The 57,671-nt window shown below is 38.2% G+C and carries 53 protein-coding genes (1 of these 53 only partly in view); 7 read left to right on the top strand and 46 right to left on the bottom strand.

Going from position 1 to position 57,671, the window contains the following annotated elements; all coding sequences use genetic code 11:
- Positions 1-14 precede the first annotated feature (14 nt).
- The 26 genes from BZZ03_RS03515 to BZZ03_RS03385 all read right to left on the bottom strand — a co-directional run bounded on the left by BZZ03_RS03515 (position 15) and on the right by BZZ03_RS03385 (position 29,447).
- Positions 15-221 (bottom strand): hypothetical protein, encoded by a 207-nt coding sequence (locus tag BZZ03_RS03515; RefSeq protein WP_019292723.1) that lies wholly within the window; start codon positions 219-221, stop codon positions 15-17.
- Between the two features lie 73 nt (positions 222-294).
- Positions 295-3,051 (bottom strand): cation-translocating P-type ATPase, encoded by a 2,757-nt coding sequence (locus tag BZZ03_RS03510; RefSeq protein ID WP_086582525.1) that lies wholly within the window; start codon positions 3,049-3,051, stop codon positions 295-297.
- Between the two features lie 379 nt (positions 3,052-3,430).
- Entirely contained in the window at positions 3,431-4,012 is a 582-nt protein-coding gene (locus tag BZZ03_RS03505; protein WP_086582524.1) for a transglycosylase, read from the bottom strand.
- A 1,387-nt stretch (positions 4,013-5,399) separates the two neighbouring features.
- The gene (locus BZZ03_RS03495; RefSeq protein ID WP_086582522.1) at positions 5,400-6,467 is read right to left on the bottom strand and encodes an ABC transporter substrate-binding protein; all 1,068 of its coding nucleotides are present in this window, start codon (positions 6,465-6,467) and stop codon (positions 5,400-5,402) included.
- A 15-nt stretch (positions 6,468-6,482) separates the two neighbouring features.
- Entirely contained in the window at positions 6,483-7,283 is an 801-nt protein-coding gene (locus BZZ03_RS03490) for an ABC transporter permease (RefSeq protein ID WP_017370221.1), read from the bottom strand.
- Positions 7,283-8,077, bottom strand: a complete 795-nt coding sequence (locus BZZ03_RS03485; protein WP_014024681.1) for an ABC transporter permease — start codon at positions 8,075-8,077, stop codon at positions 7,283-7,285. The genes BZZ03_RS03490 and BZZ03_RS03485 overlap by 1 nt, the downstream gene beginning before the upstream one ends.
- The gene (locus tag BZZ03_RS03480) at positions 8,074-9,345 is read right to left on the bottom strand and encodes an ABC transporter ATP-binding protein (RefSeq protein WP_017370223.1); all 1,272 of its coding nucleotides are present in this window, start codon (positions 9,343-9,345) and stop codon (positions 8,074-8,076) included. Before BZZ03_RS03480 ends, BZZ03_RS03485 begins: the two co-directional genes overlap by 4 nt.
- Before the next feature lie 1,079 nt (positions 9,346-10,424).
- On the bottom strand, positions 10,425-11,327 hold the full coding sequence (locus BZZ03_RS03475; RefSeq protein WP_086582521.1) for an HAD family hydrolase: 903 nt from the start codon (positions 11,325-11,327) through the stop codon (positions 10,425-10,427).
- A 12-nt stretch (positions 11,328-11,339) separates the two neighbouring features.
- Positions 11,340-12,248, bottom strand: coding sequence for a UDP-N-acetylmuramate dehydrogenase (murB, locus tag BZZ03_RS03470; protein ID WP_019293497.1), 909 nt, complete (start codon positions 12,246-12,248; stop codon positions 11,340-11,342).
- A 153-nt stretch (positions 12,249-12,401) separates the two neighbouring features.
- Positions 12,402-13,307 carry an RluA family pseudouridine synthase gene (locus BZZ03_RS03465; protein WP_086582520.1) on the bottom strand — a complete coding sequence of 302 codons (906 nt, stop codon included), beginning with the start codon at positions 13,305-13,307 and terminating at the stop codon, positions 12,402-12,404.
- Complete coding sequence (gene lspA, locus BZZ03_RS03460) at positions 13,308-13,760, bottom strand: signal peptidase II (protein WP_019335565.1); 453 nt, start codon at positions 13,758-13,760, stop codon at positions 13,308-13,310.
- Positions 13,761-13,900: 140 nt separating this feature from the next.
- Positions 13,901-15,115, bottom strand: coding sequence for an ArgE/DapE family deacylase (locus BZZ03_RS03455; protein ID WP_086582519.1), 1,215 nt, complete (start codon positions 15,113-15,115; stop codon positions 13,901-13,903).
- A gap of 104 nt (positions 15,116-15,219) precedes the next feature.
- Entirely contained in the window at positions 15,220-16,713 is a 1,494-nt protein-coding gene (locus BZZ03_RS03450; protein WP_086582518.1) for a helix-turn-helix domain-containing protein, read from the bottom strand.
- A gap of 72 nt (positions 16,714-16,785) precedes the next feature.
- A complete protein-coding gene (locus BZZ03_RS03445; protein ID WP_046401272.1) occupies positions 16,786-17,190 on the bottom strand; it encodes an ArsC/Spx/MgsR family protein in 405 nt (134 codons plus the stop codon).
- 99 nt (positions 17,191-17,289) lie between these two features.
- Positions 17,290-18,168 (bottom strand): metallophosphoesterase, encoded by an 879-nt coding sequence (locus BZZ03_RS03440; protein WP_086582517.1) that lies wholly within the window; start codon positions 18,166-18,168, stop codon positions 17,290-17,292.
- An 83-nt stretch (positions 18,169-18,251) separates the two neighbouring features.
- Positions 18,252-18,806 (bottom strand): hypothetical protein, encoded by a 555-nt coding sequence (locus BZZ03_RS03435; protein ID WP_233128948.1) that lies wholly within the window; start codon positions 18,804-18,806, stop codon positions 18,252-18,254.
- Between the two features lie 369 nt (positions 18,807-19,175).
- Positions 19,176-20,204 carry a DUF3048 domain-containing protein gene (locus BZZ03_RS03430; protein ID WP_086582516.1) on the bottom strand — a complete coding sequence of 343 codons (1,029 nt, stop codon included), beginning with the start codon at positions 20,202-20,204 and terminating at the stop codon, positions 19,176-19,178.
- A gap of 95 nt (positions 20,205-20,299) precedes the next feature.
- Positions 20,300-21,451 carry a mannitol-1-phosphate 5-dehydrogenase gene (locus tag BZZ03_RS03425; RefSeq protein WP_086582515.1) on the bottom strand — a complete coding sequence of 384 codons (1,152 nt, stop codon included), beginning with the start codon at positions 21,449-21,451 and terminating at the stop codon, positions 20,300-20,302.
- A 109-nt stretch (positions 21,452-21,560) separates the two neighbouring features.
- Positions 21,561-21,992 carry a PTS sugar transporter subunit IIA gene (locus BZZ03_RS03420; protein ID WP_017370234.1) on the bottom strand — a complete coding sequence of 144 codons (432 nt, stop codon included), beginning with the start codon at positions 21,990-21,992 and terminating at the stop codon, positions 21,561-21,563.
- A 1-nt stretch (position 21,993) separates the two neighbouring features.
- Positions 21,994-23,928 (bottom strand): BglG family transcription antiterminator, encoded by a 1,935-nt coding sequence (locus BZZ03_RS03415; protein ID WP_086582514.1) that lies wholly within the window; start codon positions 23,926-23,928, stop codon positions 21,994-21,996.
- A gap of 24 nt (positions 23,929-23,952) precedes the next feature.
- Entirely contained in the window at positions 23,953-25,782 is a 1,830-nt protein-coding gene (locus BZZ03_RS03410; RefSeq protein ID WP_086582513.1) for a PTS transporter subunit EIIC, read from the bottom strand.
- Positions 25,783-26,168: 386 nt separating this feature from the next.
- On the bottom strand, positions 26,169-26,591 hold the full coding sequence (locus BZZ03_RS03405; RefSeq protein WP_086582512.1) for a gamma-glutamylcyclotransferase family protein: 423 nt from the start codon (positions 26,589-26,591) through the stop codon (positions 26,169-26,171).
- The gene (gene pcp, locus BZZ03_RS03400; RefSeq protein WP_019293510.1) at positions 26,585-27,226 is read right to left on the bottom strand and encodes a pyroglutamyl-peptidase I; all 642 of its coding nucleotides are present in this window, start codon (positions 27,224-27,226) and stop codon (positions 26,585-26,587) included. The genes BZZ03_RS03405 and pcp overlap by 7 nt, the downstream gene beginning before the upstream one ends.
- Before the next feature lie 18 nt (positions 27,227-27,244).
- Positions 27,245-28,177, bottom strand: a complete 933-nt coding sequence (locus tag BZZ03_RS03395; protein WP_017370239.1) for a DUF979 domain-containing protein — start codon at positions 28,175-28,177, stop codon at positions 27,245-27,247.
- 3 nt (positions 28,178-28,180) lie between these two features.
- Positions 28,181-28,855, bottom strand: coding sequence for a DUF969 domain-containing protein (locus tag BZZ03_RS03390; protein WP_017370240.1), 675 nt, complete (start codon positions 28,853-28,855; stop codon positions 28,181-28,183).
- Between the two features lie 178 nt (positions 28,856-29,033).
- Positions 29,034-29,447, bottom strand: coding sequence for an organic hydroperoxide resistance protein (locus BZZ03_RS03385; protein ID WP_019292531.1), 414 nt, complete (start codon positions 29,445-29,447; stop codon positions 29,034-29,036).
- A 109-nt stretch (positions 29,448-29,556) separates the two neighbouring features.
- On the opposite strand from BZZ03_RS03385, the gene BZZ03_RS03380 reads away from it, so the two are divergent.
- On the top strand, positions 29,557-29,997 hold the full coding sequence (locus tag BZZ03_RS03380) for a MarR family winged helix-turn-helix transcriptional regulator (RefSeq protein ID WP_086582511.1): 441 nt from the start codon (positions 29,557-29,559) through the stop codon (positions 29,995-29,997).
- A 45-nt stretch (positions 29,998-30,042) separates the two neighbouring features.
- On the opposite strand, the gene BZZ03_RS03375 is transcribed toward BZZ03_RS03380, so the two are convergent.
- The 3 genes from BZZ03_RS03375 to BZZ03_RS03365 all read right to left on the bottom strand — a co-directional run bounded on the left by BZZ03_RS03375 (position 30,043) and on the right by BZZ03_RS03365 (position 31,492).
- On the bottom strand, positions 30,043-30,735 hold the full coding sequence (locus BZZ03_RS03375) for a type 1 glutamine amidotransferase domain-containing protein (protein WP_086582686.1): 693 nt from the start codon (positions 30,733-30,735) through the stop codon (positions 30,043-30,045).
- Positions 30,736-30,834: 99 nt separating this feature from the next.
- Positions 30,835-31,197, bottom strand: coding sequence for a DUF1304 domain-containing protein (locus tag BZZ03_RS03370; RefSeq protein WP_086582510.1), 363 nt, complete (start codon positions 31,195-31,197; stop codon positions 30,835-30,837).
- Between the two features lie 4 nt (positions 31,198-31,201).
- Positions 31,202-31,492, bottom strand: a complete 291-nt coding sequence (locus BZZ03_RS03365; protein ID WP_086582509.1) for a putative quinol monooxygenase — start codon at positions 31,490-31,492, stop codon at positions 31,202-31,204.
- A 251-nt stretch (positions 31,493-31,743) separates the two neighbouring features.
- Here BZZ03_RS03365 and BZZ03_RS03360 point away from each other — a divergent pair, with 251 nt between their 5' ends.
- Both BZZ03_RS03360 and BZZ03_RS03355 read left to right on the top strand, forming a co-directional pair.
- Positions 31,744-33,225 (top strand): ABC transporter permease, encoded by a 1,482-nt coding sequence (locus BZZ03_RS03360; RefSeq protein ID WP_086582508.1) that lies wholly within the window; start codon positions 31,744-31,746, stop codon positions 33,223-33,225.
- Positions 33,226-33,239: 14 nt separating this feature from the next.
- A complete protein-coding gene (locus BZZ03_RS03355) occupies positions 33,240-33,911 on the top strand; it encodes an ABC transporter ATP-binding protein (RefSeq protein ID WP_086582507.1) in 672 nt (223 codons plus the stop codon).
- A gap of 207 nt (positions 33,912-34,118) precedes the next feature.
- On the opposite strand, the gene lepA is transcribed toward BZZ03_RS03355, so the two are convergent.
- The 14 genes from lepA to BZZ03_RS03285 all read right to left on the bottom strand — a co-directional run bounded on the left by lepA (position 34,119) and on the right by BZZ03_RS03285 (position 49,282).
- Positions 34,119-35,942: a translation elongation factor 4 gene (gene lepA / locus BZZ03_RS03350; protein ID WP_017370250.1), complete on the bottom strand. Its 1,824-nt coding sequence runs from the start codon at positions 35,940-35,942 to the stop codon at positions 34,119-34,121.
- A gap of 131 nt (positions 35,943-36,073) precedes the next feature.
- The gene (locus BZZ03_RS03345; protein ID WP_225210268.1) at positions 36,074-37,561 is read right to left on the bottom strand and encodes a helix-turn-helix domain-containing protein; all 1,488 of its coding nucleotides are present in this window, start codon (positions 37,559-37,561) and stop codon (positions 36,074-36,076) included.
- 111 nt (positions 37,562-37,672) lie between these two features.
- A complete protein-coding gene (locus tag BZZ03_RS03340) occupies positions 37,673-39,562 on the bottom strand; it encodes a WxL domain-containing protein (RefSeq protein ID WP_086582506.1) in 1,890 nt (629 codons plus the stop codon).
- Positions 39,559-39,873, bottom strand: a complete 315-nt coding sequence (locus BZZ03_RS03335; protein WP_029345723.1) for an LPXTG cell wall anchor domain-containing protein — start codon at positions 39,871-39,873, stop codon at positions 39,559-39,561. Before BZZ03_RS03335 ends, BZZ03_RS03340 begins: the two co-directional genes overlap by 4 nt.
- Positions 39,866-40,900, bottom strand: coding sequence for a DUF916 and DUF3324 domain-containing protein (locus BZZ03_RS03330; RefSeq protein WP_086582505.1), 1,035 nt, complete (start codon positions 40,898-40,900; stop codon positions 39,866-39,868). Before BZZ03_RS03330 ends, BZZ03_RS03335 begins: the two co-directional genes overlap by 8 nt.
- Before the next feature lie 97 nt (positions 40,901-40,997).
- Positions 40,998-41,609, bottom strand: coding sequence for a WxL domain-containing protein (locus BZZ03_RS03325; protein WP_086582504.1), 612 nt, complete (start codon positions 41,607-41,609; stop codon positions 40,998-41,000).
- Positions 41,610-41,828: 219 nt separating this feature from the next.
- Complete coding sequence (locus tag BZZ03_RS03320) at positions 41,829-42,509, bottom strand: acetolactate decarboxylase (protein WP_019293526.1); 681 nt, start codon at positions 42,507-42,509, stop codon at positions 41,829-41,831.
- A 131-nt stretch (positions 42,510-42,640) separates the two neighbouring features.
- A complete protein-coding gene (gene dagF, locus BZZ03_RS03315; protein ID WP_086582503.1) occupies positions 42,641-43,384 on the bottom strand; it encodes a 2-dehydro-3-deoxy-phosphogluconate aldolase in 744 nt (247 codons plus the stop codon).
- A 16-nt stretch (positions 43,385-43,400) separates the two neighbouring features.
- A complete protein-coding gene (locus tag BZZ03_RS03310) occupies positions 43,401-44,399 on the bottom strand; it encodes a sugar kinase (RefSeq protein ID WP_086582502.1) in 999 nt (332 codons plus the stop codon).
- On the bottom strand, positions 44,396-45,499 hold the full coding sequence (locus BZZ03_RS03305; RefSeq protein WP_086582501.1) for a DgaE family pyridoxal phosphate-dependent ammonia lyase: 1,104 nt from the start codon (positions 45,497-45,499) through the stop codon (positions 44,396-44,398). The genes BZZ03_RS03310 and BZZ03_RS03305 overlap by 4 nt, the downstream gene beginning before the upstream one ends.
- Positions 45,500-45,513: 14 nt before the next feature.
- Positions 45,514-46,611, bottom strand: a complete 1,098-nt coding sequence (locus BZZ03_RS03300) for an amidohydrolase/deacetylase family metallohydrolase (RefSeq protein ID WP_086582500.1) — start codon at positions 46,609-46,611, stop codon at positions 45,514-45,516.
- Between the two features lie 2 nt (positions 46,612-46,613).
- Positions 46,614-47,699, bottom strand: coding sequence for a DUF871 domain-containing protein (locus BZZ03_RS03295; protein WP_086582499.1), 1,086 nt, complete (start codon positions 47,697-47,699; stop codon positions 46,614-46,616).
- A gap of 15 nt (positions 47,700-47,714) precedes the next feature.
- Entirely contained in the window at positions 47,715-47,975 is a 261-nt protein-coding gene (locus tag BZZ03_RS03290; protein WP_061413189.1) for a hypothetical protein, read from the bottom strand.
- Positions 47,972-49,282, bottom strand: a complete 1,311-nt coding sequence (locus tag BZZ03_RS03285; protein ID WP_086582498.1) for a PTS sugar transporter subunit IIC — start codon at positions 49,280-49,282, stop codon at positions 47,972-47,974. The genes BZZ03_RS03290 and BZZ03_RS03285 overlap by 4 nt, the downstream gene beginning before the upstream one ends.
- Before the next feature lie 241 nt (positions 49,283-49,523).
- Between BZZ03_RS03285 and BZZ03_RS12340 the strand changes: the two genes are divergently transcribed.
- Complete coding sequence (locus BZZ03_RS12340; RefSeq protein WP_082779259.1) at positions 49,524-50,210, top strand: GntR family transcriptional regulator; 687 nt, start codon at positions 49,524-49,526, stop codon at positions 50,208-50,210.
- A gap of 42 nt (positions 50,211-50,252) precedes the next feature.
- Here the strand turns inward: BZZ03_RS12340 and BZZ03_RS03275 are convergent, their stop codons facing one another.
- Complete coding sequence (locus tag BZZ03_RS03275) at positions 50,253-50,984, bottom strand: epoxyqueuosine reductase QueH (RefSeq protein ID WP_019292569.1); 732 nt, start codon at positions 50,982-50,984, stop codon at positions 50,253-50,255.
- Positions 50,985-51,248: 264 nt separating this feature from the next.
- On the opposite strand from BZZ03_RS03275, the gene BZZ03_RS12335 reads away from it, so the two are divergent.
- The 3 genes from BZZ03_RS12335 (at position 51,249) to gatD (ending at position 53,774) form a co-directional block, all read left to right on the top strand.
- A complete protein-coding gene (locus BZZ03_RS12335) occupies positions 51,249-51,368 on the top strand; it encodes a putative holin-like toxin (RefSeq protein ID WP_269843657.1) in 120 nt (39 codons plus the stop codon).
- A gap of 265 nt (positions 51,369-51,633) precedes the next feature.
- Positions 51,634-52,983: a lipid II isoglutaminyl synthase subunit MurT gene (gene murT / locus BZZ03_RS03270; RefSeq protein WP_019293528.1), complete on the top strand. Its 1,350-nt coding sequence runs from the start codon at positions 51,634-51,636 to the stop codon at positions 52,981-52,983.
- On the top strand, positions 52,983-53,774 hold the full coding sequence (gene gatD / locus BZZ03_RS03265) for a lipid II isoglutaminyl synthase subunit GatD (protein ID WP_004257838.1): 792 nt from the start codon (positions 52,983-52,985) through the stop codon (positions 53,772-53,774). Before murT ends, gatD begins: the two co-directional genes overlap by 1 nt.
- A gap of 64 nt (positions 53,775-53,838) precedes the next feature.
- Here the strand turns inward: gatD and BZZ03_RS03260 are convergent, their stop codons facing one another.
- Positions 53,839-55,437, bottom strand: coding sequence for a hypothetical protein (locus BZZ03_RS03260; RefSeq protein ID WP_086582497.1), 1,599 nt, complete (start codon positions 55,435-55,437; stop codon positions 53,839-53,841).
- A gap of 260 nt (positions 55,438-55,697) precedes the next feature.
- Positions 55,698-57,671: the 3' portion of an FtsX-like permease family protein gene (locus BZZ03_RS03255; RefSeq protein ID WP_086582685.1), read on the bottom strand. The gene runs 684 nt beyond the window's last position; only the last 1,974 of its 2,658 coding nucleotides appear in the window; its start codon lies beyond the right edge, outside the window; the stop codon is at positions 55,698-55,700.

Below are 57,671 nucleotides of genomic sequence, written 5' to 3'. Positions count from 1 at the left end.
TTGATTTTTTCAGGCTATTTTCTCCCCCGCATCACATATCCACATATAAACCCAATCAGCCCTACAGCGATAATACCGTAGAACATGGGAATATCAATGTTAAAGAAAAGCATGTTAACACGAACAGGTGAGAAATTAAGAACCGCAAAAATTACGATGAGCAAAAGAATCAAGAGAACTAAAATTCTTTTGGGTGTAAAAAAGCTTTTTACTTTTTCCATGTGTATACTTCCTTCCAAGGATTACTATACTGTTATTTTAGCATATTATTGTTACACAACTCAAAAATTCTCCTTACCAAATTTTCACTTTAAAGATTTCTTTAATACCTGATAGGATAAATGTTGGTAAAGCTGGCACAAAGAGTACAAGAAGATAAACAGGTAAGCTCAATGGTGCAGTTCCCATGACAACATTAAAGAATGGAATTATCGTCACTAAAAATGAAGAGATACCTGCAAAGACAACAGCAAGGATTAAACGTGGGTTGCCGAATGGGTTTCTTCTGAAGAGAGTTTGTGAACTTCTTGCATCAAAAACATGCCACAACTGACCATAAACAAGTGTTAAAAAGGCCACCGTTTGTGCTTCGTTACTTGACATGCCTTGTTTTGCTGCCCAAACAAAGGCTACAAAGACCATCAAGCCCATAATTGTGCCTCGGATCAAGACTCTTGACCACGTGTAGTTGGCTAGGACAGATTCTTTAGGGTCACGTGGTTTTTCGTTCATAATGTCTGACTCAGCGACATCGTATCCTAGAGCGAAAGAAGGCACGGCATCACTGACCATATTGACCCAAAGTACCATTAAGGCTGTTAAAGTTGGTGTGGTATAGTCAACATTCCCGATACTTACAGTGAAGAAAAGTAAGCCTAATATCAAGGAAAGTACTTCTGCGACATTCGTCGTTAATTCGTGACGGATAAAGTTCTTAATATTGGCATAAATAGTTCTACCATTTTCGACTGTTTTTTCAATCGTCGTAAACTTATCATCAAGCAATATCAAGTCAGCAGAGTCCTTGGTTACTTCAGTTCCTGCGATTCCCATGGCAATTCCAATATCAGCTGCTCTCAGAGCTGGTGCATCATTAACACCATCTCCTGTCATGCCCACAACTTCCCCGTGCTTTTGAAGTTGCTTAACAATCCTTTGCTTGTGTTCAGGGGAAACACGTGCATAGACATTTGTTGTTTTAACGACAGCATAGAGCTCTTCATCTGTCATTTCTTCAATTTCGATACCTTTGATGACTTTAGCCTCTTTGGATTTTACAATGCCAAGATTATAAGCAATAGCACGAGCTGTATTTTCGTGGTCACCTGTAATCATAACGACTTCGACACTGGCATCTTGCAATGTTTTAACAGAAGCTTTGACTTCTTCACGCGCAGGGTCGATAATTCCTGCAACCCCCGTCAAGATAATATCTTTTTCTAAATCTTCTAGCTGACCTTGTTCTGCTTCTTCCTTACTGAGGATACGGTATCCTACCGCCAAGGTACGCAAAGCTTCATTGGCATAGTCATTTACAGTCGTGATAAATTTTTGCTTTTCACTTTCTTCGGTATTTAATTCACCATCAATCAAAAGGGCACGGCTTTTCTCAACCAGAACATCTGGCGCTCCCTTGATATAGAGAAGATAGTTGTCGCCTTTCTTGACAATGACACTCATTGTTTTACGATCACTAGTGAAAGGCAGCGTCCGGATGAGCTCATGTGATTCTAAAAGTTGAGTTTTTGTGCGGCCAGCTTTTTGCCCCAAAACAGTCAAGGCAATTTCAGTTGGATTACCAAAAGGCACGAATTTTCCTTCGACTTCTTTGAGAGCAGACTCGTTACACAAAAGGGCTCCCGCAATAAAGGCCGAATATGAAGGCTCTTGCTCTTCATCAGAAAGACTACGAATTTCCCCTTCTGGAGTATAGCCCAGACCAGAAACTTCATAGTACTGTCCGTTTGTATAGAAATGTGTAACGGTCATTTCATTTTTGGTAAGTGTTCCTGTTTTATCTGAACAGATGTAGGAAGTACTTCCTAGTGTTTCCACACTGTTAAGTGACTTGATAAGCCCCTTATTCTTCGCCATTTTGGCAGCGCCAATCGTTAAAACAATCGAAAGCACAGCAGGTAGAGCATCCGGTATAGAGGCTACAGCTAAGGCGATTGAGGTTGATAAAACAGATGTAATTGATGCTATGCTTAATTCACCAGCTTGGATGATACCCACTACGAGGGTAAAGACAACAATACCGGCTGAAACTTGCATCAAGGTTTTGGTTAACTTATGAACCGTATTTTGCAGTGGCGACGTCCTGTTTTCAACTGCTTGAATCAGCTTGGCAATTTTACCAAGTTCAGTATGTTCCCCAACAGCCACAACGATCCCTAAACCTTGTCCACCAGAAACGCTTGAACCGGAGAAGCCCATATTATGACGATCACCTAGTTCTGTCGTCTCGAGAATAGCATCTGTGTGCTTGCTAATCGCATCTGCTTCGCCAGTCAAATGCGACTCGATAACTTGGAGCTCACTGGTTTCAATCCAACGGACATCTGCTTCGACAAAGTCTCCAATTGAGGCTTTTACGATATCTCCTGTGACAAGCTCTGTTGAAAGTATTTTTTCAAATTGACCATTTCGTAACACAGTAACATAACGATTGTTCATCTCTTTTAATGCGTTCAAACTCTTACGTGCACTAATTTCTTGATAAAAGCCTAAAAAGGCATTTATGATAATTAAGATTAAGATAGCAATCGCTTCATATAGTGCCTCCATCCCATGCTTACTATCATTTTGAAATTGAAAAGCGTAGTAAGAACTAGCAAAGGACAGAGCTACCGCACCAAGTAAAACAATAACGATAGGTTCTTTAAAACTTTTGAGGAACGTAGCTAAGTATGATTCTTCCTCTTCATCTGGAAGTTTATTTTCTCCATGAAGCTCTCTTTGCTTCAATATTTGTTCATGATTTAAGCCAGTCTTAGTATCAACTAAAAACTCCTCAATAACTTCTTCTTTTGCTTTTTTATAAAATTCCAAAAGCTTCCTCCTTGTATTTTCGACAGTTAGGTCTACACTTCATTTTTTTCCAAGAGCGTAGCAATCGAAAAAAAAGAATGTAAACAAAAAGGGCGCAAGCTATCAAAAAATCTCCTCCTTACCCTCGGAGGAAATCTCTTGAAGCTTGCGCCCAACCTATATTGTCTCTTTAATTGTTATGAATTTAGTACGTTTTACTAAATCTACTCTTTTATTATAACATATAATTTTAAATTTTTTAAGAGTTTTTTTGATTTTTTGATTTTTTGATTTTTAAAAAGGTTAAAGGCAAAACAAAAAGGCCTTCACTGTTTGTGATAGCCTTGGATGTTTAATCTTAGTTAAGCACTCCAGGAAACGAATTGTAATTCACTTCCTATTAGTTATAAACAACCCAGCTTCCTGCAGGGAGTTTACTTGCCATTTCGATTTGTTCAGCAAGAGTCATGCCAGCGTATTCACCGTGACCTAACAATTGGAACGCACCGTATGCACCTGAACTTGCATTTGCAACATCTGCACGTCCATTAGACTCATGTTCAATAATATATGCCCATTCGCTTGCAGAATATCCTGCTGCGTTGGCAGTATTAGAAACCATGTAGTTGGCAAGGGCTTCAATATTTACTTGACCAGAAGTTTGACCTAAGTCAAGTCCTGATACAGTTTGTGCTACTTTAGATTTAGCAGGTTGTGTTTCAACTTTTTTGGCAGTTGTAGGAGTTGCTGAAGCTTTTCCTAACAAAATGTTGTTAACTTCTGTTTGTACGTTTTCAAAGTCAAAACCTTTGTTTGTCAACATTGTGACACGATCTTGACCTGTACCGTAGTTACCGTTAATAACTTCAATTGCAACATCATGTGTAGTTTGTTTTGGTGTGTCCGCGTGGGCCATACCAGTACCGATAAACATGAATGAAGCAATAACACCAGTTGAAATAGCAACTTTACTGAATTTCATTTAGACCTTTCAATTTCGCCACTAAGAATATTCCATAGAGTTAAAGCTCAATTACGAACCCCCGTATATACTCTATCATCATGGTTACTTCCCATACACATCATAAAGTCTTGAACGCTTGTGTAGGATTACCGTCAGCAGTTTAACGTCATTGCACGCTATGGACGTTTGTTATAAGGAACCTTCAAATCTCTGCTGCTTGCGAAATTACATATCTTTGAAAGCTCTCGGTTTAAAATGTATAAGTTCACTCAGAAGAAAATAAATTTTCAAAGTCAAATTCATTTCCTTCATGAGGGACTCATTATATGACCTTTACCTTAAACATAACTTAAAATAAACGAGGTAAAAAAAGAAAGCGAAAACATTTGTAAACAAAATATTCAGAAAATTTATTCTACAAAATGGAAAAAATGTATAATAAAAACCCCTATTTAATGCGCTTCTTATTTTTAAAAAATTAACCATGTCTTTTTTTGTATTTAAATACATTAAAAATTTTTGCTAATTAAATTAAGTAATTTTTTCAATATTTTTAGTTTCAGTTAAGATAAGGGGATTTTAAACCACTTTCTTAATAAAAATTAAGGAGAAATTGCACTTGTTTTCATTCTTTTATTTCCATATTTTTTTCTACTCTTAAAACACTCTTATAGTTCATTATCATTGGTGTTTAAGGAATTTATTTCGAAAACTTCTTTTTCTAATGTGAGAGGCAGTTAATAGAAATAAATTTTTCTGGACCGTATGTTTGAATAATTTTCTTAAAATACCAATAATGGTATTTATTTTAATCTTGAACAAATTATTGTGTGACTTTTTCTCATAATGGTATTTGTTCTCTTTTTCATAATATTTTTCCTTGTTTTTATGCACTTGTTCTTCTTATTTTTCTAAATCTGGTTTTCACTAAGAAATTCCAACTCTTTCTCCTCTCATTACCTTATATAACATTATAATTACAAATCATTGCTTATATAGAAAAACTCCACATCTGCGGGCAAAGAACCAAAGCACAGATATGGAGCAATCAAATAAAGGTGTATACTGAAATAAAGGATTCAGTATTTACCTTATCTATATTATAGCACTAAAGTAATCGTTAACAAAGAGAGTTGCAACTGTCAAAAGCGCTGGAAAAAAGCAAAAATCCCCCTATGGAGAAAGGGGGGCATCAAGGTTATATCCATGGGTTGGATATTTATTATGAAAAATCAAAATTATACTAGGGTTTGAATATAATTAGGACATTATCAATTCTAGCATGGTCTCCCTGAAAATAAAAATAATAATCAAGGAAGTTTAGAATACTAAAATTTAAAAAGTATGTACGCTAAGTTGGAGCATAGAATACAAAACAGCTCGACCACAAGGGTTAGAGCTGTTTTCATTTATTCATCTTAAACTGAAGATACAAATCATTATAAACACCCGTCCAATATGGACTGAGGTTAACATAAGCTTCATCTTCTTTTATCAGAGATTCATCAGGATAATAAGACTTATCTTCACGAACTTCTGCAGGCAAGAGCGCTTCTGCTTTAACGTTAGGTGTTGAATAGCCAACGTATTCGGCATTGGCCGCTGCATTTTCTGGTTCTTGCATGAAGCTGATAAAGGCATAGGCCGCTTTAGTATTTTTACTGGTTTTTGGGATTGCCAAGTTGTCATACCAAATATTTGTTCGGGCAGGGACCACATAGTGTAAATGTTCATTGCTTGAAGTCATTTCGGATGCTTGTCCACTATAAACGACAGATAACGGTGTTTCGTTATTAATCATATAACTCATGATTTCGTCTCCGAGAATGGCTTTAACATTGGGTGTGAGCTGTAGGAGCTTGTCATAAGCACGATCAATCTCTGACTGGTTCGTCGTATTTACAGAGCTTCCTGTAGCGATTAAGCCCATCCCCATAACATCTCGACTACTGTCTGTGAGGAGGATCGAATTTTTGTAGTCTTTAGACCAAAGGTCTTCCCATTTTGTGGGTGGCTGAGTGATGTATTTATCATTATATACAATCCCCAAAGTCCCCCAGAAATAAGGCACAGAATAAGTATTTTTAGGGTCAAATGCCGCATCCAAGAGCTTCGGATTATCATAATTAAGATTTTTAATCTTGGTGTGATCTAAAGGAAGCAAAAGATTTTCTTTGGCCATTTTTTGTACCATGTACTCGCTGGGCACAACAATATCATAAGCAGTACCGCCTTGTTTAACTTTAGAATACATGGCTTCATTGGAGTCAAATGTCACATAATTAACCTTATAGCCGGACTCTTTTTCAAACTTTTTGAGAAGCTGCGGATCGATATATTCGCCCCAGTTAAAAATCGTCAAGCTATTGGTAGAGGTTGAAATACCTGTTGCAGCGGACATCCGCCAAGCTGTAACCCCAAGAAGGACAGTAATTGCTAAAATCCCTGACAAGAAATAGATTAATTTTTTCAAGATAACTGTCCTTTCTTAAGTAATATTTGGCGTTTTTCCGGCAGTATCTGATTCTCTCATGATTATATAATACCCTATAACCAGTAAGATTGAGAAGAGAAATACAATTGCGGATAGTGCATTGATCTCAAGGGAGATTCCTGCACGAGCACGTGAATAAATCTCGACAGACATTGTCGTAAAGTCATTTCCTGTGACAAAGAAGGTAACGGCAAAGTCATCTAAGGAATAAGTGAAGGCCATAAAGAACCCAGCGATGACACCAGGTGTCAAATAGGGCAGAATCACTTCTCTTAATGCTTGAGTCTGCGTTGCCCCCAAATCATAGGCAGCCTCAACTAAAGATTTATCCATCTCTTGGTAAAGTGGCAACACCATCAAGACAACAATCGGAATAGAAAAGGCGATGTGGCTCAACAAAACTGAGGCAAAGCCAAGTTTCATTCCTACTAAGGTAAAGAGAATCAAGAAACTTGCACCAATAACAACGTCAGGCGATACAATCAAGACATTGTTTAAGCCTAAGAAAGTCGTCTTACCCTTGGCTTTAAGATTTTCGATAAACATGGCACCAAAAGTTCCAATGATTGTGGCAATTAAAGCACTCAAGAAAGCCAAGAAAAAGGTTTGTACGACAATCAAAATTAAACGGCTGTCTTGAAAAAGTTCTTTAAAGTTATCTAAGGTAAAGCCTGTAAATTGATTCATATCCCCGCCTTCGTTAAAGGCATAAAAAATCAAGAAAAAGATTGGGGCATAAAGGATAAAGAGCACGAAGCCCAGATAGATTTTTCCGACACGGTTTTTACTACGCATTAGCTACCCACCTTTCTTTCTCTTGTCACTAACATAATAATCATCATCGCAAAAACTAAGATGATGGCAATGGTTGAACCCATCCCCCAGTTTTGGGTGGTGAGGAAATGTTCTTCAACTGCAGTACCTAATGTTATTACCTTATTTCCGCCAATCAAGCGTGTCAGCATGAAAAGTGACAAGCTCGGAATAAAAACAGCTTGGACACCTGAGCGTACACCATTGAGCGATAAAGGCCAAACCACATGAATAAAGGTTTGCCACCGTGTTGCACCTAAATCATAACTGGCTAAGACGAGGTTTTCATCCAAATCCTCAAGGGCATTAAAAATAGGCAACACCATGAAAGGAATAGAAATATAGGTTGCTACAAAGATAAAGCTAAAGTCTGTAAACAATATCTGTGGTCGGCCAAGTCCGATAAATTGTAAGAAACTATTCACAGAGCCATACTTCCCGAAGATACCAATGAAAGCATAAGCTTTCAGCAGTAAATTCACCCAAGTGGGCAAGATAATTAACATCAAGAGAAGCTGTTTGTGCTTGAGTTTCGTTAACACATAGGACACAGGAAAGCTAATCAAGAGTGTAACGACTGTAATGATGAGGGCATAGAGGATCGAATTCCAAGTCATCATCAGATAAGTTGAGCTTGTAAAATACTGGCTGTAGTTAGAAAAGGTAAACTGTCCTTGAATGTTGAAGAAAGATTGCCAAAGCAAGAGGATAAGAGGTGCTACTACGAACAGTCCAACCCACAGGAAGTAAGGAACAGAGAAGAGTCTTTTGGTCATTCTTCTTCCTCACTTTCCCCGTTTTCTTGCTTATGCAAAATATCGTTTACAGCTTGCGCCAGCTCAGTCAAATCCATTGTATTTTCCAAGGCTTCCTGAACAGCATCCATGATGGCTGCCTCTTCTTCTGCAGCTTCTTCTTCGACCGCATTGGCGATACCGATAGTTTGCTCTTCTTCCTCAACATACTCTTCGATACGCGCATCAAATTCTTCTTCGGTTTCATCAAGACGCATAATGTGTATAGCTTCAGGCTCAAAGTTCAAACCAACCGTTTCTCCAACTAAGGCCTTGTGGGTGGAGTGAATCAGCCATTCGTTACCAAAATCATCATAAGCCACAATCTCATAATGCACCCCACGGAAGAGTTGTGTATCGACTTTCACATTGAATTTTCCTTCATCTGGCAGGGTGAACTCAATATCTTCAGGACGAATGACCACCTCAATCGGCTCATTAGGCCGCATTCCGCCATCAACAGCTTCAAATTGTTGACCGTTGAACTCGACAAGATAGTCCTCAATCATGCGTCCATTGATAATATTTGATTCACCGATAAACTCGGCTACAAAATGGTTAATCGGTTCGTCATATATATCGGTTGGGGTGCCTGACTGAACAATTTCGCCCTCATTCATAATGAAGATCCAGTCGGACATGGCCAAAGCTTCTTCCTGATCATGAGTCACAAAAATAAAAGTGATACCCAGGCTTTGTTGCAACTCACGCAGTTCATATTGCATATCCTTACGAAGCTTCATATCCAAAGCCGACAGGGATTCATCCAGCAAGAGAACTTTGGGTCGGTCAATAATGGCGCGTGCAATAGCAACACGTTGTTTCTGCCCCCCAGAGAGTTTACTGATGGCACGTTTCTCGAAGCCTTCTAGTTGCACAAGCTTAAGCGACTCAGAAACACGTTGTGCGATTTCTGATTTGTTCACTCCCTTGATTTTCAAAGCAAAAGCCACATTATCAAAGACCGTCATATTCGGGAATAATGCGTAAGATTGGAAAATCGTATGCACGTCACGCTTGTTTGTCGGGACATCATTGATACGCTGACCGTCTAGCAAAATATCTCCAGATGTAGCATCTAGAAGTCCAGCAATAATATTTAAAATCGTTGATTTACCTGAACCAGAAGCACCCAGTAAAGTATAGAACTTCCCCTCTTCAATCTCAAAAGTAATGTCTTTGAGCACTGTCGTACCACTATCTTCATAGGTTTTCGTTACATTTTTAAATTCAATGATGTTTTTAGTCATGGTTTCATCCTTCGTCTTGGATTTAGAGTTTTAATTGTTGGCAACCAACACCGGAATCTCAAAACCGGTGGAAGAAATAAGTCTTCGTTATTTGCAAATAGAGCTAAAAGTGAGCTACCTGATGGTAAATATCAATAGCATATTATAACGGCACCTGACGTTGAAAAACAAAAAATATCTTTTTTGTTTTTCAACTAATGAGGGCCTTAGGAAATCCTTATAGGGATTTCCGTTTGCTATCAGGGCCTTTAAATGAACAACAGCATATTATGACGGCAAAAATCAAAAACGGTATTTTTTGATTTTTGACTAATGAGATGCTCAGGAAAGGTCCTATAGGACTTTCCGTCCATCATTAGCGCCTTCAGGCGCAATGATGGTAGCATATCAAAAAATCCAAGTGTACACACACTTGGATTCACATTCAATCTTTGATTACATATAAAAAGCAGTCTTACTGCGGAGAGACCGAGTAGTCAACTTTTAGTACTCTTATTGATGCGCGCAAGCGTGTTTCTTGGGTGGAGTGTGAAGCTCCATAAGCAAAATAATTTGCTTAATCAATAAGGCAATAAAATTGCCAATCGGCTGTGACTCTGGCTGTCCGTATGGCCTTAGTTTTCACTTGTTTACAGCAAAAACGAGTCCTATTTTCTGCTGAGCAGAAACTTTTATAATTATAACGTAAATTTTATGTCAATGCAAGAGTGAATTTTCTCTTTTACTGGATATTAGGCAAGATTTCATAGAGCTTGCCGTTTGGGATTTAGTAGCTTTAGAAGCAATTGCTCATAGAGAATCATGACAGTCAAAATCAAAAACGATTATTTTTTGAACTTGACTTAATAAGGCGCTTAAGCAAGGCTCCATAGAGCTTGCCGTCTAGCATTTAGTGGCTTTAGTTACAAATGCTAGTAGCGAATTAGGATAGGAAAAATCAAAAACAGTCATTTTTTAATTTTGACTTAATAAGGCGCTTAAGCAAGGCTCCATAGAGCTTGCCGTCTAGCATTTAGTGGCTTTAGTTACAAATGCTAGTAGCGAATTAAAAAATCAGAGACTTCTCTGATTTCATTTTTTTATTTGTATCCTTTTAAAGTCAGGAATTCGACCTGTTTTTTACTTAATTCTAGCATATCAGCTACCGCTTCCAAGTCAAATTTCCCTGTAGACAAAAGGCGCTCTGCTGCGAGGTTTACACCAGACTTAATACCCAACTCAAGGACGGGATTTGTCTTGTCATTGGAATCCATGATGTACTTGTTATCTGGAAGATCAAAAAGAACTTTTACAGCGCCAAAGAGTTGCTCAAAAGAATCAATTTCGACGTCGTGTACTTTTTCACCTTGTGAAATACTACGTCCGCGGTGATTAAACCACATTGTTTTCCAGCCACCGTTGTGACCGCCCATAACATCATTATCGTAAGAGTCCCCTACATACAAAGTTGTCTCAGGATTCATACCAAATTGTTGCGCAGCCAAGTTAAAGATTTCTTTTTCTGGTTTTTGGAAACCAGTTGCTTGCGAAACAATCACATGACTTGGTTCAACATAATCATACAAACCAAGTTTACGTACTTTTTTCAGCTGATGTTCTGTTGGGCCATTAGTAATCACACCTACTGGAATATTACGTTTTTTCAGAAAATCAAGTGTCAAACGCATTTCATCAAGCATCGTGATATTTTCCAATTCATATTCATAAATTTCTTGGAAATAATCTCCGGTAGCACGTGAAATTTCAGGATAGCCTAAATCTTTAAGTGTTTCATTTGTACGATAAAAACGGAAATACTCAATATCCCACTCGCCCGCAATTACTTTTGGGAAACCAAGGTCTGAATAGTGACGGTAGCGAATGTAAGCTTTGTTCATATCGGTCATGTCAAAGTCTGGGAAGACTTTCGAAATGGCACGTCTGAATGGTGCTTGCTGGTCATAAATTGTATCGTCAACGTCAAAAACTATTGCATTAATCATTTTTCTTTGTTTTTATCTTTCTAATTTCTCACCGATAATACGGACTTCTGCTTCTAGTGTTAATCCAGAATTTTCCTTCACATGCTCAATGACATAAGCAATCAAATTTTCGTAATCTGTAGCTGTACCCTGATCGACATTAACCATAAAGCCAGCATGCTTTTTAGATACTTCCACACCACCGATACGGTGCCCTTGCATACCTGCCTCTTGGATAAGCTGTCCAGCGAAATGTCCGGCAGGGCGTTTGAATACTGAACCACAGCTCGGATATTCGAGCGGTTGCTTACTTTCACGTAGTCCTGTTAAGCGGTCCATTTCCGCTTTGATAACTGAAGCATCACCAGCTTCAAGTTTAAACTGAGCTGATACAACAATCAAGTCCTCATCACGAATAACAGAATGGCGATAGCCGAATTTCATTTCATCTGCCTCTAATACACGGAGATGACCTTCCTGGTCAATAACAGTACAATTGAGTAAAACATGGGCAATTTCACCGCTATAGGCGCCAGCATTCATAAAGACTGCCCCACCAACAGAACCAGGAATACCACATGCAAACTCGAAGCCCGTCAAGGCATGATCAAGCGCAACATGTGTGGTGTCAATCAATTTTGCGCCTGCTTCAGCTGTGATTACATTTTTATCTACTTTTACGTGATTCATTTTTTCAAGTAAAATCACTAAGCCACGAATGCCACCATCACGAACGATTAAGTTGGATGCATTACCCAATACTGTAATTGGTGTTTCTGCTGCTCGTGCTAAGTCGAGAAGCTCGCTTAACTCTTCACTTGAAGCGGGAAAAGCAAGAAAATCTGCTGGTCCGCCAACTTTGGTGTAGGTGTAATTTGACAATGGCTCGTCATATTTGACAAGCAAATCAGGAAATTTTTCGAAATCAGATTTTTTTAGCATAGAACTATTTTACCACAAATTCATTCTAGGACGGTAAAAATTTATAAAACAGCTTGATGGTTTTTGTTTAACAATAACTCAGAATTCACAACGGACTTAGGCACTCTGAAATTATACAATGACCTAAGGCGTATTGGACATAAAAAACCTGTCTTACGACAAGCCTCTTAAATTATCAAGTTGTTGAGCAAATATTTCAGGAATGTCGACCTGGAACTCAAGCAGTTCGCCCGTTGCAGGATGCTCAAAACCTAGGGTTTCGGCATGGAGAAATTGTCCCTTGTTTGGCGTTAAAGTTTTACTTGGGCCATAGAGAGGATCTCCAGCGATTGGGAAGCCAATATAAGCCATGTGTACACGTATCTGATGTGTACGTCCTGTTTCAAGCTCAAGGGCAACAAGAGTATATCCAGGGAAACGTTCCAAAACGGTAAAATGCGTTTTGGCTGGTTTTCCACCTGAAATCACAGCTTGCTTCTTACGCTCTTTAGGATTGCGACCAATCGGGGCTTCAATCGTACCTTTTTCATTTGGTAACTCGCCATGCACAAGTGCAAGATAACGGCGTTTATTTGTTTTTGCTTTGAGCTGTGCCGCTAAAGACTCATGTGCGGCATCATTTTTGGCAATCATCAGTAAACCGGAAGTATCCTTATCGATACGGTGGACAATACCGGGGCGAATCACACCATTAATAGAAGAAAGATCTTTGATGTGGTACATAATGGCGTTGACCAAAGTACCTGAAGCATGTCCCGCACTTGGGTGAACAACCATTCCTTGGGGCTTGTTAATTACTGCCACATCAGAATCTTCATAAACAATATCTAAAGGAATATCTTCAGCTTGGATATCAAGCACTTCAACTTCTGGTAATTCGTAGGTGATAGTTTCCCCTGCTTTTACTTTATATTTTGCTTTTTTTACTTTCCCGTCTACCGTGACTTTCCCATCACGAATCAGCTCTGTCAATACTGAACGTGAAGCATCACTCAAGTTTGCTAAAGCCTTGTCTAAACGAAGCCCCGCATTTGGCTCGTCAATAATTACTACTGTCATTTATTCTACCTCTTTGTCTAAAATAATCGCGATAAAGAGTACTACAAAACCTATTGAAAGCAGTATATCAGCGATATTAAATATTGGAAAATTGATGAAATCCGTCTGGAACATGTCCACCACAAAAGATTGTCGCACCCGGTCAATAAAGTTCCCTAGCGCTCCCGAAATAATCAAAGTCAGTGCGGCAAAGTACCAGTTTTGATTTATTTTTTTATTAAGGAAATAAAGGGCGGCTATAATCACGATTGGTGTCAAGATGAGGAAAAACCATTGTTTTCCTTCGAGCATCGACCAAGCTGCACCTTCGTTTCGAAGATAGGTTAGGCTGAGGATACCAGGAATAAATTCCTTTTCTCCTCCCAATGGAATATTAGCAACAGTCCAAGCTTTCAATAGCTGATCTGCAAGAATACCGAGAAGTATTAAGCCAAGGGAGATTATTTTTTTCATACTCTTTATTATACTATATAGAGCCAATAAAAGATAATAGAAGTTCATATAGGAAGAAAATTGAGGAAATGTCACAAAAAAATAACACTTTGGCTCAAGAAAGGCTACTTGGCCAAAAGTGTTATCTCCTCCTATCCGTTTCAACTTGCAAAATATTTTTGAATCATGTTTTCATATATTTTGATAAAGTCTAAAAAGCTATCTATAAGGACATACTCGTCAACAGCATGCGCTGTAGCATTTCCGGGCCCACAAACCACAATATCAAGATTAGGATTAGCTCTTACAAACTGTGAGGCGTCTGTTCCACCAGATACACCAACTTGTGGTGCTTTCTGCTGCAGATGTTCTTCCAAAACTTCAGAAGTTACTTTTACTATTTTTGAGTCTGGGCTACTTTTGACAGGGGCAACATTTTCGGTGACCTCTAAAGATAACTCTACTGCTTGCTCACGATTACATTCATCAATCAGCGCTTGAATATCCGCAATCAATTTTTCATTAGACAATGCGGGAATGGTACGGATTTTCACACCCATACTCGCGTTGGCCGGAACAGTATTAATCTGTTCACCACCATTAATCAAAGTCACGACTGGAATAGTTGAACCTAAAAGATCATCTTCTTCTGTAAGCTTATCAAAATATGCTTTTTGTTTATCATAAAACTTAAGTAAACCTTCGATGGCATTTTGACCCAGCTCTGGCATTGAGCTATGTGCAGCCTTGCCTTTGGCATGTACCTTATAGTTGACGGAACCTTTATGGCCAATAAAGATGAGACGCATCTCCCCGTCGAACTTCGGAATGTCGAGCGGAATCGTATCTTTCATTTGTTGCAATGTGGCGAAGTCTCCACCTGTTGGCTCACAGACAACTAAAGCTTCCATATCATCGGCATAACCAAGTTCTGCAAGCTGACCTGCTCCAAGTTCACCTTTTTCTTCACCCACAGTAGCGAGTAAGCGCACTGTCCCATTCAGAGGAACGCCACTTTCTTTGAGATTAATCATAGCTACAACGGCTGCAACAAGGCCAGACTTCATGTCTGTAGTGCCACGTCCGTACATTTTTCCCTCTTCGGTTATAGTCGCACTTAAAGGCGGATATGTCCACTTGCTCTCATCTCCTAAAGATACTGTATCTTCATGCCCATCAAAACCTATTACCGGACCATTACCGTTTCCAATCTCGGCAACAAGACTGGCGCGTCCCTCGCTGTAAGGAATTATCTTGGCTGCAATATCATGCTCTTGAAGTAACGCACGCAAATAGTTCGCCACTTCTTCTTCGTTGCCATTGACTGAGTTGATTTGGACCACATCTTGTAATATTTTTATAGCATCTAAAGCCATTTTAATACCTCTTATCGTCTTTTTTAATACTTCTAGCTTATCACTATAGGAAAAGATATTGGGGTAAAAAATGGCAGATGGGAAGCAACAAAAAAAGACGAATATTACTCGTCATTTTTGGTGATTAAAATATGTAGATAATCCTCAATGTCCTCGATTTCCCTTCGCGTGAGGAAAGGATGAACAAGGAATAACTGCACTGTTTTTTTCAAATTACTGTGCTCACCCATAGCGCTTGTCGAAATAACGATATCTACATTTTGTTCTGGTTCTGATAGACTTGTGATTATTTTTAAATTATAAAGATGACCAAATTGATTAAAAATTTGTCGGATTAACAATTTTTCTAGCATCTCGGACAAGTCAGTATCAATGAAGAGCGTGATTTCTTTTTCCTGAAACTGGACGGGCATAAAGAAGGATAAAGCCAGTATATACTCGCCAATCAAGTATTCTTCATTTAAAAAGAGTGTGAGTCCACTTTCTTGATATAGCTCAGCAAGGAGTTTTTTCAAAGACTGGCGCATGACTGGGAAAAAGTAAGACGAAACGTTAATTGCATGGTGCCCAGACTCTGAGAAAATGATGTTTGAGAATAGGTCCGCATGCAAATGACAGGGATAAATATACCGCAAGAACAATCTTCTTTTCTCTTCGGAGAGTTTCCCTGTGTGTGTTTCCATTTTTTGCACCAAACGTTCTGTAGCTTCAAAGGCGGGTGTCCCTTCAAGAACACTCCAAAAATCGGGTGCCTTATGCTCAAGACTATTGTAAATTTTGCTCTTAGTCATGGCTTCAATCAGTAAAAAGTCCACTTCATGTTTAGGAAAACCATAATTTTTATAAAATAAAGCGTAAATATCCGTCTTATCATCAATCCATTCACAAATCGAACGATATTTCTCCCAGCCTTCTTCCAAGTTTACTGAAAAGCCGCGTTGATATCTGCTGAAATTTATGGCAAACATATAGGCAATTTGATAAGCTGTAAACTGATTCATCTGTAAGTCTATCTCAAGGCTTATTTGCGAAATCAAGTTAATGATTTTTTCTTTATTAACTCCTGAAAAAGGCCACTCATCGCCTCGGTAAAGGCGCCAAAAGAGAATATTTAACATTCCTCTGACTTGTTGTTCATCCCCTTGAAAAAGATACTGTTTTTTTCTGGTTACAACCTTTACACCGAGATTAGCCATCATTTGATTGGCACTTGCGATGCGCTTTTTAATCAAAGATTCGCTGACAAAGTTCTCCATAGCCAAACGTTCCAGATTTGCATCTTTATTTAAAGCAATCGAAAAGAGAATCTTATAAATAATGATATTTTCGATGAGTTTCTGGCGAAATTTTCGATAATCACGCGCATCCTTAATTTCTAAAAGGTTTCCGCGCCCTTTTAATATTTTGAGATTGAGATTGTCAGAGTCAAAAGATCTTATCTCATGAAGTAAACTATTAATCAAACTGGTCGTACGTTTTGTACTGATCCCCAAAGTTTTTGCCATTTCTTCGGCATCAATCCAGTCGCCCTTCTCTTTCATAAGTTCCAAAAGTTTGAGCTCCAAACTCACACTATCTTCTATCGCTGTTATTTTCATTATAAATGTCCCTTACTTTTTTGAATGCCCTATCTCCTTATTATAACTCTAAATTTGTAAACATTACAGTTTTTAATCGCGCAGATAACGTGGAATAAACTTCCTCATTTCGACTTCATTATATCCTACCAACATCTTATTTTTACCAATAATAATGGGTGTAATCAAACATTCTGGATGCTCAGTGACGAAAGCAAGAGCTTCTTTAAAAGTTAATTTATTGAGTCCCATTAGGGCTTTCAAGGTCTTCTTTGAAGATGTTCGTGATTTTTTAGTAATTTCTGCAAAACCACCTTCAGATAGAGATAAAATTTCCAGTAAATCCGTTTCTGATATTTTTTCAATTCGGACATATTTCGCTTCTATCCCATAGTTCTGAAACCATGAATTTGCTTTTTGGCTGGCGGTACAAGGTTTGCGGTAGTATACTCTAATCAAGGCTTCACCTACAATTCTTTCCGTTTCATGTATAGACAACTCTTCTATTTTATAATATTTAAAGCTGCAAAATAGTCACTTTACAGGAGATGGCAAAGCTCTTTTTGTAACAAAAAAGAGAGTAGCCCCTCTTTTCTTTTAAATATAAATGGTGAACTGAGTTACCTCAGGTATAACTCCAAAACGCGCGTGAATCGATGTGGTTCCTATCCCTGTATTGACATACAGTTGTGTAATGGCATCAAGCTGGTATAAGCCCCGTGTATACTTCTCAGCCAAAACATTTTTTATCGGATAGAAGGGAATCCAGACCTGACCACCGTGACTGTGACCCGCTAAAACTAGCTGTGTATCTGTACCGATAAAAGCATCCGCCACATCTGGTTCATGTGTCATCGTGATGGCATAGTCATAGTTTTGACGGTAAGCAAGCGTATCGGATACTGAAGGATTTCCTAAAAGAGAATCGTCGAGTCCACCTAAGAAAACTTGGCGACCATCGCTCAATGTTAGAGTTTCTCCCTGATTTCTTAGCACGGTAAATCCACCCGCCGACATAACATCTTCATAAACGCGGACAGCACCGCCACCATAATCATGATTGCCCCAAACGGCATACTTCCCAATATTTGCCTTAAAAGCTTTTAATTTTTCAATCATTGGTGCCATTTGTTCTGGATACTTGGAGTAATTATCAAACAAATCTCCTGTAAACAAAAGAATATCTGGGTTTTGGGCATTAACCTTCTCAATCACCTTATCTAAACGATTTGTTTCAAAGTACTCGGAAACCTGCAAATCAGAGATTTGCACAACGTTTAGTGGTGTCCGCTCATTTTTCTTTCCCAGCTCGACATGATTGACATGCACAAGGAAGGGCTCAACTTTCCAAGCATAGAAAGGCAGAGCAACGATAAGCAATATAAATACGCTTATGATAGATAAGAGGATACGCTTCGTTTTCTTTTTAGTTTTTTTACTTGTTCTTGGAGGTGTTTTTATTTTTGGGTTTTGCATAGTGTTTTATTATAGCATAAAAGAGTGTTACGTTTGTAGACACTCTTTTATATCTTTTTATTTAAATATTAATAATTGTTATACTATTCCCAAATTAATTCCACTTTAACACTGAGATCAGCAGCCAATTTCTCCAACTTTCGCCGAGTATCCTTACGTGACAAATTGGTATAAAGCCAAATATTCTCTGAAACTTGAACAGAGCTTGGACGTCCACCATAAGTTGAACGTTTTGTTCCTAAAATAAAGGCATGACTTGGACGGTCATCCACAATTAATGACTTTATTTTTTCTGAATATTTGTTATCCTTCAACAGATTTCTAACAAACTCTACAAATAACTTCCTTGCTGAATTTGACGTTATTTTTTGTTTATCGTAAGAGATCACAAACTTGTCTGTCTTGACCTCTTTTTGCTTTAATTCATAAAAAGGTGATTCCTCTCCAAAGAAGTTTAAACTTGCAATATCTTCATTTATTTCAAAAACTTTTTCATATAACGCTTCTGCTTGGAGCTTTTGAAGTTTTCCTATATAAGATGTATTCCCATTATTCAAATTTGTCAACTCAAAATCAGATTTTGTTTTAAAATCTTGAATAAGCTTATGCTCAAGATACTCTGTTTCCGTTTTAGACATCTTTCCATCTTTTCTTGAAAAAAAGACCACAGATTCTGCCCAATTTTTTGCTTCATCAGATAGATGTTGAGACAGACGCTGAGTTATAGTTTGCCCCGCTGTTTGTCCAACGTATCTTTTATTCTGCCCGATTAACACATAAACAGCAGGAAACTTAGAAAATTCTTGCTCCTTAAGATTAAGATAACTGGATCATGTTCATAGCAAAAAATACTGTCCTTTTGGTTATCCGAAAAAATAAAAACTTGCTTCATGTATAAAACCTATATCCTTTTGTGTTTCTCCATCAAATTATTCTCTCACCATTATAACATGCAGGACTTCAAATAGAAAAGAACAGCGAAATTCACTGTTCTTTTTAAGCATCTACTACTCCCAAACAACTTCACGACTATTATCAACTGCCGTTATCCAAGTTTGACCCGACTTGAGCGGGATTTTGTTTCCTTGATCGTCGGTGAAGCTGATATTTGTTTGTGCATTTGGTTTGGCCCAATTTCCTTCCTGGACTTTGCCGTTTTGGAAAATATAGGCCTTTCCTGTACCGGTCGTTTCGATGTCCATGTGGTTACCGTCTGCGGATAGTTTTTGATTGACCATGATTGCAATGACTACATCTGGTGAAATTTGACCCTTTTCTCGGTCTTGATGTGCTTCACCACCTTGGAAACGTTGATAGGTCTTGCTGGCTGTATCGTAATGATAGCTGACTTCAAAAATACCGGTAGAGACTGGAAGTCTGATAGCTTGAGCAGCTGGCAGGTCACTTTCTGTTTTATCTGACTTGAGTGCTTGTCTGTCCCAGCTTTGGAAATCAGATTTCTTCTTATCTAGCTTGGTCATGTACTTGTCCAAACCGCTCATTTTCGTATACATATTATGTGGTGCCACGCGGTCCTCAGAACGCCAGAAGATACCCTCAGGTGCTTTAAATTGATCTAAGTCTGCGACATAATCACCCGACTTGACCATGTTCAAAGCTAACTCTGAGCCACCCACGTGAGCTAAGCCAGCATCAAAACCAGCTGCCCATTCCACAAAGTAAGGACGAATAGAACGCACAGGGCCAATCAAATCAGGCTGTGCTTCCTGATAAAGGGCTACGAAGCGTGTGATGCCTCCTTCAGCGACAGCTTCAAAAACCACTCCCGCATCTTTAAGACCGGATTGCGGTCGCGCTTCTGGTGAATTTTCCACCATCACGGCTGTTATCGGGCGTTTTGCCTTTGCAGCAGTCGTTTCAAGGCCTGTAAGTTCTGAGCGTACAGGACCTGATTTTTCCTCTTGTTTTACTTCTTCTTTTGCTGTTTTTGGAGCAAAGACCTTCGTTTGCCAAAGGAAGAGCCCAACTGCACCAACTAAAAGGGCGATGATGATAGCGATTACTTTTTTCTTCATAGTTTTATTATATCAGAAAAGTCCTTTCTTTCACCATTTTAGTCTTCTAAGTAAGTTAAAAGCCTCATCAAAACGTAACTTTTTTCAAGGGAAATTCACTTCATATATTTTTTCGCACTAGCCTCAATCTCCATAATCAAGCTCTCATCTGTAAGACTAGTGACTTCACGGATAACTGCGTTAAGTCCTTTCTCTTCTAATGCTTCTTGCAAAGCCACAGCTTCTTTATCGTTTTCGTCTTTGTAGGCAAAAATTTTCCCCACCACTGCCAAATGGCTTTGATAAGATAAACCGCGTTCAGAAAGTTCACGGATTGGGCGGATAAAGCGTTCGTCGTAGCCTAGCTTACGCATCGGAGTACGTGCTACACGACTTATCTCATCCACTATCTCTGTGTTTGAGAAACGCTCAATAATTGTTTCATGATAAGCTTTCAACTCTTCCTCAGTAAAGTCCCATTTGGCTAAGAGCAACTGACGTGTCTCAGCTTGGACGTCTTTAAGTGAGGCCAATGCCTCATTATTTTGTAAGGCTTCTAAAATCGTTTGGTAACCATAGTATGCACCTGTATAAGCCACTGTGGCATGACCGCTGTTGACAGAGAAGAGTTTACGTTCAATAAAAGGTTCCAAATCTCCGGCATAATGAACACCTTCAAGCTTTACTTCGCTGTTTTTCAGTTGACTTTCGTCCACAACCCACTCACGGAAGGGTTCAACGACAACATAGAGCGGATCTTCATGGGATTGATTGGGGACGATACGGTCGACTGCCGCATTGGGAAAGCCGATTTTTGAATCTACAAATTCTAAATCAGCTGGTGTTAAATATTCTTTGACCTTATCAAAAAGAAATTCGGAACCCCCAATCATGTTTTCACAGGCAAGGATGTCTAATTGTTTTTGATTTCCTTGGACTTTACGCTTTTGAATGCCTTTAGCAATCAGTTCCGCAATAAAAGAAAGTATGTTGGGCCCAATGGCTGTAGTAACGATATCGACCTCTGCGATAGCCTCAACAACTGCTTCAGGGTTCTGCGCATTGTTAATGCCCGAAACACTATGGACTTGAATTTTTTCATGCGATTGCTCTGCCAGCTCAATCGTATATTTTCCTTCCTCATTTAAAGCGTTGATGATTTTTTCATTAACATCGACAAAGGCAATTTCAAAACCGTTCTTATATAAGATTTCTCCGATAAAACCACGTCCGATATTTCCTGCGCCAAAATGTACTGCTTTTTTCATTTGTATTTACCTTCATTTCTTCTTTTTACTCCTTTATTGTAATCGTTTTCTTTCCGCTACTAAATAAAAATCTTGGCACTTTTTACTGTGCCAAGATTTTTGAGATTATCTAGTTTTCAAAGTATGCTGCGATTTCATCAACAGTTTGTGCATCTGCGATTTTAACGACATTATCGACATCAGCGCAGAAAAGCGAGATTTTTTGGATAAGCTCCAAATGCTCGTCTCCCACACCTGCTATTCCAAATAAAACAGTCGCCACTTTGCGTTCTTCAGCATCACCAAAGTTTATGCCCCGAGGAACTTGCACAATACATATGCCGGTTTTTTTAACTTCTTTTTTTGCTTCATCTGTGCCGTGAGGGATGGCGATAAAATTCCCCATATATACAGAAAGTTCCTCGTTACGTTGAACCATAGCTGGAATATAGGCTGCGGTCACACAGCCTGCATCATGAAGTAAGGAACCACAATATTCAATCGCTTCTTCTTTTGTTTCAAAATGTTTATTTAGTTTTATCAGATTTCTTTGAATTCTCATTTTATTCTCCATATTTTTGGATTGATTCAGTCATAATCATTTTTAAGAGCTCTTCAACAACTTCTTGATTACCGGAATCATAAATTTTCGTATACAGTTTATTTTCGATGATTGAGCTCGATATTCTTCCCAAGAGATATGTCGCATAATGGTCAACTTCTGGAGGTGCTAATAACAAGAGAACACGATTAACGCTTATCTTTTCTTGGTTCATGGCAATTACTTCTATGCGCTCCTCTAGATCATATATTTTGAAAAGCGGATACGGCACTGTTCCATGGAGACCATGAAGCAGTGCAATATTTGTATCCGGAATAGCCAAATGTGTCGCCTCGAAACGTTCTAACAAGAGCCGAGCCAATCCTTCTTTTTCTGAAAAACCCAAACGCTGTACAATAAGTTCAATAACAGCTTGCAAATGGGGCGGGTTTTCTAAAGTTTCCAGAGAAAATTGTTCTAATAAAGTATTACTTATACTGAATAACCTGCTTAGATCTACTGTATGACGTGGCTCATCTTCCTTATTTTCTTTCCTTGCCTCTTGTTGAATTACACGCAATTGGTGACGAATATCATCGGTATTTTTCTGATCCAATATACGACTCACATAAATATAATTCAACTCTTTTTCTGTTGTAAATACTACATCATAGTGCTCCAGATTCGGTATTTCAGACAATTGGATAATATCGATACGCTTCAAAAAGGGGAAATTTTTCTTTAAGTGACTGATCAAAAATTCACAAGAGATTCGCCCCCGACTTGTCACAATAGCCGCTGTTAAGGGAAGAACCAAATCACTTCGTTCAAGAGTCGCTACGAAATGCAAAGTTACAAAAGCTGTATCTGTGCTGGAGAATTTCCGTGAAAATACTTTCGGCAGAACATCCTGCACCACTTTAAAAACTTTTTTGTTGTCCGCTTCAATCTTTTTGATAAACTTATTTTCTTTTTCGGAGGAAAGATCCGGTAAAATTTCTGTTTCTTTTAGATGAGCATAAAGAAGGCCATAGAGTTTATCGTCTTTGATAAAAGCAATATCCATTTTTTGTGAAACTTCACTGATTAGTTGGCGTACTTTATAAGAAAACTGACTGTCAAATTTTTCCATAAAAAGAACTTCACGACCAAAACCAAAGTAAAGTACATCATAAATACTGGCTAGATATACAATCTCTGTGAGACTAAAAGATGTTCCCCCTAGCTCTTGGATAATTTCCCTTACAAAGGCAATTGCTTCTTTACTTGGTTTACGCCAAAGTCCAGATGAAATTGTCTTTCCTTGGTTAATCCTTAGCAGTGTTATGCCAAGGAAAAATTGCATCAAAACCTTACTTTTATCGACCGCTTTTATCTCGACATTTTTTTCAAAGATTGCTTTTGCTGTCTCTAAAAACTGTGTTTCCAAAAATGAAGAAATTTTACCTTCCGCAAAATCGCCATTCAATGCTTCACTGATACTCATCGAGTCATTTAATATCGAAACCAAGACCGAACGAATTTTTTCTTCTTTTCCAGTAATCCAAATTTCGTCATCTTGATGTAAAAAGAGTTCATTTTCTTCACAAATTTTATCTAAATGTTTCAAATTCGAAATAACAGTGGGCAAACTTACTGCAAAACGTTCTGCTAATTCTTCAAGAGAATGATGCTTCGTGACTAAAAGAACAATCTCAGCTTTTTGTCTTTCTTGAGGCGAAAACTCCTTGAGCTCCTGAAGTTGCTCTAACCGGGCAAGATCTCCTTCTAAATAATAGCCTTCTGTTGAAGTACGTAAATAAATACCCATATTAGGCAAAGTCAGTTGAAATTTATCTAAATCCCGATAAATTGTTCTTCTGCTGGCTCCAGTCGCTTCCATCATATCTGCAATGGTCAGGGTTTCCTTCACTAAAAATTCTTGGATGATTTGTTGTTCACGTTGTGTTACTAACACGAGGTTTCCCCCTTTACTTTTGGTTTATAACTTGTTCAAACGTGCGACAAGTTGATCATATCTTGGTGTTGTAATCAGACTTTCAACCTCGAGATATTGAGCATTAGGCGCAACTCTTTTAGCACGATGGGTAAACTCTTCTGTAGTTACAATCATGATGTTTGTTGCATTGAAAGCTGCTAAACCTAAAAACTCTACATCTGAAATCGGAAGCTGAATGCCATTCATCTTAAAGATAGCCCCTAATGTTTCTTTACCCATCGTTGGGGAACCGATATGCTCACCATCATGAGCAAAGACAACCTCATCGATTTGATTCAAATCTATTTCTTCTTCTACTATTGGACTGTTCGTTAAGGTTACCGGTTCACTTTTAGATGGCTCTGAAGTCTGTGTTTGAGATAATTGGGAAATAATCTCATCGTATTTTGGTGAATTTAAAAAGTTGGAAACAGAATATCGAATTGCATCTGGTGACATTGTCGCCGCACGAGCAGCTAATTCTTCTTGTGTGACAACGATAGTATCTGGCCCTGCTTTCAGATTAGCAATAGCAATATTTGTAACATCTTGTGGCAAACCAGCTTTATTAACTTTGTTTCTTAGGATGGATGCGCCCATCGCAGATGAACCCATACCCGCATCACAAGCAAAAATGACATGTTTAACCGCTGAAAAATCAACTGCTTCGTGAGATGGAGCAACTTGCCCTTTGGCAACAGCCTTTGCTTCCGAAACATTGGCTTGTGCTTCTTCAAGTGCTGAGTCATCAACCATTGACTTGTCACGTTTCAAAATGAAGGACGCAACAAGGAAGGAAACACCTGCAGCTACAAGAATACCGGCCCAAACACTAAGAATATTTCCCAAGCCTCCTGCAGCCTTACCAGAAGCCATTCCTGTGATGGCAATAATTGAACCTGGAGACGCTGGTGCTTGAAGACCTGCCCCTAAGAAATTGTTTGTCAAAGTACCTGATACACCACCAGCAATTACTGCGAAAAACAGAGCTGGTTTCATCATCACGTATGGGAAATAAATTTCGTGAATACCACCAATAAATTGAATAATCATCGCACCTGGTGCTGTAGCTTTTGCTGAACCTTTACCAAAGAGCCAAAAGGCAATCAAAATACCAAGACCTGGTCCAGGGTTTGCTTCGAGTAAAAACAATAGTGACTTTCCTTGTTCACTGGCTTGTTGGATACCCAAAGGCGTCAAAATACCTTGGTTAATGGCATTATTTAAAAATAGAATTTTAGCAGGTTCAATAAAGACATTTGCTAAAGGAATAAGGTGATTGGAAACAAGGAAATCAACTCCTTGCCCCATAATATCTGTTAAAGCTGCAACTAATGGACCAACTACTTTTACAGCAAATAATGAAATACCAAAACCGACAAGACCAGCTGAAAAATTGTTAATCAACATCTCAAGCCCTGCTTTGATATGAGGTTGCACGACTTGGTCGAATTTTTTAATCAGCCAAGCTCCAAGAGGACCTAAAATCATAGCACCTAAAATCATCGGAACATTGCCGTTTTCATTAAGACCGCCCATCGTAGTTGTTGCTGTGGCGACAATCGAACCAAATGTGGCAATTGCACCAACAACACCTCCGCGGTGATCATAGATATTCTTACCGCCTGTATAACCAATCATGACTGGAATAAGAAAGACAAGCATTGGGCCAACCATAGCAGCAAAAGTACTGTTTGGTGTGAAACCATCTGGGATAAAGAACATCGTGAGAACACCCCAAGCAATTAAGATTGGAATGTTAGGCATAACCATATTTGAGAGTGCTGTTCCAAGTTTCTGAACCCGCACTTTAAGACTAGTTTTTTCTTTCATTACAACTCCTTATAAGATAATTAATATTGTATATTTAGATTGTAAACGCTTTCGATTATGTTTCATAAAAAAACCTTGGCACTTTTTATTGTGTCAGGGTTTTTATTGTGTGTTTTATTTTTGAGGATAAAGATAAAGCAAACTTCTCTGTCTATTTCTTTTAGTAAAGTGAGAGTATATCTTCTCCAAGAGTTACTTCTGAATTTTACTTTGTAACAAATCAAAAGTATACGCTTCCAAAGGAAGTATAGCACATGTATTAGATTATTTCCATTTTCTTTCACTTTTATTAATAAGAGTGTTTGTAATCCAAATTATCGCACACTCTCTTTTGAGTAACGCTTCATTTATCCAAAAAAAACAAGAAGCCCAACGACTTCTTGTTTTTATTCAACCGTCTGCAACATATATTCCAACCAGTCTCCTGAGTCAACAGGTACTAACTGATCATTGGAATTAAAACTTGCATTTGGATTATAGTGATAATAGTAAACTTCTTCCGTTTGGCCGTTACTGAGAGAGGCAGTGGTACTTCGACGGAGGTACTCACTGCTTTCTGGACTTTCTGGGTTAAAATTTTCCATACCATCGAGTGTTCGAATACTTTTTGAGAAGTCATAAAAAGTAAAAACTTCTCCTATTATTTCTGAATCACCGTCAAAGATTGCGGGATAACCCTTATTTTCAATATGAAAGAGATTGCCCTTAATTTTTGCTGGTGTACTTTCCAGAACCTCACCTTTTAAATATTTTTCATAATTAAACATGTCTGTACGTAAGCTACCGTATACAAAAACTTTCCTTAACATATTTCCCCACCAATAACACGTAAATCTTCGGAATAGCGCGTGCATGCTTCTAAGGCAACTTCAATCCCTTTAACAATCTCGTCCAATGACATATAAGGTGTGTCTTTTTTATCAATGACTTGTGATGTAGCATAAGGAATATGAATGAAACCAGCTTTAACTTCGGGATATTTTTTCTCTAAGAGGTAACGCACACCATAGAAAACATGGTTGCATACAAAGGTACCGGCTGTGTTAGACAAGGTTCCAGGAATGCCAGCTTTATTTAATTCGCTAACCATTGCTTTAACTGGCAATGTAGAGAAATATGCTGGAGCACCATCTTCTTTTACGGGCTCATCGACAGGCTGATTGCCTTCATTATCTGGAATTCTGAAATCATCCACATTAATGGCGACACGCTCTGGCGTAATCGCGAAGCGTCCACCGGCTTGGCCAATATTTACAACCACATCTGGATGATGTTTTTCAATAGCTTCTTCAATTTTTTCGAGTGATTTATAACGCACAGTCGGAATAATCAACTTAATAATCTCAGCACCGTTGATTTCTGACGCAACACGTTTCACAGCTTCTTCAGCTGGATTGAGTGCTTCACCACCAAATGGATCAAAACCTGTTAACAAAATTTTCATAATAGAATAATCTCCTTTTTAAAATGCGATAAAGTACATTACGAGAATGTGCAGAACGATAAGCGTAAGTGAAACTGGCGCTTGTACCTTGATCACTTTATTCTCATCTTTCATCTCAAGCAAGGCAGCAGGCACGATATTAAAGTTGGCTGCCATTGGCGTCAGTAAAGTACCACAATATCCTGCAGTCAGTGCTAATGCCCCAGCAATTACGGGATTTGCTCCTTGGGCAAGGACAAACGGAATCCCAATACCCGCTGTGATGACAGAGAAAGCCGCAAAAGCATTCCCCATAATCATCGTGAAAATCACCATGCCAAGAACATAAGCTACTACGCCGAGCAAGCGGTTATCCGCAGGGACAATACCTGTAATCCCTTGGGAGATAACTTCACCAACACCTGCAGTTGTAAAGAGTGCACCTAAGGCAACCAACAATTGTGGTAAAATCGCAACCGGCCCCATCGAATCAAAGAGGCGTGCGCCATCCTCCACGGATTCTGTCACTTTTGCTTTTGTCATTATCAATGCAAACACTAAGGCAACAACCGAAGCTACACCGATAGCAAAGAGTGAAGCATTGGTAAATTTACCTAAAGCCATCGCAATGCCAACAGCTACAAATGCCAGAATAAAGGAAGGAATAAAGATTTTATTCTTCAAGACTTTAGACTGTTTTTCGCCAAAGTTGTCGTCCAAAGCTTTATATTTCCCAAAGGTCACTTGCTTAGTTAGTGTAAGTAAACTGCTTAAAACAATAAAGAGTCCTACAAGCCAGGCTGGGATAAGTGCACCAAAAATAAATGGTATAGCAATTAAAATCCAAAAAAGAGCCGTTCCGAAACGTTTGCTTCCCTGTATTGTAGTTAAAGCTTTATAGGCCATATAAATCATGAGTAAACCCATAAGGACATAAAAAATATTTAATGAAACGTCAATAAAAGCTTGCATGGTTTATTTTACCTCTTTCTTTCCAAATTTTCGAAGAAGTTTTCTGTCATACAGTACAAACTGGATAGCTGTCACTAGAAAGGCAAGGACAGCCATGATAATACTGGCAACTGCTACGTCTACGGCTGAAACATCATAGTTAAAACTTGACATAGTTGAAGTAATCAAGAGAACACCGGCGCTCCCTGCAAAGAGATTTTGCCCAAAGAAGTTACCATAGTTTTCTGCTGCGGCAGAAATTGCCTTAATATCATCGTCTTCAGACTCCACATCACCAAATTTACTCACTGCGGCAGCTTTGGCCATCGGCTGAATGAGTGGTCGAACAAACTGTGGATGACCACTAATACGAATAGACATTGCGCCTGCAATAAAACGAATAAAAACATAAACAAGGGCAATACGACCTGTTGTAAGTGACTGGATACGGCCAATAAGATCTACTGCACGTTGGCGAAGTCCATTACGTTCCAAAACACCGATAACTGGAAGAGTCAAAACAAAAAGCGAAACCATACGGTTATCGACAAAAGATTGACCTAAAATAGTTAGAATCTCCTGAATACTCAAACCTGCAACCAGACCTGTAGAAATCCCAGCAACAACAACAACAAATAAGGTCTCTATCTTGAAAACAAAACCAATCAAGACAATCAAGACACCTATGAGTTTAATCATAAAATAATTCCTCCTAGAATATATATATCAGACAATTATACACTATTTGTCTATTATGCACAATTTATAATTGGATAATATTTTATGTTATTGTCTAAACAAAAAGAGATAGCTCGTAGCAATCTCTATCTCTATTTATATTATTCCCTGATACTTATTCTACCAGTATTTCTCAGTTTTAAAAAATATCAATCGTAACTTCAATATTACCTTTTGTCGCACGAGAATAAGGACAAGTTTCATGGGCCATTTCTAACAATTCTTTTGCTTCCTCAAAGCTTACACCGTCTATATGTCCTACGATATCAACACCTAAAACAACGTCAGGTACTGCGCCTTGACTTAAGTTATAGAGAGATACAGTTACTTCTATAGTTGATTCTCCATCAACATTTCTTGATTTTTTGACATAGTCTAAAGCACTGTTAAAACAAGCGCTATACCCCGCTGCGAATAACTGTTCTGGATTTGTCGCATCCACAGCTTTACTTCCTGGCGCTGCGATGTCTAATTTAAAGCTATTATCGGGAGAGTGGACTTCACCATTACGGCCACCTGTATTTATCATTTTTGTTGAAAATATTTTTTGCATTACCTTACCTCTTTTTATTTTTAATTGTGCACAATTTAATTTTACTAAATATAATTGAATTTGACAAATATATGAAATCAGTTATAATAAAAATATTTGGGAGGACACTATGAGTAATTCGATTTTAAACAAGGAACTTTGCTTTCAACTATACATTGCTTCTAAAGAAATTATAAAACAGTACAAGCCGTATTTAAAAAAGTATGACTTAACATACACAAGCTTTATTGCTTTGCTGGCATTAGAAGATGGCATGACCGTGAATGAGTTGGGGGAAGAATTATATTTAGATTCTGGTACCTTAAGTCCTTTATTAAAGAAATTGGAACAAAAAGGATATCTTGTTCGAAAACGTTCGCGTTCGGATGAGCGTATTGTCAAACTATTTTTAAGTGTAGATGGAAAAAAACTCAAAAAAATGCTTCCTGCTATTTCCCTACAAGTTGGACAAGAACTTGCAGGACAATCTGATGAAATTAATTATAATAGTTTGATTATGCAACTCTCTCAACTTAATAACATTATGAAAAATATGAAACGAAAACCATAACACTCTTATTTTTCAAACTAAAAAAGAAGGTAGAGCCTTCTTTTTTTAGTGGTTTAATTTACGTAATTCAGCTACAAGTAATTCAGCTACTTTTTGGGGAGATTGAGGATTTTGTCCAGTAATTATTCGCCCATCTCTAATAGCATACTCTTTGAAAGCTGCGGCTTTTTTGTATCGCGCTCCACGTTGATTTAACTCGGTTTCGGTTAAGAAAGGGACAGCAGTTGTTGTTCCATTAAGCTCTTCTTCTTCGTTTGTAAATCCGGTAACGACTTTATCTTTTATAAGGTATTGCCCCTCTTCATCTTTCAAGTTCAAAAGACCAGCTGCACCATGACAAACAGACGTTATAAATCCACCTGCATAATAAATTGCTTCAGCGACTTTCATCAACTCTTTATCTTCGGGATAATCCCACAGTACACCATGACCACCTGTAAAATATATAGCGCCATAATCCTGAGGATTTAAATCCGTTATTTTTTTCGTGTTGGAAAGAGCATCTTCCCTAAAACTTCTTTCTGTATACCATTTCCAATCGATTTCGTTCGCATATTTAAAACTTTCAGGATCAAGGGGAACATAGCCACCTTTTGGACTTGCAAAGTCAACTTCATAACCTGCAGAGATTATTTCATCATAAAAATGAGTTGTCTCTCCCAACCAGAGCCCTGTAGCTCTATTTGTCTTATCATATTTGGGCGTATTTGTTTCTATGATTAATATTTTTTTCGTCATTTTTTTCTTTCCTTTCCAGTTTGGGATCACCTATACCTTCTTATAAAGCTTAGGAATTATTATAAAAACTGTTGTTCAGTGTTGGATTACTTTATCTATTTAGAAGAAAATAATACTAAGTAGAGTTAAGATGGCTAAACCACCTTGTTTAAAAATAATGAAGCGGTCGCTCGTGAGGCTCCCATACAGCGCAACTAAAATAATATATACCAAGAAGACACTCAATAATTCAATGCGTGCGGCAGAAACAAACAGTGCATAAAGTATCCCAATACCAATCAACCCGTTGTATATGCCTTGATTTTTAAACAGTACTTGGACGTTTTTGTTTTGTAAATCCTCGCTGGTCATTTTGAACACTCTAGCTGTTGCATCAGAAGTCGTTTTTACCGTTTCTAAATAGGTAATATAAAAGAATTCTATGGCGACCAAGACTCCTAAAATAGTTGTTATGACTGACATAAGCTTATTTTACCCCCTTCTCTACAATTTGCAATTCCGGCTTTTTAACACTATAGTTACTGATATTTTGCGCGAAAGCTAGCAGCAAAGGATTGGTGTTGTGTTTTTCGATTGTTTCTAAGGAAGCCCAGTTTTCAATCATCACAAACTCATTTGTTGAAAGCACTGCTTCGTATAAATCGTAAGCTAAACATCCTTCTTCTTGTCTGGAAGAAGCAATCAGTTCCTCTGTATCTCTTAAAAATTCTTCTCTTTTTTCGTCTTTGATAAAAAATTTAGCATTAACAATAATCAAATGTCCATCCTCTTTCTGTGACTTTTATTCTTTTCCATAATAATTGACTAATCAATCATTGACTGGTCAATAATACTCTATTTTCTAATTAATTTCAAGAATATTGACTTAAACTCTCTACTCAAAGTTACTAACGCATCTCTTTTTTACAATAAAATGTTTCTTAAGTTTCGCTTATGTATCGTTTAACTAATTTTTAAGTAAATAAGCATACAATTTGTTTTATTAATTTAGACAAAGGAGAATCTCATTTGGATTTTATAAGACGTGCCTGGCTTTTTACTAAAGCCAAACTATCACGAACCCTTCTACTTATTGTGGCCTTTTCAACTATACTTATTTTTGTTCTTTCGGGTTTGGTTATTCATACAGCTTCTAACCGTTCCATCGAAAATGCGAAGAAGAGTGCCGGAGCGACTGTTACACTCTCCATTAATCGTTCTGCAATGATGGAAAATTTTTCTAAGAATGATTCAACAGAGAAAACGAACAAGTCCGATATGCCTGACATTACTCAAGCAGATGCTGAAAAAATAGCGAAACTTTCTGGAATAAAATCTTACTCGTATACAAAACAAGCTACAGCAAATGCCGAAAGCAATATCGAAGCAATAAGTCAATCTGACACCTCAGAAAATAATGATAAACAAGGAGCTGTCTTTATGGCAGGGCCGGAAATGAGCGGAAGTACTCCCGGTGATTTCAAAATCGTTGGTACAAACGACTTGCTCGCCTCTTCAGAGTTTTCGGGTGGGACAAATAAAATAACCTCTGGACGCGCGATTCAGTCCTCTGATGAAGGAACGAATAATGTTGTCATTGAAGAGAGCTTGGCTAAACAGAACAGCCTCAAAGTAAACTCAACATTTACCCTCAAAGATAGTAATGATAAAACTTACAAAATGACTGTTGTAGGAATTTACAAATCAGGCTCAACAGAAAATGATTTGGCCGCAGACTTTAGCTTTATGAACCCAGCCAATCAGATGTACACTGCTTTGAGTGTGCCAAACCAAATCGATGGTAAAACAGGAACGCTTGGAAGTGCAATCTTTAATCTGGAAAACCCAGAAGATTCAGAGAAGTTTGTCAAAGAAGCTACCAAGCTTATCGATACAGATAAATTTGAAGTACAGTCTAATGATGCTATCTACCAACAAATGCTACAACCTCTGAACAATATCAGCAGTTTTTCTAAAAATATTGTTATCCTTGTGACACTTGCAGGTGCCATCATCCTTGCGCTTATCGTCATGCTCATGGTGCGAGAACGTCGCTTTGAAATTGGTGTCTTGATGAGCTTAGGCGAGTCAAAAGGAAAAATTGTGGCGCAATTCTTTACTGAACTGTTTATGATAATGGTCGTTTCTATCGGTATAGCCTCAGCTACTGGTAACTTTGTGGGCAATGCCGTCGGTCAACAGTTACTTAACCAAGAAACTCAAACCAGTCAAACCAATCAACCTACGCAAATAAATGGTACTCAAAGACAAGACGATGGACCTCAGACAGAAAAAGGAAGTCCTAATGCTCAACCTGGCGGAATGCGTACGGCGATTGGGATGGGACAAAATAATGAACAGCTCAAGGCCATAAATGAGCTCGAAATTAAAACAAATCCTCAACAAATCGCGATTTTAGCAGCTCTTGCACTCTTGATTACGCTTGTGGCCGTTGGTTTAGCAGCAATTGGTATTTTACGCTTAAACCCTAAACAAGTGCTGACAAATTAAAGAAGGAGGACATTATGACAGTATTAAACATTGAAAATTTGACTTACTACTATAACCATCCTGAAGATTACCTCTTTCAAGATGTCACAGAAACTTTTGAAGCAGGCATTATGTACAGTATTCTCGGCCAATCTGGAAGTGGAAAAACAACACTACTCTCTCTTCTAGCAGGTTTAGATATGCCCAAGTCTGGACAGATTAAACTTAATGGAGACGAGATAAAAGCAAAACAGCTCACCAATTATCGTAAGAACATCGTTTCTACCATTTTTCAAGCTTATAATTTATTAACCTATATGTCAGCTTTTGAAAATGTAAAAACAGCGCTCAGGATCTCAAAAGTAGCCTTTGACGATGAGAAGCAGTCAATTATTGATAGCTTGGAAAAAGTTGGTTTGACAGAGGACTTAATATACAAGCCTGTAAGTAAACTTTCAGGAGGACAGCAGCAACGTGTGGCTATCGCACGCGCCCTTGTTTTAAATCATGATATCATCATTGCGGATGAACCTACAGGAAATCTTGATGAAAATACGACGCGCCAAATTGTCGAGCTTTTCAAAAAAATAGCGCATGAAGATCATAAACTTGTAATTATCGTGACTCATGAAACAGAGGTAGCTCAAAACTCTGATGTTGTCTACCAACTCAAGAATAAAAAATTCACCAAGTTAGATACTTTTTGAAAGAAGACAGACAAAAAAGACTAGCCCGAGTGATGTGAACCCCAAAAGCTAGACTTTTAAATGAGATAGAAATATCTCATTTTTTTGTTTTTTATGGTTTCCAGCCAGTTATCCCTATTGGGACAACTGGCTGGAAACCATAAAAAATAAAGACAGCCTCAAAGACTGTCTTTTACTTATTTGTGATATAAAGTAGCTTATTTACCTTTATTCTTCATCCATAGACAAAACAGAAAGGAAAGCTTCTTGTGGTACTTCTACTGAGCCGATCGATTTCATGCGTTTCTTACCAGCCTTTTGTTTTTCCAACAGTTTACGTTTCCGAGAAACGTCACCACCGTAACATTTAGCCAAGACATTTTTACGCAAGGCTTTGATGTCGCTACGTGCCACGATTTTTTGACCAATAGTGGCTTGGATTGGTACTTCAAATTGTTGACGAGGAATAAGTTTTTTGAGTTTTTCAACGATAACTTTACCACGTTCGTAAGCAAAATCTTTGTGCACGATAAAGCTAAGGGCATCGACTTTTTCCGAATTCAAGAGAATATCCATCTTCACGAGACGTGATGGACGGTAATCTGAGATTTCATAGTCGAAACTTGCATAGCCGCGTGTTGAAGATTTGAGCTTATCAAAGAAATCAAAGACAATCTCACTCAATGGGATATGATAAATAACATTGACACGGTTAGCATCAAGATAATCCATCGTCACAAATTCACCACGTTTGCGTTGAGCAAGCTCCATAACGGCACCGACAAACTCGTTAGGCACCATGATTTGTGCTTTGACAAATGGTTCTTCAATACTTTCAATACGTGTTGGGTCAGGGAATTCACTTGGATTTGCCACTTCCATTGTTTCACCATCAGTCGTGTTGACATGGTAAATTACAGATGGTGCGGTCATGATTAAGTCTAAGTTAAATTCGCGTTCCAAGCGCTCTTGGATAACATCCATGTGCAAAAGGCCTAAGAAACCACAGCGGAAACCAAATCCAAGCGCTTGTGATGTTTCTGGCTCAAACTGCAAGCTGGCATCATTCAGTTGTAAGCGTTCTAGGGCTTCACGAAGGTCATTATAACGGTTAGAATCAATCGGGTAAAGTCCACAGAAGACCATTGGATTCATTTTTTTATAACCCGCAAGTGCTTCTTCAGCAGGGCGATTAGCTAAAGTGATTGTATCACCAACCCGTGTATCCGCAACTGTCTTAATTGCAGCTGCCAAGTAACCAACATCGCCCGCCATGAGGAAGTCACGCGCCACTGCTTTAGGCGTAAAAATCCCAACCTCTGTCACAACAAATTCTTTACCATTTGACATCAGTTGAATAGTATCACCTACCTTCACAGAACCATCAACTACACGAATTTGCAAGATAACACCACGATAAGCATCATAAACTGAGTCGAAAATCAGCGCCTTGAGTGGTGCTTCAACATCACCTTGAGGTGCTGGAACCTTCTCCACAACTTGTTCCAAAATTTCTTCAATACCGATACCTGCTTTAGCAGAGGCTAAAACAGCCTCTGAAGCGTCTAAACCGATGACATCTTCAACTTCAGTACGCACTCGTTCTGGATCTGCCGCAGGAAGGTCAATTTTATTAATGACGGGAAGAATTTCTAAGTCGTTATCTAAAGCCAAATAGACATTGGCCAAGGTTTGGGCTTCAATCCCTTGAGCTGCATCGACAACAAGAATAGCACCTTCACAGGCAGCTAAAGAACGGGAAACTTCATAGGTAAAATCGACGTGTCCAGGCGTGTCAATAAGGTGGAAAATATAGGTTTCTCCATCTTTAGCCGTGTATTCTAACTCAATAGCATTGAGCTTAATCGTGATACCACGTTCACGCTCCAAATCCATGCTGTCCAAAAGCTGAGCCTGCATTTCACGTTTTGAGACTGTTTCTGTCAGTTCAAGGATACGGTCAGCCAACGTGGATTTTCCGTGGTCAATATGCGCAATGATCGAAAAATTACGAATTTTCTCCTTGCGCGCGTTCATTTCTTGTATATTCATCATTATTTTCCTTAATAAAAAGTCTATTAGTATCATTATAACATAAAGTTACTTTCTCAAAATAAAGAAATAGATAAAATGAGTTTTTTACTCTATGTATTATTCTGACATTAACACGGCGGATTTTATTTTTACCGAAACCTCTTCTCATAAAGCGATTTAGACAAAAACTCAATCAAGTCGGTCCATGTTTCTTTATCAAAAATATTTTTAAAGTAAAAAACATCTTTGGAGAGGAAATTTCCTTCGGGATCACTCGAAATAATAACATCAGCTTCAGGTATCGTTTTGCAGAAAGCGATTAAATCGCTATTAAAAAATTTTTTCAAGGTGTTTTGAATATAGAAGCTATTCACAATGCTTGAGGTATGATTAATATAGACTTGGACAGGGATACTTGGCGCATTGAGCTCGTAAATTGTATAAAGTAGTGCTGTCAAACTTTTTCTCTCTAAATCATTCAACTGCTGTGAAGAAGGAAAATAGGTAATGATCTGATTCAGCCTATCTTTAACAGCACGATAACGAGGCTTTTTTTCAAACAATTCATAATTTTTTTCGATAGGAACTGCACGGTAAAAATCAACATTAAATTGTATGTAACGTGAATATAGGTTGGTAAGTACTAGAAGATAGTATGATTTGACATAATTTTCTTCGGAAAACTCAAAAGAGAACGTCTCGCGAAATTTTTCTAGAAACAGGCTGACTTCATAACCAACAGAAAGTTTCGAATTTTGAAATCTTTCAACAACCCTTTTTTTCTCGTACATATCATCAAACTCAAAAATAAGACCTCTGACTAAAAAACTAAGAAGTATTGACTCTTTCTCAATAATCTCTGGGTCTACATTAAAAGAAGCAAGATTTAAGCAGTGGTGACCTCGATAAAATATCGAAATATCCTCTAAAAATGCTTTTTCAACCTTGACATATTTCTTAAAGTAAACGATACGATAGGAGGTCACGCCTGCAAGTATAAGCAACTTTTGTTCCTGAGCTTTTGAAAGTTTTCGCTCAATTTTTAAAGAACGCTTTAAAAAATTTATATCGATAAATTCTGGCGGAAAGGCATCAGAGAAAGGCTTTTTTCCTAAGGTATTGAAAAGATGCCAATGTGTGAGATAGAGAAAATAGCGTACACCAAGTTCATCTCCCGAAAAATTTGTCGCATTTGCCAAGTCAAATTCGGCTTTAAACGGGAGCATAATCTCCTTCACTTGTGTCAATAACTTGTAGACTGTTGGTTCACTAAAGTTCAAATCATAAGCAATTTCAGGAATTGATGTGTAACTTTTACTGATAAGTGTAGAGAGGAGATTATATAAAGGGCTTTTCCGCATATAATTCAGCTTCAAGCGGGTCACGATATAATCTGGTGTCATTTCATTCTTCATTTTTATGACTATTTTTGAAGACTTTTTTATTATCTTAATATCTTGACCAAAAAGTTCATGGATATCTTCTTCAAGTTCCTTGCTGTACCGTCTAAAAGTCTCATTTTTCAAGTTCAATTTCTCCTTTAAATCTTTAGAAAATTCACCTGCCCGAGAAAACAAGATGTACTGAAAGAGTTCAATCTTAACTTGTTCCTTTGGCGTTGTGAAAAGCTCTATCATAACTTTTTCTCCTATTTCCATTCCTCGCTTTGCATCTTCCAACATCTTTTATTACCTCAAGCCTTCAAAATATAAAAACAGCGAAACGCTGTTTTTATATTTATTATAACTTTATGCTGGTGGTGTACTCTTAGTGGTCGATACAAGATTCCAAGTTATCGTACTGCTAAAAGTCTCTCCTGCACTCAGATCGGCTAGCGGATCAGGTTGTAAGAGCAACTGCCCGGTTAAATCAAAAGCTTCACTGCTTACCGAATCTACAATGTAACTATCTGTATCATCATCTTTAAGATTTATCTCAAAGGGATAAGTGGACATTGTAAGTTGACTATTAAATTTCAGTCTATGATTATTGTTACTTTGGAAACGACTCATCTTTGCAGAAAGTCGCCAGCCACCTTTTGCTCTACTGTCCACAATTTCAAGATGATCTTGTGCAGTGGGCTCTCTATCTTTTGTTCCATCATAGATATAACTGGCAGGCAATTTACCAAAATCAAAGTTTGGTACTTGCTGTAAAAGAAGCTTTCCTGTCGCTTTATTAACCAGAAGTTGAGCCTTATTTGAAGAAAGAGTAACTGTTTCCTTTTTGCCGTCCCCTGTATCAATCGTTGTTGAAAAAGTGACTTGAACTGCAAAAGGTTTCCCATTTTCTGTCGCTTCCCGCGCAGTTTTCATAAAGGCACTGTCTGGAGCAAAAGAAAGGATATGATCTGCATCATTAAGACTGGTCAAATCGCTTACTGTACCTTTATAGTTTTTGACCCCTTGAGTTTCAGAGAAAGCTTTAGGAGTTTTCCCTTCTATGTATTTCCATTCATAACTCCATACTTCGGCACTTTCAACCGATTTGTTCAAATCTGCTAAACCTTGTCCATCAAGTTCCCAGCTCATACCACTATCTTCTGCAACATTTTTAGCTGCTAAACCACCGAGATAGACTGTCTTATTATCTGTTGGCGTTGTTCCATCATCATTTCTAATGCCAGCAGACATCGTGAAAGGGATACCCGGTGCTTGTACATCGGTATTTACTTCATCAAGCTGATCCCCAGCATCAAATTCAATACTGCGTCCCTCTGTTTTGAGGAAATTAATTCCCTTTAAAGAACTGTTCCAAGTAATTTTACCCGTCGCATCACGTGGTGTTGTCACGGCCTTCGCCGAATAAGTCGCTTTTTCAAACACCACACTCGGAGTCGTAATGGAAATACCGCTAGCAGCAACTGGCTTATCCTTAACCGTGACTTTAGCAAGTTGCGAGTAATAGGTCATAGCAGAGATGCTCCCAATAATTGGCAGGGTATTGAGCCTTGTTTCTAGCTGAAAATAATAATTACCAGCTTGCAGCTTGGTTACAGGGATGTCAATGCTTTGTTTAGTTGAGCCAAGGAGTCCACTTCTATCCGAAAATTCACCAATACTTCCCATACTTAGCCAACTCCCATCGTCTTGTTCCTGCCAAGCATTTACTTTGACTTTAACCTTACCCCAAGAAGTCACCCATGATGTGGTTTTAATACTTACATCAGCACTTGTACCTTCAACAATATACTGCTCTTCTTGAGGCTGAGAAAGAATTCCTGTACGCAGTGGAAAGAGTAAATAAAGGCCATTTCGATCTGGTTCATGGGCACCTGGCAAATCGGTATAGCTTGCATCTGATGACAAGCTCGCAGTTGGAGATGCTTTTTCAGATTGAGGTTTATCTTCGATAGATTTTTCTTGCTCCGGTACCTCAGATGTTCTCGGTGCTTCATTTTCTATTGGAGCTGCCTCTTCAGATGTTTGATCTCCTCTGTTTTCAGACTCAATAGTTTGATCTGTATCCGATGTTGGTGTTTCAAGTTCTGACTCTTGCAGACTTGAGCTACTATCCTTATCATTCGTTGCACTAGATGAATGCTGTGCTTCCACGTCACTGTCCAAGGCATAAACTGCAGGGCTTGCAGCATGTAGCAAGAGAAAAAGCAATATAAAACCTATATTTATTTTTTTCATTGAAGTTTTCCTTTCTCTCCATACATACGAGCCAAGAACAAGACAGCAACAAACAACAATAGCATACAGCCAAACAAGATTAAAGAATATTCTTGAGCACTTCCTGTAGATGGCAAGAGATCGTAATGCACCAACTGTCCATTTTGAGGAATTTCAGGTGGCAAAACACCAGCATCTCTTACATCCTGATGAACAGTAAAACCAATTTTACTTTGCATCATATTAGCGCTCACTGGCTGTATAAGGAAAAGATTCGTCAGACAAGAAAGACCTAAGAGTGCTAAACTAACTTTTAGTTTGCTATTATTCATCTTCATCATCAGTATCGCCCTTTCTTTTTCCTAGCCCATAAGCCACCAGGAAAATAATAATACTGCTACCAACTACTGCAGCTATGATCCACCAAAGCTTTGTATTTGATTTTTCTCCCTCAAGCAGCTTGCTGTTGACGGTTTCTCTACTTTTACTATCAACTGTAAAGTCACGTGCCATATCAAAGCTTTTATCACCCGACTTCATCAGCATATGATAGGTATATTTCCCCGGTTTTAAGAGATGATTATTGGTATCTATTGTATATTCAAATGAAGAATAGGGGGCCATCTCATATTTTTCTGATTGTGACTGATAAAGCTTGTCCGTTTTTCCCTTTTCAGTCACCCATGCCTCTACTTTTATTTGCCCAAACATGCTTGGAGCTTGGTTACTAACCTCACCTACAACTTTAGGCACTCCTGTATCCGACTTCATCTGTGCGTTCGTCAACGCTAATTTGGGCGTAATTTTTTTATTGAAATCTTCCGATATTATGACAGGGATTGTCATAGCAAAGGCATTACGTACACCTACACCTTTAGACTTTGCTGTTTCTTTCGGGACTTTTCGAACATAGACACTGCCCAAAATAGTACCTTTTACATTATCTTGAGGTAGCTTAAGATTAAAAGTAATATTCTTTGTCTGCCCAGCAGCAACTGTTACTTTTTGAGTCGCCTTTTTCTCCTCTACCAAATCCTTGAGGGAAAGACCACCTGCTATCATTTTTTTGGAGCTAGGAGTATAATCAATATGGCCGTTATTACTTGTCGTTGCTTGGACAAGTTGAACATCAAAATCTTGATTTTCATTTTCTGTCAAATTCTGAACAGCTACCGTTACTGGATAACTTTCATTTTGTTCACCCTTAATTGAGAAATAGCCTGCAGTTGGATCCGTTTGACCCTTTCCAAGTACTGGGGTGACAGTAAAACCTGCACCCTCTTCCGCATGTGCATTCACAGGTAGAAATAAGGTGAATAGCAGTATGGCGAAGCAGCCTAATCCTTTTATAAATTTCATGCTTTTCAACCTCCACTAAAAAATAAAAGCAAGAACCGACAAATCTTAAGTTTTGCCCGTACTTGCTTATACATTTTCATTTATCCGACAACAAAGATTATGCAGTTGGAGCGACGGGTTGTGAAGAACTCAAGTTCCAGTTGATTGTTGTTTCAAAAGCATCATCAGCTGCCAAGTTTGCCTTTGGATTTGCGCCCAAAGATAATTTAGCATTTTCTGCAGAAATAAGGAATTCATCTTTACCATGAGAACCATTACCTTTTGCAAGTTCTACAGGGCTCTTGTCATCTTTAATCACACCTGTAAAATCTTCTCCTAAAGTACCGACCGCTGAAAGGTCTAAAGCTGCACCTTCCAATGAAGTTTTAGAATTTGTAAATTTATCCATATTAGCTGTCAATGTCCAGTCTGATGTACCCAAACGTGTATCGCTAACTAAAACTTTTCCTTCAGCTTGAGCTGCTTTTCCAGTGAACCCTGAGTAAATTGAGCTGGCTTCAAGAACACCATAGTTGAAGCTTGGTACTTCTTTCAATGTTAACGTGCCGTTATCTGGATCCGTTGGATTTCCTGGATCTTTAGCGGTAATCGTGAAGTTAGCAGTAGAATCTTTTGCCTCTGCTTCATCCGCGAATCCTGTAGTAGCTGAAGCCATCGTCATGCTAGCCAAGATTCCCATACCCATCGTTGCTAAAAATGCTTTTTTCATAATAAACATCTCCTCTATAAATTTTTATAAGATTATGTGAATCCACCTTGAATAAACTCACTTCTTTATTTTATAATTTATCTTGCAACATAATTATATTTATTTGTGGGAATTTACCTCAGCTCAAGATAAACTTTACGATTTATTTCACATAGGAATTTTAACATAGGAATTTTAACGACAAAAAAACTACCCTTTTTAGGTAGTTTTTATCTATTATTACTCAAAGCGCATAGCCTTGAAATTTTCATTTTCTTGAGGAAATTCCTGTTTCATTTCCCCCACTTGACCAACTTCAATGGTAATTTGTCCAGATAAGAATTCAGTCAAGTGACCGCCAAAAGTCTTGTCATCACTTAAAAAGTGTAAATGGGCACCATCACCATACAGATCTTCTAAAAACTTAGGCGACCAGATACCAACAATCGTTCCCGAAATGTTTTTTTCGGCAAAATGAGGCTGTTCAGCCAGTATTTCCAAATAATTTTTCGTATTCTTTGCAGGTTTAGAGCTAATTTCCACCGACTCAAAGTGTCCAGTCATTTTTAGACTGTAAGCTGTGTTCCGTGTTGGGAATTTCTCTGTCAGATCATGCAAGGTTTGCATCGTCAGTCCATTAACTTTATAAGTCGCAAAAGGTTGGTGATCAATCACTGCAACATACGGTAAAGTTTCATCTGGCTTAACTATGCGAACCTGATTTTCAGAATTTCCGTGATAGGCAGTGCCATCAAGAATAATAACTTCTCCATCAGCACCATCTAAGGTACCAATACCAATTTGTCCATATTTTAAAGCTTCTCCAGCAGTTATGGTCCCTTCATAAAAGCCACCATACAGGGTGTTAAAAGAACCATGCTGAAAAATTGCACTCATTTTATTTATAAAACTTTTAACCATGCAACAATTATAGCATATGACATAAATAAACGCTAAAATTAAGCTCTTAATATTTCGACAAATAACACTCTTTTGAATTTTTATTTTTCCTACTTAAAAAGCCTCCATCCTATGACTGAGACTTGATTTTCTTATTTGTTCAAAATGGCTTTCATCATCTCAAAAAGGCTCTTTACATCTTCCACTCTTGTGTTTCCTGTTTTTTTATCAATGATTGAAGAATAGACATGAGGAATAATTTTTTCAACGCCGGCATCAACTGCAATTGTTACAATTTCTTCAAAGTTTTCTAAATCAATACCACCAGTTGGTTCCAAATAAAAATCATATTTTGCACAGGCTTCTGCTACTGCTTTATACTCTTCAATATAGTTGAGACCTTTCATGTTAAAGTATTTAATAGAACTTCCACCCATATCCTTCAATAAAGCAATCGCTGTTTCGATAGGCACAATACCTGCGGCACTTTGAGAAGATAGTGGGCCCGTTGCAATATTCACCATACCTACTGTTCCTGTCGGTGATACTAAACCATTGATAACCGTTTCATCTTGCCCTAACAATGCGCGACTTGCCCCAACACCGGTAAATACTTGATTGACGTGTTGGGGTTGTAATACTTTTGACAAACGAGAAACCATTGCCGATTGGTTGGGATCACCAGCGCCTAAGCCAACTGACAGCGCATTATTCGTTGCTGCAGCATAGCGTTTCATATCATTGATAGCCGCCTCATCTGTATCATAATTTTTTGACAGTACACCCAAGACAATGTGTCCTTCTGCAGCTTCATAACATTCTATTGCATTGTCTACTGAGTGGGCAAGTACATTTAAGCATAAACGGTTTTCTAGATAATTCATTGTTTTGTTCATTTTCAATCTCCTCTTCTTATCGTATAATGTCGATATTTTCATCCATTAATTTCGCTTCAATAAGCTCTCGACTTATGATAGGACTGTCACCATAAGTTGTATATGAAAGTTGTGCATTAACACTTGCAAATTCAACTGTTTCCTGTAACGTCCAATCTTCAATTAAACCAATAAGTATTCCTGCAGCAAATGCATCCCCAGTACCAATACGATCAAAAGAAATAATTTCACGTTTCTGGGAGTAGACAATATCCGATTGGCTTGCAAGAAATCCTTGGAGTATTTTACGATTTCCCTCATTCACTTTGGTTGTTCCACCAAAAAATGAAACGTGGTATTCTTTCATAAATTTACGATAAAGCATTTCAACTTGTTCTTCTTCTGAATGTTCTATTTTTAACAGTAAAAGTAAGTCCTTTTCACTTCCGAAAACAACATTGCTATAATGTAACATCTTTTTATAACTATCAATTAAAATGTCATGTTCATCAGCTTTTGCAAGACTCATCCGATAATTAAAGTCAAAACAAATCATAATTTTTAGTTCTTGGGCAATTCTTGCTAAATTTAATGCATTTTCTCGTGATTGTTTCGATGTTGAGAGGGCTATTCCACAAATATGTAAAAGTTTAATATCTTTAAGCGCCGTCTTTATTACTTCATCTGATAGCTTAACTTGACAAAATGCACTTTGACTGCGGTCCATATAGGTTACTTCACTGGGACGATTCCCATAGCCCATTTCTAAAAAATAACTTCCTATATGTTGCCCTTCAATCAAAATTCTTTCATCAGAAACACCTAATTTTCGGATAAAACTTCGAGCAGTTCGTCCGACAGTATTGGCTGGAAGCACTGTGAGTAAATGAGTTTTAACGCCATTATGTGCCAAACTTGATAATATATTTAAACCTGTACCGCTAAAAGACATCTCTAAGGATTCTGTCTGTTCTAGCATTTTATAGTTTGGCACTGCAAGCCGCATCATCACTTCTCCAAATGCTAAAACATTCATACAGTACCCTCCATTACCTCTTTTAATTTACACTCAATATCCAGCATTTCTTCTTGGTTCACGGCACGAATATCAAATTCTATAATTCCATTATTGGCTTGATATTCCCTTGTATAAATAGCTAGTCTACCTTGTTTTAACTTTTGGATGACTTCTACTGCTGTTGTTTGATTACTTGTCACTTTAACACGCGCCCGATAGATTTCTCTGCCTGCCGCATCTTGAACTGTACTTGCCTCAAGTCCTTTGATTTCATTAATTTTATCGACAAAAGGGCGGAGACGCTGGAGCATACTTTCTTTTGATTCATTACCATTAGCTAAATATAATTCTAATGCTGCAACTAAACCGACAATGTTTTCTTTCCCAATTTTCATTGCTCGGCCAATCCCTTTGTTTTGCATTTGAATCCAAGGAATATAGGGATTTCGTCCAATAACCATCGCACTTGTTGGTGCTTCAATTGCTTTTGCACCACTGTATATAACCAAATCTGCACCTTGCTGATAATAAGTCTGCAAATCTTCTTCTGCTGCCGCATCAACAATCAAGGGCAAATTGTACTTAAGCGCCACTTCTTGCATTTCCTTAATACTCAACATACTTTTTTGAACAGTGTGATGACTTTTTATATAAAGAAGAGCTGCTGTATTTTCTGTAATTTCCATTTCAACTTGCGTTTGTGAGCATTCGTTTGCCCATCCTGCTTCTACAAGTTTACCGCCCCCAACTTGTATCATAACTTCTACACCAGTTCCATAATTAACATTATGTCCCTTAGGCATCACAATTTCGCGCTTTTGGATTTTGGAACTATAGGGGTTGTAAATATTATATTCTTGTCCCTGTCCAATAATAGCTGCTATACTTAAAGCAATACCAGAGCTTGCACTAGAGACGACAGTTGCATTTTCAACATCCAAAAGCTTGGCAATATACTGACCACTTTTTTCGACTAATGCTTGCATTTCAAAAAAAGATTGTCCCGCTTCCTTTTGTGCTTGAGCAACAGTATCACTCACTTTTGATACACCAAGAATCGTCATTTTCCCACTCGCGTTAATTACCCTTTTTAAATCAAATTTTTCGTAACTGTTCATCTCTCTTTTTCCTTCTAAATATCGAATTTTTCCCCTTTAATCAAAACTGATCTTGGTATAATGCTTTGATTGGACTGCTCTTTATTCCCATTAGAATCCATCAAATATTTCTCACTTTTTATAATCTCAAAAAAAGTTAAATCTGCATCAAAATCTTCTTTGAGTTGTCCTTTATTCTTGATTTTTAAAGCATGTGCAGGAGCTTCTGTCACTCGAAAAAGCACCTCATCCACTGAATAGCCAACTGCCAACAATTTTTCCATCGTTGTCGCCAAGCTATAAACTGGACCATCTTTACGATTTCGTAAATAAATATCTGTACTTATCGAGTCTGCAATAATATCTTCTTTTTTGGCTCTTCTTGCAACTTCAAAGTTGAAACTATCTGTACCGTGACCGATATCAAAGTGAATACCGTTCTTATATGCTTTCTTAGCAAAAGGCTTGATATTTCCAGCTTGATCGAGTATTCCATTATCTTTTCCATTAAAACAGTGGGTAACAATATCTCCTGGTTCTAAATAAGAGAACAGTTCTTCCAAATCCACTGGTGATGTCCCAATATGAACCATTAGTGGCAAATTTACTTTACTTTGTAATTCTTTTGCAAGTAATAAAGGTTTTACGCCATTTTCACCAATAACTGTTTTACTCATACGAGCTTTTAAGCCAATGATAAATTCAGGGAGTTCATAGAGGCGCTCCATATTTTTCTTAATATTTATTTTCGATAAATCAGCCAGTTCATTTTGTTTTACGATGCCGTCTTTGGAGATATTCATTAAAGCATAGACATTTGTTTTTGCTTTTTGTGCCAGCTGGTAAAAATCTTTAATATTATTTTCGCCTGTAGAGCCCGCATCAACAATTGTGGTAACACCGCTGTTTATTCCAACCTCATCAGGATAGTCATAATACAAGGTCATTTTTTCAAAACAATGCACATGAGCATCTATCCATCCTGCAGAAACATACAGGCCTTGAACATCAATCTCTTCTCTCGCTTTTTCTGTAATTTTTTCAGAAATTTTGCTAATTTTTCCGTTTATTATGCCTATTTCAATGGTTTCATCGTGAATTGTTTTTGCATTTTTAATCAGTGTATCGTACATTTTCATACCTCTTTAAATAAGAATTTACTCCAAGGTTGAATGTAGTCTAATAAAATTAATTCTTCCTTTGCAACAGACCCAACCTTATTTTTCCTAGGATCAGAATGGGGTTGCAAAACAATTTGTAATTCATTTTTATACTTCCCAAAATCATCATTTCCAATCAAAATATCACCTTTTTGGATAACTTCTTTATTGTCATGGGCTGGATTTACATTTTTATAATCTTTTCGCGTTTGTGTCGAACGAATCATCTGCTGCGTGATATCTCCACGTCGGAAATGCTGGTTGTTTAAAACAATATCTTTTTCTTTATCGCTTGTTCGTTTTTCAAAGTTTAGCGAAAATTCTGTCTGATAACGATTAATCTGGCCCAAGCTTTCGATTTCGTCCTCGCTAGCATAAGCGTTACCAATAATAACGTCATCAATCAATTCTGTCGCAAAAAGATGCTTAGCTTGAACGCTGATTGGTAGATGACGATGCATTTCCAATGTAGGTAAGCCGTCGTTAATATCCCACGGTCCTAGTTGAGCTGTCTGACTGGTAACAAATGCCGCTGTACGAATCCCTTGTTTTTTAAATCTCTGACTACATTTTTCAAAAAAGTCTAAGGGTAAGGCACTTCCTTCTTGTGGGTAGAAATTATGACAACCATAAATATAAGGTTTATTTGCTTTATAGCTCAATATATTATCCAAGTAAGCCACATCATTACTCATATTTAACTCAATAACTAAGCCAAATGGATTGAACGATAAGTTAGCTTCCTTATTTCCATCAAATCCTACATCTAAGCGTAAACCATCCGCCCCAAGTTGATGGAAAAAAGACAAATCATCATATGAGATAGCAAGTTCATCGAAGATATTAGGGGCAATGTCTAAAATTACTTCGTAATTTAGCATTTTTGCTTCTTTGATAATCTTTGAAAACTTTTCTGCTACTTTTTCTTTCCCTTCTGTTACTTCCAACATTGACATAAAAATACGCTCAAAACCATGTTTATTTCCCAACTTCAAATAAGCTAAGTCTTCTTCAAACTTACTATTATCAGGGTAAATGGACAATCCTAATCTTCTAAACATTCTATTTTCTCCTCTTTAAACCTTATCCCACTGATCAACATAGGATTTAAACCGCCACAATAAGAGACAACTGCTCATAATGGTAGCAACCACTGCAAAATATAAGATATGAGTCAAAACAGATAGTGTTAACATCATGATGATAAAAAGTAAAAGCATTGGTATAACTTTAAAAAGTTTGCCTTTCCTTAAAAATTCGGGGACTTTTCCTTTTTCCAAATAAATCATCGCTGTAAGAAATGTTATAAAGGAAACAACTGCAATATCGTAACTCATTTTTCTCCTTCCTTTTCACTTTCCATCAACTGTTTTTCAAATACTTTGAAGAAAGGATAGTAAATAACTAAACTCACAAAGAAATTGACCACAACAAGCACTGCTGCCATAATATGCCAGTTTGTAACCATCATCGCACCAATAGGTGATGGAACGGTAAATACGGTTCGTGAAACTGTCATTGGCACAATATTCGTAATCGTCGCTACATAAGCAATAACTGTCATAACAAGTGGAGATAAGATAAAGGGAATGGCCAAGGTTGGATTCATAACAATAGGGGCACCAAAAATAATCGGCTCATTAATATTAAATATTCCTGGCAAGAAACCAATACGTCCCAGCTCTTTTAAATATGACGATTTGGAAGTTAAGAAAAGACAAATGAGCGCAAAGGTAGCACCTGCTCCTCCAATCCATACAAACCATTGCAAGAACATTTCCGTAAACATATTAGGCATTTGCGATGCCGGCGTACCCGCTGCAAAAGCATCCATATTTTCAGCAATTGAGCTTTCCCAGAACGGACGAATAACAGGACCCATAATGGCAGGACCATGAATACCTAATACCCAAAAGAAACAGATTAAGAATACAGTTACAAGTCCCCCAAGCAAACTATTTCCTGCCAAGAAATCTTGCATTGGCATGATAATATTTGAAAGAGTTGCATTAATATCAAAGCCAATCACATGACGAATCCCCCAGAATAAAAGTAAGTTTGCACCTGCTGGAAATAAAGCAGCAAAAGAATTACTTACTTCAGGAGGTACGCCCTCAGGCATTTTGATTGTGATATTTCTTTCCTTCATAAATCTGTATATCTCAACAGAAATAATAGCGGTCACAATAGCTCCAAATAGAGATTGAGCGCCTAATTGAGCGATATTAAGATATCGTCCTGCAGCCACTACCTGTGTCTGTACCTCCGTGACTTGAACATCCTCAAATAAGCGAACAGGTTGAATACTTGTAGCTAGAAAACTCATGACTGCTACGATTCCCGCTGTTAATGTGTCTAGCTTATAACTTTGTGCGAGTGCACTCGCAATACCAAATGCTGCATATAAAGCCAGAACTCCAACTGTGAAACGATAAGGGATATCCAACACCGTCAGATATGGTGTCAGCTTTTCCGCTACTGCGGGGATAGGGAAATTCAAGAAAATAACAAAGAAAGCTCCCACCAAGGTTAAGGGCAAGGTTGCAATAATCCCTTTTCTGATTGCTAGCATATGGCGCTGACCACCAATCTTGTTTGCCATTGGAGAGACTTTTTGCTCCAAAAATGTAATTAATCCGTTCATTAACTTTTCCTTTCTTCTTTTAGAATGAAAACGGTTTCTCTTTTGCACTAAAAACATTATAACATTATAATCTTTATTGCGCAACCGATGTTCTAAAATATTATTCATTCTTTATTACTATCCCTTAAGTAATTTATTTGTACTTGTAAATATGCTGTGAACATTATATTTTTTCTATTTTTTCCAATATAGTTTATAATGAATAGATAGATTATATTCAGAAGAAAAAAGGAGAAAAGTAATGAAAGGTATCTTGTATCAAGAAATTTCAAATCAATTAAAACATGATATTATTACTGGCAAATATCCTGTAAACTCACTTTTTCCCACAGAAAACGAATTAGTAGAAATGTTTGCTGTTAGTAAAATTACTATTCGGAAAGCAATCGAACTTTTGGTTCAAGAAGGTTATCTCCATAAACAAAGTGGTAAAGGAACAACGATTATTAGTAATCGACCTTTTAACATCCTTAATAATGCTATTCCGTTTACACGTCTCCTTGAAAAGGATGGAATAAATGTTAAAAGTAAAATTATTGAAGTAAAAGAAAGTTCAATGACGGAGCATACATTTGCTTGGCCTTACGTCTATGAAATAACTCGAGTCTATTCCTTAAATGATGTGCCAGCCATTTATTCTAAACATTATTTTTCTTTGAAAGAAAAAGAAAATTTAAAAATTTTAAGTGATGACGATTTTTCTCTTTACCGCCTTTTATATGATAAAAACCTTCCTATTTCACAGATAAAAGATACTTTCCGTGCGATAAAGATTGACGAATCTTTGAAACAGTACGTTGACTTTTCCGAGGATTTCGCTCTGCAGCGTAACCGATTTTCCTATGATGAAAATGGAGGGCTCATTGAGTTTACTAAGTTCATTTATGATTCTGAGCGTCAAGAATACTATATTGATTATCTTGTCTAAGGACATAAAAAAAGTTCTTGATTCATTTATCAAGAACTTTTTTTATTTTTTGTCGCCTACTTTATTTATAAACTTTACAGCACTTCTATTAATTTCTTTAAGGTCAATTCCTTGTTGACGTGCTGCAAAGACACAGCCACAATAGCATTGGCGGTAAATATCGTATTCTTTGCACATCTCTACGGAACGTTTCCAGCCGTTGTTTTTCTTAAAGTCACTAGGCAAGTATTGGACAGCATAGATTTTTTGCATATCTAAGCCTATTTCATTTATGAGTTGGCCGTTCTTTTTGGGGCTGAGCGTGAGTGCCGAACCAAAATAATCATAACCTAACTCTTGGGCTTTCTCTGCGACAATATCTAAACGCATTTGAAAACAAGCTGTGCAACGCGAACCACCTTCAGGTTCTTCTGCGAGCTGATGCAAATTGACCATCTGCATAAATTTATTGGGTTCATAAGGTGCCGCAATAAACTGAACATTATTTCCTGTTTTTACATTAAAGTCTTGAACAAAATCAGCCTGCACTTTCTCACGTCTTTCGTACTCGGCACGAGGATGAATATTCGAGTTCGAAAAATAAATTGTCACATCAGCATTTTGACAAAGATATTCTAAACTATAAGTTGAACAGGGTGCACAACAGGAATGAAGCAAAATTTTGGGCCGAAGACCTTCAGCCTCCCAGCTTTCACGCATTTTTTGATAAACCCGATCATAATTTACCTTTTGATTAGGATTCATCTTTTGAAGGATTTCAGTCGCATTTTTCATGCTTTTATTTTAGCATATTTTGAAGATGTCTTGCTTGAAGTTTAATAACAGTGAAATTTAGTTCTTTCATTTTTAAGGTTTTTATATTATACTAAGAGGAGGAACTCTCAAAACTCCTACACCCCGCTCTTGGCAATGTCCAAGAGCTTTTTGTGTTATATTCATACTAGAACGCATTTTGAAAGAACAACTCATATGATATAATAAAAAGGTAGAAGTTTATGGACGGTAGCCTTCGGAGGTGATGCTTATGGTAATTTTATCGTGAGCTGGCCTCACAAAAACGAAAGGCGACAATTTTTGTCGATATATGAAACACTTTCATTGATGATCGCATTTGCGTTATTAATGATTACAGTGGTTAATAAAAACGATAAAAAATAACGTCCAACTTTAGCAGGGCAGACGTTATTTTAACATAAATCTTGCTACCGTTCTTAATACGGCTACATGGGACTTGTTAGCGCAAGTCCTTTTCTTTATACTTATTATAACATCATGCTTTCCTAAGAGCAAGAAAAACGAAAAATCTGATGAAGTTAGAACACCCCTCACAACTTCTTATTACCTTGTTTATCAGCAAAAAAATATCTTTTCCAATGAGAAGTTTATCCTCCTCAACACCGCAATCTATGGTATAATATCATTTATGACTATGAAAACTTCATTCGCAACTTTAGCAGGAAAGAGTTCACGCTTAGTTTTAGAGAAAATCTTTAAGCGTGGAAGTACGTTGCCTGGTAAGATTGCTTTAAAATTTGATCCTGAAATTTTAGCTACATTAACAAAAGATTATGAAATTATCGTTGTGACAGGGACCAATGGTAAAACTTTGACCACAGCGCTCACTGTCGGTATACTCGAAAAAGCTTTTGGAAAAGTTGTCACAAATACTTCTGGTGCTAACATGATTACTGGGATTACTGCTACTTTCTTGACAGCACCTAAGGTTAAAAAAGGGAAAAAAGGCTTTGCTGTTCTGGAGATTGATGAAGCATCACTGCCAAAAATCACCGAATATATCAAGCCTTCACTTTTTGTTTTCACAAATATTTTCCGCGACCAAATGGACCGTTACGGAGAGATTTATACAACTTATGACTTTATCGTCAAGGGAGCCGCTAATGCACCTGAAGCCACTGTTCTTCTCAATGGTGATAGCCCGCTCTTCCATTCACGGACTTTGGTAAATCCTGTCAAGTATTATGGTTTTGACCATGAAAGTCATGCGCCTGAACGTGCGCATTATAATACTGAAGGGGTTGTTTGTCCGGAATGCCATCATATCTTAGATTATAAGCTCAATACTTATGCTAACCTTGGCGATTACATCTGCCAAAGCTGCGGTTTCAAACGTCCTGAGCTGGATTATCGTGTTTCTGAGCTCACAGAAATCACCAATACTTCTTCTCAGTTTGTCATTGATAATCATTCTTATAAAATCAACGTGGGTGGACTCTACAATATCTACAACGCTCTTGCTGCTGTTTCTGTCGCTGAATTTTACGGCGTACCTGCTGAAACTATCAAGGCAGGTTTCGAACAATCTAAAGCCGTCTTTGGCCGTCAAGAAACCTTTAAGATTGGCGATAAATCCGCTACTATTGTCCTGATTAAAAATCCTGTTGGAGCAAACCAGGCGCTGGAAATGATGAAACTTGCTGATTATCCATTTACCTTGGTTAGCTTGCTCAATGCCAACTATGCTGACGGTATTGACACAAGCTGGATTTGGGATGCTAACTTTGAGCTGGTCCATGACATGGATATTGACCAAATCTTTGTTGGTGGTGTCCGCCATAGTGAAATGGCTCGTCGTTATCGTGTTTCTGGATTTGACGAAAGCAAAATTCATGAACTTGAGTCGCTACCACAAATCCTTGATGCCCTCAAAAATGAAGCAGATCAGCACATCTATATCCTAGCAACTTACACTGCAATGTTAGAAATGCGTGAGTTGCTTGCACAAAACAAGATGATTGGAAAGGAGATGCACTAATGGTTTATACTTCTTTAACATCAAATTTAGAAAATCCTAAATACAACCTTCATGTTGCCCATCTTTATGGAGACTTGATGAATACTTATGGCGATAACGGTAACATACTCATGCTTAAGTATGTCGGCGAAAAATTAGGCGCTGAAATGACTTTTGATATAGTTTCCCTTGAAGATAGTTTTGATCAAGATTTTTATGACCTTGTCTTCTGGGGCGGTGGTCAAGATTATGAACAGGAAATCATCGCGGACAGCTTCAAAAATATCACAGCACCACTCAAATCCTATATTGAGGCTGAAAAGCCTATGCTTGCCATCTGTGGCGGCTATCAAATGTTAGGTCAGTACTATATCAATGCTGCTGGCAACAAGATTGACTGTACCGGTATCTTGCCGCACTACACCAAAAACCTTGGCAATGACCGTTTTATTGGCGATATTCAAATTCATAACGAAGAGTTTGGTGAAACTTATTATGGTTTTGAAAATCACTCGGGAATTACCTATCTTGGTGAAGGCGAAAAAGCTTTAGGTAAAGTGGTTTATGGTGGCGGGAACAATCCCGACGATGACACCGAAGGGCTCCACTATAAAAATACATTTGGTACTTACTTCCACGGTCCCATCCTTTCGCGCAATGCACGCTTGGCCTATCGCCTCGTCACAACTGCCTTATATCAAAAATACGGGCAAGACTTGGAACTTCCAGCCTTCGAGGAAATTCTCGCCCACGAAGAAAAAGGGCAACAAATCACGGATGCCAAACGTAAAGTTGAACATTACGAACATTAAAATACAAAAAGACAAAGTCACAAGAACTTTGTCTTTTTATTTGGTTCGCTAATACTTTTTGGAGTTACTGATGGATTATGAGGGCGGGGCGGATACCACCATCGGAAGCGCTGTGTTCAGGAACTTGTATGGCAGGTGTTCCTACCAAAAATTGAGCATTAGAGATTTGCCAAGCCATTGGTAATGTAATTTTTTCGGGGAACCAATGCTGTTCAAAACTTGGTGTGCGCAACCACCACCAGCTGTTACTCGGACCTACACGTTCGTCAACACTCGTGAAACCATGATTGGCACCAGAAACACGGTTCACATCAATCAGTGATAAGGCAAAAGCCCGAGGGTTGCCGTCTGAAACAACTTGCGTGATATCGGCAAATGGCACTGTGCTCATGCCCATGAAGAAAAAGTTCAAACCTGCAAAATCAACAATATGTAGATCTACTGGGTTGAGTTCTCCTGTCGTGAACTCGTCAGCCACAGGCTGAACCAGAGCTCGAAGTTCCGGTAAAATGCCACTGTTAAACCAAGTTTCCATCTGAGACTCTTGCGCTTCAAAAGACACGTCAGGAATAACTTCGTTACGGATAATCATATGGTTGCCGCTGCCTTGATTTTCAAGGTAACGAAAGGCTTGGTCATCCTCTGTGGTAAAGATACGCCCCGGATTCATGGCGTTAAAGTTAAAATCTCTTAGTGGCGAACTTGCGGTTGACAAAGGATTGCCATCACTCGCACGAACTGCGGAGAGGAAGTCATTCACGTGATCAGGCTCGTCAGAGAATCTTTCCCCAGGACTGATAAGCTCACTGGAAACATGAATCGCGTAATAATAAGAGCCCGGAATGTTATCTGCCCCCTCCAACATTCTGGCTTCATCAATCAGATACGAGGTTGCTTGACCGGGTTGGAGTCGATTTGCCCAATAGGCCCAACCAGTATTATGGTCAATCACCCAAAAGTTCCCCGTTCTTGGATTTTCTGTCCACGCTTGGAGTGACATTGGCGGAAGATTTTGAGTTAAGTTTTGCGCAGTCTCTCGTGTTACCGTAGCTCCCTGATAACGGCCTGCGCTGTTATCGACACTGTCATTTTCACCCCAGAAATTATCTGTCCCATCGCCCGGATGTGTGTATCCTCCACTTGCATAATCAAGTGCATCGCCTGCAGCGGCTGATAAGTCAAAAAGTGCATGATTCTCATCATAAACAGTGTTAAACGTAGGAAGAAACCAGGGGGCTGCACCTTCTCGACCAAAGCTAAGTCGAGAAAATTGATTAAAATACACGTGGCCTTCTCCTGTACGTTCAGTGAGATTACCCGCAGAAGGGATATAAGTGCTCCAGGTGCTTGTATCCTCGCGATCACTTGTCGAAACAACCGAAGTCCATTCAGTCTGACCGCGTTCTTGAATCGCCATGTACTCCGAAAGACGAAGCCTCGCCATCAGCGGTTCTTGCCCGAAGTTTTCCACGAAAACATCCTTGTTTTCTTCTTCCCGGTTAAAGTAGTCGTGGACACGTCCGCCGACTTGCGCTAGATTTTCTCTTTCTCGGTCATTGATTGCCTGTTGGTTAAAAGCAGTGAAGGCGAAAGTACCACCGATTAAGCCAAGTAGGGCTAAGAGTGCGATATTGCGTACTTTACGTTTTTTATCTGCGTTCATAGGCTGCTCCCCCCCTCAAAACAGAGAAGATTGACAGCTGCTAGACGGAAAATTACCGCCTGCTGTGCTGTGCTGTGCTGTGCTGTGCTGTGCTGTGCTGTGCTGAAAAATTATAAGTCATCGCATTTACCTCGTCAAGTTTTTTGTTATCTATAAGTAACACCAATAACATTTATATAATTTTATTGTAATCTTTTTCTTATGCAATTCAAAATAATATCAAAAAAGTACCTCAGAAAGAGGTACTTTAGAGGAAATAATCAATCCACAGACTTTAATGCACCCAGCATATCGACATTTTTGAGTTTCAGATGGACGACAATACTTAAGCCTAAAGTTGTGGCTAGGGTAATGAGTGTTGAGAGCAACAGGTTACTCCATAACAGATTTGGATTAAACATAATCATGTCGGTCGGTAACATGGTAATAATCACATGATGGAAGTAAGCCCCTAAGCCAAAACCAGCTAATATTCCCAAAAAGCTCAGTAAAATCGTCTCACGATAAATGTAAAGTGTCACTTCACGATCATAGAAGCCCAGTACTTTAATCGTTGACAACTCTCGAATTCGTTCAGAAACGTTGATATTGGTTAGATTGTAAATAACAACGATAGCCAATAGAATGGCACAACCAATAAGCACAAACATGACACTGTTGATACCGTGTAAAAAGGCGTCAATTGTATTTTGTAAATCACTATTTTGCGATACAGTGAGCGCCCCAGCATTTCGCATAAAGTCAGCCGCAGCTGCTTGACTTTTAGCCCTTGATGTATCTCGAAGCTTCAAGAGATGCGCATTTGCCTTTATCGGTGTTTCAAACAGCGCTTTATACTGGTTTTGATTCATAAAAATATAGTGCCCCATATACATCTCGGTAATATCTGCAACTTTTATTTTTACTGTTTTATCCTGATCATTTTTTAGCGAAATGGTCTGTCCAACTTTTGCTCCAAGTAGTTCTGCCAGTTTTTCACTTATTACTGCGCCTTCTTTTGGTAATGCCAGTTTCTCCTGACTTACACGATTACGCAGTGTTACAAACTGCTTAAAGTTTTCTTCCTTCTCCGGAACCATTAAACTAATATCCTGACGATTATCGTTAATCGTTTGATGCAGTTGTTCAAAGTGAACAGGAGCATAAGACTTAATATTGTCTGACTGTAAAAACTGGTCAAGTTCATCTTGCTCCTGTTTATTCAAGTTATCCTGAGAAACCGCAAGCATATTGTAGTGTAAAATTTCACCAAACTGTCGTTGACTCAACCCTGAGATAGAATCACGGATACCAAAGCCCATAACAAGAAGTGCTGTACATCCCGCAACCCCAACAATAGTCATCAACATTCGCTGTTTGTAACGGAAAAGGTTACGTGCTGTCACTTTATAGGTAAAGCTCATACGATTCCAAATCGGCTTGATTCTCTCCAAGAAAATACGCGAACCTGCTTTAGGTGGTTTGGCTAAGAAAAGTGCTGCTGGTACGCCACGTAACTCAGCTTGAGCCACCAAATAAGCGGGCAAAACGGTACAGGCAAGCGCAATAACAAAGGAAACAAGCGTCCAGAAAGGTGAGAAAGTCAAAATCAATCCTGAAAATGTAGAGGAAGCCGAATAAGCGTTAAATACCACATGAGGAAGCACAACGTGACCTAAAATAACACCTACAGTTGCACCCGCACAGGCTGAAACAGCTCCATATACGATAAATTTTTTCCGAATTTGAGCATTGGTGTAACCCAAAGCTTTAAGTAAGCCCATATTGCCTCGTTCTTCTTCCACGAAACGTGTCATCGTCGTTAAACTGACAAGAACGGCGATCGCAAAGAGCACGACGGGAAAAATGTTTGAAAGGGTATCGATACGAGTGGAATTATCAACAAAGGTTTGATAGCCCGGGTTTCCTTCTTTTCGATTATTTACGGTATATTCTGGAGCTTCAAGCGCTGCTAGTTTATCTCTCTGTTCTTGCAGTTGAGTTTTACTTTCTACAAGTTTTGCTTTACCCGTATTCAAACTTTCCTGCAGGGCTTGAAGTTGAGGATTTTCACCAGCTAGAGCTTTTTGTTGATTAAGCGCATTCTGTGATTCTTGCAGTTTTATTTCTTCTGCTTTCAGTTTATCTTGGGCTTGATTTAGCTGGGCTAATGGCTCTTCTCTTATCTCCGCTAAACGCTTTTCAGGTTGTCCTTCCAAAAGATTTTTAAGCTTTTGTTGGTAATAGTCTGAGCG

The organism is Lactococcus petauri, assembly GCF_002154895.1.
GTDB classification, from domain to species: Bacteria; Bacillota; Bacilli; order Lactobacillales; family Streptococcaceae; genus Lactococcus; species Lactococcus petauri.
Note: the sequence above shows the minus strand (reverse complement) of the source record. Positions and strands in the feature narration are given on the sequence as shown.

Coding starts and splice junctions, on each gene's coding strand:
- BZZ03_RS03515 (WP_019292723.1), bottom strand. CDS start 221: ATGGAAAAAGTAAAAAGCTTTTTTACACCCAAAAGAATTTTAGTTCTC.
- BZZ03_RS03505 (WP_086582524.1), bottom strand. CDS start 4,012: ATGAAATTCAGTAAAGTTGCTATTTCAACTGGTGTTATTGCTTCATTC.
- BZZ03_RS03490 (WP_017370221.1), bottom strand. CDS start 7,283: ATGCGTAGTAAAAACCGTGTCGGAAAAATCTATCTGGGCTTCGTGCTC.
- BZZ03_RS03485 (WP_014024681.1), bottom strand. CDS start 8,077: ATGACCAAAAGACTCTTCTCTGTTCCTTACTTCCTGTGGGTTGGACTG.
- BZZ03_RS03480 (WP_017370223.1), bottom strand. CDS start 9,345: ATGACTAAAAACATCATTGAATTTAAAAATGTAACGAAAACCTATGAA.
- BZZ03_RS03475 (WP_086582521.1), bottom strand. CDS start 11,327: ATGATTAATGCAATAGTTTTTGACGTTGACGATACAATTTATGACCAG.
- murB (WP_019293497.1), bottom strand. CDS start 12,248: ATGCTAAAAAAATCTGATTTCGAAAAATTTCCTGATTTGCTTGTCAAA.
- BZZ03_RS03465 (WP_086582520.1), bottom strand. CDS start 13,307: ATGACAGTAGTAATTATTGACGAGCCAAATGCGGGGCTTCGTTTAGAC.
- lspA (WP_019335565.1), bottom strand. CDS start 13,760: ATGAAAAAAATAATCTCCCTTGGCTTAATACTTCTCGGTATTCTTGCA.
- BZZ03_RS03455 (WP_086582519.1), bottom strand. CDS start 15,115: ATGGCTTTAGATGCTATAAAAATATTACAAGATGTGGTCCAAATCAAC.
- BZZ03_RS03450 (WP_086582518.1), bottom strand. CDS start 16,713: ATGAAAATAACAGCGATAGAAGATAGTGTGAGTTTGGAGCTCAAACTT.
- BZZ03_RS03440 (WP_086582517.1), bottom strand. CDS start 18,168: ATGCAAAACCCAAAAATAAAAACACCTCCAAGAACAAGTAAAAAAACT.
- BZZ03_RS03435 (WP_233128948.1), bottom strand. CDS start 18,806: ATGTCTAAAACGGAAACAGAGTATCTTGAGCATAAGCTTATTCAAGAT.
- BZZ03_RS03430 (WP_086582516.1), bottom strand. CDS start 20,204: ATGAAGAAAAAAGTAATCGCTATCATCATCGCCCTTTTAGTTGGTGCA.
- BZZ03_RS03425 (WP_086582515.1), bottom strand. CDS start 21,451: ATGAAAAAAGCAGTACATTTTGGCGCAGGAAATATCGGACGTGGTTTT.
- BZZ03_RS03420 (WP_017370234.1), bottom strand. CDS start 21,992: ATGAGAATTCAAAGAAATCTGATAAAACTAAATAAACATTTTGAAACA.
- BZZ03_RS03410 (WP_086582513.1), bottom strand. CDS start 25,782: ATGAAAGAAAAAACTAGTCTTAAAGTGCGGGTTCAGAAACTTGGAACA.
- BZZ03_RS03405 (WP_086582512.1), bottom strand. CDS start 26,591: ATGTTAAGGAAAGTTTTTGTATACGGTAGCTTACGTACAGACATGTTT.
- pcp (WP_019293510.1), bottom strand. CDS start 27,226: ATGAAAATTTTGTTAACAGGTTTTGATCCATTTGGTGGTGAAGCACTC.
- BZZ03_RS03395 (WP_017370239.1), bottom strand. CDS start 28,177: ATGCAAGCTTTTATTGACGTTTCATTAAATATTTTTTATGTCCTTATG.
- BZZ03_RS03390 (WP_017370240.1), bottom strand. CDS start 28,855: ATGATTAAACTCATAGGTGTCTTGATTGTCTTGATTGGTTTTGTTTTC.
- BZZ03_RS03385 (WP_019292531.1), bottom strand. CDS start 29,447: ATGCAAAAAATATTTTCAACAAAAATGATAAATACAGGTGGCCGTAAT.
- BZZ03_RS03380 (WP_086582511.1), top strand. CDS start 29,557: ATGAGTAATTCGATTTTAAACAAGGAACTTTGCTTTCAACTATACATT.
- BZZ03_RS03375 (WP_086582686.1), bottom strand. CDS start 30,735: ATGACGAAAAAAATATTAATCATAGAAACAAATACGCCCAAATATGAT.
- BZZ03_RS03370 (WP_086582510.1), bottom strand. CDS start 31,197: ATGTCAGTCATAACAACTATTTTAGGAGTCTTGGTCGCCATAGAATTC.
- BZZ03_RS03355 (WP_086582507.1), top strand. CDS start 33,240: ATGACAGTATTAAACATTGAAAATTTGACTTACTACTATAACCATCCT.
- lepA (WP_017370250.1), bottom strand. CDS start 35,942: ATGAATATACAAGAAATGAACGCGCGCAAGGAGAAAATTCGTAATTTT.
- BZZ03_RS03345 (WP_225210268.1), bottom strand. CDS start 37,561: ATGATAGAGCTTTTCACAACGCCAAAGGAACAAGTTAAGATTGAACTC.
- BZZ03_RS03340 (WP_086582506.1), bottom strand. CDS start 39,562: ATGAAAAAAATAAATATAGGTTTTATATTGCTTTTTCTCTTGCTACAT.
- BZZ03_RS03335 (WP_029345723.1), bottom strand. CDS start 39,873: ATGAATAATAGCAAACTAAAAGTTAGTTTAGCACTCTTAGGTCTTTCT.
- BZZ03_RS03330 (WP_086582505.1), bottom strand. CDS start 40,900: ATGAAATTTATAAAAGGATTAGGCTGCTTCGCCATACTGCTATTCACC.
- BZZ03_RS03325 (WP_086582504.1), bottom strand. CDS start 41,609: ATGAAAAAAGCATTTTTAGCAACGATGGGTATGGGAATCTTGGCTAGC.
- BZZ03_RS03320 (WP_019293526.1), bottom strand. CDS start 42,509: ATGGTTAAAAGTTTTATAAATAAAATGAGTGCAATTTTTCAGCATGGT.
- dagF (WP_086582503.1), bottom strand. CDS start 43,384: ATGAACAAAACAATGAATTATCTAGAAAACCGTTTATGCTTAAATGTA.
- BZZ03_RS03310 (WP_086582502.1), bottom strand. CDS start 44,399: ATGAATGTTTTAGCATTTGGAGAAGTGATGATGCGGCTTGCAGTGCCA.
- BZZ03_RS03305 (WP_086582501.1), bottom strand. CDS start 45,499: ATGAACAGTTACGAAAAATTTGATTTAAAAAGGGTAATTAACGCGAGT.
- BZZ03_RS03300 (WP_086582500.1), bottom strand. CDS start 46,611: ATGTACGATACACTGATTAAAAATGCAAAAACAATTCACGATGAAACC.
- BZZ03_RS03295 (WP_086582499.1), bottom strand. CDS start 47,699: ATGTTTAGAAGATTAGGATTGTCCATTTACCCTGATAATAGTAAGTTT.
- BZZ03_RS03290 (WP_061413189.1), bottom strand. CDS start 47,975: ATGAGTTACGATATTGCAGTTGTTTCCTTTATAACATTTCTTACAGCG.
- BZZ03_RS03285 (WP_086582498.1), bottom strand. CDS start 49,282: ATGAACGGATTAATTACATTTTTGGAGCAAAAAGTCTCTCCAATGGCA.
- BZZ03_RS12340 (WP_082779259.1), top strand. CDS start 49,524: ATGAAAGGTATCTTGTATCAAGAAATTTCAAATCAATTAAAACATGAT.
- BZZ03_RS03275 (WP_019292569.1), bottom strand. CDS start 50,984: ATGAAAAATGCGACTGAAATCCTTCAAAAGATGAATCCTAATCAAAAG.
- murT (WP_019293528.1), top strand. CDS start 51,634: ATGACTATGAAAACTTCATTCGCAACTTTAGCAGGAAAGAGTTCACGC.
- gatD (WP_004257838.1), top strand. CDS start 52,983: ATGGTTTATACTTCTTTAACATCAAATTTAGAAAATCCTAAATACAAC.
- BZZ03_RS03260 (WP_086582497.1), bottom strand. CDS start 55,437: ATGAACGCAGATAAAAAACGTAAAGTACGCAATATCGCACTCTTAGCC.